Origin of the sequence: Streptomyces tauricus (assembly GCF_014650955.1) — a bacterium.
GTDB lineage: Bacteria > Actinomycetota > Actinomycetes > Streptomycetales > Streptomycetaceae > Streptomyces > Streptomyces tauricus.
The window spans coordinates 1-57671 of the sequence record NZ_BMVY01000015.1; the positions used below are offsets into that span (position 1 = coordinate 1).

Annotated in this window: 46 protein-coding genes and 1 other RNA gene (1 of these 47 running past the window's edge); 33 read left to right on the forward strand and 14 right to left on the reverse strand. The window is 70.1% G+C overall.

Annotated features, from left to right (window positions below; translation table 11 throughout):
- The first annotated feature begins 404 nt into the window (after positions 1-404).
- Positions 405-1511 carry a peptide chain release factor 2 gene (gene prfB, locus IE278_RS22630; RefSeq protein WP_189775071.1) on the forward strand — a complete coding sequence of 369 codons (1107 nt, stop codon included), beginning with the start codon at positions 405-407 and terminating at the stop codon, positions 1509-1511.
- A 313-nt stretch (positions 1512-1824) separates the two neighbouring features.
- The gene (locus tag IE278_RS22635) at positions 1825-2469 is read left to right on the forward strand and encodes an LPXTG cell wall anchor domain-containing protein (protein ID WP_189775072.1); all 645 of its coding nucleotides are present in this window, start codon (positions 1825-1827) and stop codon (positions 2467-2469) included.
- 195 nt (positions 2470-2664) lie between these two features.
- On the opposite strand, the gene IE278_RS22640 is transcribed toward IE278_RS22635, so the two are convergent.
- Complete coding sequence (locus IE278_RS22640; protein WP_107015898.1) at positions 2665-2859, reverse strand: hypothetical protein; 195 nt, start codon at positions 2857-2859, stop codon at positions 2665-2667.
- Positions 2860-3146: 287 nt separating this feature from the next.
- Here IE278_RS22640 and ftsE point away from each other — a divergent pair, with 287 nt between their 5' ends.
- The 6 genes from ftsE (at position 3147) to dacB (ending at position 8920) form a co-directional block, all read left to right on the forward strand.
- Complete coding sequence (gene ftsE, locus IE278_RS22645; RefSeq protein ID WP_107015900.1) at positions 3147-3836, forward strand: cell division ATP-binding protein FtsE; 690 nt, start codon at positions 3147-3149, stop codon at positions 3834-3836.
- 46 nt (positions 3837-3882) lie between these two features.
- Positions 3883-4800: a permease-like cell division protein FtsX gene (gene ftsX, locus IE278_RS22650; RefSeq protein ID WP_107015901.1), complete on the forward strand. Its 918-nt coding sequence runs from the start codon at positions 3883-3885 to the stop codon at positions 4798-4800.
- A 67-nt stretch (positions 4801-4867) separates the two neighbouring features.
- The gene (locus IE278_RS22655) at positions 4868-6034 is read left to right on the forward strand and encodes a S41 family peptidase (RefSeq protein ID WP_189775073.1); all 1167 of its coding nucleotides are present in this window, start codon (positions 4868-4870) and stop codon (positions 6032-6034) included.
- A 105-nt stretch (positions 6035-6139) separates the two neighbouring features.
- Positions 6140-6673 carry an SsrA-binding protein SmpB gene (gene smpB, locus IE278_RS22660; RefSeq protein ID WP_189775199.1) on the forward strand — a complete coding sequence of 178 codons (534 nt, stop codon included), beginning with the start codon at positions 6140-6142 and terminating at the stop codon, positions 6671-6673.
- Positions 6674-6825: 152 nt separating this feature from the next.
- Positions 6826-7214, forward strand: a transfer-messenger RNA (tmRNA) gene (gene ssrA / locus IE278_RS22665).
- 83 nt (positions 7215-7297) lie between these two features.
- Positions 7298-8920: a D-alanyl-D-alanine carboxypeptidase/D-alanyl-D-alanine endopeptidase gene (gene dacB, locus IE278_RS22670; RefSeq protein WP_189775074.1), complete on the forward strand. Its 1623-nt coding sequence runs from the start codon at positions 7298-7300 to the stop codon at positions 8918-8920.
- 75 nt (positions 8921-8995) lie between these two features.
- On the opposite strand, the gene IE278_RS22675 is transcribed toward dacB, so the two are convergent.
- The 7 genes from IE278_RS22675 to IE278_RS22705 all read right to left on the reverse strand — a co-directional run bounded on the left by IE278_RS22675 (position 8996) and on the right by IE278_RS22705 (position 20269).
- Complete coding sequence (locus IE278_RS22675) at positions 8996-11941, reverse strand: glycoside hydrolase family 3 protein (RefSeq protein ID WP_189775075.1); 2946 nt, start codon at positions 11939-11941, stop codon at positions 8996-8998.
- Positions 11942-12027: 86 nt separating this feature from the next.
- A complete protein-coding gene (locus tag IE278_RS22680) occupies positions 12028-13032 on the reverse strand; it encodes a LacI family DNA-binding transcriptional regulator (RefSeq protein ID WP_189775076.1) in 1005 nt (334 codons plus the stop codon).
- Between the two features lie 2 nt (positions 13033-13034).
- Positions 13035-15389: an alpha-xylosidase gene (gene yicI / locus IE278_RS22685; RefSeq protein WP_189775077.1), complete on the reverse strand. Its 2355-nt coding sequence runs from the start codon at positions 15387-15389 to the stop codon at positions 13035-13037.
- Positions 15390-15400: 11 nt separating this feature from the next.
- Entirely contained in the window at positions 15401-16222 is an 822-nt protein-coding gene (locus tag IE278_RS22690) for a carbohydrate ABC transporter permease (protein WP_189775200.1), read from the reverse strand.
- 29 nt (positions 16223-16251) lie between these two features.
- Complete coding sequence (locus IE278_RS22695; RefSeq protein WP_189775078.1) at positions 16252-17232, reverse strand: carbohydrate ABC transporter permease; 981 nt, start codon at positions 17230-17232, stop codon at positions 16252-16254.
- Complete coding sequence (locus IE278_RS22700) at positions 17229-18524, reverse strand: ABC transporter substrate-binding protein (RefSeq protein WP_189775079.1); 1296 nt, start codon at positions 18522-18524, stop codon at positions 17229-17231. The genes IE278_RS22695 and IE278_RS22700 overlap by 4 nt, the downstream gene beginning before the upstream one ends.
- 440 nt (positions 18525-18964) lie before the next feature.
- Entirely contained in the window at positions 18965-20269 is a 1305-nt protein-coding gene (locus IE278_RS22705) for an MFS transporter (RefSeq protein WP_189775080.1), read from the reverse strand.
- 83 nt (positions 20270-20352) lie between these two features.
- Between IE278_RS22705 and IE278_RS22710 the strand changes: the two genes are divergently transcribed.
- From IE278_RS22710 to IE278_RS22740, 7 genes are all read left to right on the forward strand, one after another.
- Positions 20353-21396, forward strand: a complete 1044-nt coding sequence (locus IE278_RS22710) for a LysR family transcriptional regulator (protein WP_189775081.1) — start codon at positions 20353-20355, stop codon at positions 21394-21396.
- A 428-nt stretch (positions 21397-21824) separates the two neighbouring features.
- Positions 21825-22910: a hypothetical protein gene (locus IE278_RS22715; RefSeq protein ID WP_189775082.1), complete on the forward strand. Its 1086-nt coding sequence runs from the start codon at positions 21825-21827 to the stop codon at positions 22908-22910.
- Positions 22910-25117 (forward strand): bifunctional polysaccharide deacetylase/glycosyltransferase family 2 protein, encoded by a 2208-nt coding sequence (locus IE278_RS22720; RefSeq protein ID WP_189775083.1) that lies wholly within the window; start codon positions 22910-22912, stop codon positions 25115-25117. Before IE278_RS22715 ends, IE278_RS22720 begins: the two co-directional genes overlap by 1 nt.
- A 65-nt stretch (positions 25118-25182) precedes the next feature.
- Positions 25183-26616, forward strand: a complete 1434-nt coding sequence (locus IE278_RS22725; protein WP_189775201.1) for an acyltransferase family protein — start codon at positions 25183-25185, stop codon at positions 26614-26616.
- A gap of 204 nt (positions 26617-26820) precedes the next feature.
- Entirely contained in the window at positions 26821-27777 is a 957-nt protein-coding gene (locus IE278_RS22730; protein WP_189775084.1) for an SDR family NAD(P)-dependent oxidoreductase, read from the forward strand.
- Between the two features lie 292 nt (positions 27778-28069).
- On the forward strand, positions 28070-28729 hold the full coding sequence (locus IE278_RS22735) for a hypothetical protein (protein WP_189775085.1): 660 nt from the start codon (positions 28070-28072) through the stop codon (positions 28727-28729).
- Positions 28717-29763, forward strand: a complete 1047-nt coding sequence (locus IE278_RS22740; RefSeq protein WP_189775086.1) for a hypothetical protein — start codon at positions 28717-28719, stop codon at positions 29761-29763. Before IE278_RS22735 ends, IE278_RS22740 begins: the two co-directional genes overlap by 13 nt.
- A 615-nt stretch (positions 29764-30378) precedes the next feature.
- On the opposite strand, the gene IE278_RS22745 is transcribed toward IE278_RS22740, so the two are convergent.
- The 4 genes from IE278_RS22745 to IE278_RS22760 all read right to left on the reverse strand — a co-directional run bounded on the left by IE278_RS22745 (position 30379) and on the right by IE278_RS22760 (position 33459).
- Complete coding sequence (locus tag IE278_RS22745) at positions 30379-31584, reverse strand: SGNH/GDSL hydrolase family protein (protein WP_189775087.1); 1206 nt, start codon at positions 31582-31584, stop codon at positions 30379-30381.
- A 124-nt stretch (positions 31585-31708) separates the two neighbouring features.
- Positions 31709-32368, reverse strand: coding sequence for a TMEM175 family protein (locus tag IE278_RS22750; RefSeq protein ID WP_189775088.1), 660 nt, complete (start codon positions 32366-32368; stop codon positions 31709-31711).
- Positions 32369-32403: 35 nt separating this feature from the next.
- Positions 32404-32595, reverse strand: a complete 192-nt coding sequence (locus IE278_RS22755; RefSeq protein WP_308434930.1) for a DUF397 domain-containing protein — start codon at positions 32593-32595, stop codon at positions 32404-32406.
- A gap of 9 nt (positions 32596-32604) precedes the next feature.
- The gene (locus IE278_RS22760) at positions 32605-33459 is read right to left on the reverse strand and encodes a helix-turn-helix domain-containing protein (RefSeq protein ID WP_189775089.1); all 855 of its coding nucleotides are present in this window, start codon (positions 33457-33459) and stop codon (positions 32605-32607) included.
- A 162-nt stretch (positions 33460-33621) separates the two neighbouring features.
- On the opposite strand from IE278_RS22760, the gene IE278_RS22765 reads away from it, so the two are divergent.
- The 3 genes from IE278_RS22765 (at position 33622) to IE278_RS22775 (ending at position 37126) form a co-directional block, all read left to right on the forward strand.
- Positions 33622-34059 (forward strand): ATP-binding protein, encoded by a 438-nt coding sequence (locus IE278_RS22765; protein ID WP_189775090.1) that lies wholly within the window; start codon positions 33622-33624, stop codon positions 34057-34059.
- A gap of 260 nt (positions 34060-34319) precedes the next feature.
- On the forward strand, positions 34320-35702 hold the full coding sequence (locus tag IE278_RS22770) for a nitrate/nitrite transporter (RefSeq protein WP_189775091.1): 1383 nt from the start codon (positions 34320-34322) through the stop codon (positions 35700-35702).
- Positions 35703-35941: 239 nt separating this feature from the next.
- Entirely contained in the window at positions 35942-37126 is a 1185-nt protein-coding gene (locus tag IE278_RS22775) for a uroporphyrinogen-III synthase (protein ID WP_189775092.1), read from the forward strand.
- 168 nt (positions 37127-37294) lie between these two features.
- Here IE278_RS22775 and IE278_RS22780 read toward each other — a convergent pair whose 3' ends face one another.
- The gene (locus IE278_RS22780; protein WP_189775093.1) at positions 37295-37888 is read right to left on the reverse strand and encodes an anthrone oxygenase family protein; all 594 of its coding nucleotides are present in this window, start codon (positions 37886-37888) and stop codon (positions 37295-37297) included.
- Between the two features lie 258 nt (positions 37889-38146).
- On the opposite strand from IE278_RS22780, the gene IE278_RS22785 reads away from it, so the two are divergent.
- From IE278_RS22785 to IE278_RS22810, 6 genes are all read left to right on the forward strand, one after another.
- Positions 38147-38740: a CGNR zinc finger domain-containing protein gene (locus tag IE278_RS22785; RefSeq protein WP_189775094.1), complete on the forward strand. Its 594-nt coding sequence runs from the start codon at positions 38147-38149 to the stop codon at positions 38738-38740.
- A 217-nt stretch (positions 38741-38957) separates the two neighbouring features.
- Entirely contained in the window at positions 38958-39479 is a 522-nt protein-coding gene (locus tag IE278_RS22790; RefSeq protein ID WP_010039908.1) for a sigma-70 family RNA polymerase sigma factor, read from the forward strand.
- 38 nt (positions 39480-39517) lie between these two features.
- Positions 39518-40291, forward strand: a complete 774-nt coding sequence (locus IE278_RS22795) for an anti-sigma factor family protein (protein ID WP_189775095.1) — start codon at positions 39518-39520, stop codon at positions 40289-40291.
- A gap of 142 nt (positions 40292-40433) precedes the next feature.
- On the forward strand, positions 40434-42917 hold the full coding sequence (locus IE278_RS22800) for a HelD family protein (protein WP_246570535.1): 2484 nt from the start codon (positions 40434-40436) through the stop codon (positions 42915-42917).
- A gap of 458 nt (positions 42918-43375) precedes the next feature.
- A complete protein-coding gene (locus tag IE278_RS22805) occupies positions 43376-44791 on the forward strand; it encodes an NAD-dependent malic enzyme (RefSeq protein WP_189775096.1) in 1416 nt (471 codons plus the stop codon).
- Positions 44792-45304: 513 nt separating this feature from the next.
- Complete coding sequence (locus tag IE278_RS22810; protein WP_007382399.1) at positions 45305-45586, forward strand: HU family DNA-binding protein; 282 nt, start codon at positions 45305-45307, stop codon at positions 45584-45586.
- Between the two features lie 114 nt (positions 45587-45700).
- On the opposite strand, the gene murA is transcribed toward IE278_RS22810, so the two are convergent.
- Positions 45701-47047 (reverse strand): UDP-N-acetylglucosamine 1-carboxyvinyltransferase, encoded by a 1347-nt coding sequence (gene murA / locus IE278_RS22815; RefSeq protein ID WP_189775097.1) that lies wholly within the window; start codon positions 47045-47047, stop codon positions 45701-45703.
- 251 nt (positions 47048-47298) lie between these two features.
- On the opposite strand from murA, the gene IE278_RS22820 reads away from it, so the two are divergent.
- The 9 genes from IE278_RS22820 to IE278_RS22860 form a co-directional block, all read left to right on the forward strand.
- On the forward strand, positions 47299-47871 hold the full coding sequence (locus tag IE278_RS22820) for a YqgE/AlgH family protein (protein ID WP_189775098.1): 573 nt from the start codon (positions 47299-47301) through the stop codon (positions 47869-47871).
- A gap of 29 nt (positions 47872-47900) precedes the next feature.
- Positions 47901-48212 (forward strand): DUF3039 domain-containing protein, encoded by a 312-nt coding sequence (locus IE278_RS22825; RefSeq protein ID WP_189775099.1) that lies wholly within the window; start codon positions 47901-47903, stop codon positions 48210-48212.
- Positions 48213-48551: 339 nt separating this feature from the next.
- Positions 48552-49865, forward strand: a complete 1314-nt coding sequence (locus IE278_RS22830; protein ID WP_189775100.1) for an extracellular solute-binding protein — start codon at positions 48552-48554, stop codon at positions 49863-49865.
- Positions 49862-50908, forward strand: a complete 1047-nt coding sequence (locus IE278_RS22835; RefSeq protein WP_246570536.1) for a carbohydrate ABC transporter permease — start codon at positions 49862-49864, stop codon at positions 50906-50908. Before IE278_RS22830 ends, IE278_RS22835 begins: the two co-directional genes overlap by 4 nt.
- Before the next feature lie 128 nt (positions 50909-51036).
- Positions 51037-51861, forward strand: coding sequence for a carbohydrate ABC transporter permease (locus IE278_RS22840; RefSeq protein WP_189775101.1), 825 nt, complete (start codon positions 51037-51039; stop codon positions 51859-51861).
- Between the two features lies 1 nt (position 51862).
- Positions 51863-53581, forward strand: coding sequence for a beta-N-acetylhexosaminidase (locus IE278_RS22845; RefSeq protein ID WP_189775102.1), 1719 nt, complete (start codon positions 51863-51865; stop codon positions 53579-53581).
- 277 nt (positions 53582-53858) lie between these two features.
- Positions 53859-54752, forward strand: coding sequence for an FAD binding domain-containing protein (locus IE278_RS22850; protein ID WP_189775103.1), 894 nt, complete (start codon positions 53859-53861; stop codon positions 54750-54752).
- Positions 54749-56362: a 2Fe-2S iron-sulfur cluster-binding protein gene (locus tag IE278_RS22855; protein WP_189775104.1), complete on the forward strand. Its 1614-nt coding sequence runs from the start codon at positions 54749-54751 to the stop codon at positions 56360-56362. The genes IE278_RS22850 and IE278_RS22855 overlap by 4 nt, the downstream gene beginning before the upstream one ends.
- Positions 56359-57671, forward strand: partial view of a xanthine dehydrogenase family protein molybdopterin-binding subunit gene (locus IE278_RS22860; RefSeq protein WP_189775105.1) — the 5' portion only. The gene runs 997 nt beyond the window's last position; only the first 1313 of its 2310 coding nucleotides appear in the window; its start codon is at positions 56359-56361; its stop codon lies off the right edge, out of view. Before IE278_RS22855 ends, IE278_RS22860 begins: the two co-directional genes overlap by 4 nt.

Sequence of the window (57671 nt, forward strand, 5' to 3'; positions counted from 1 at the left end):
CATGGCGACGTATCACGACACCATGATCCATCACGGTGATCATTTGAAGACACTGCCTAGGGCCGCGAGGAACTGCGCGGCCAGCCCTCACCGGCCCGCAGCCGAAATCCTCAGCCGCAGCCCCACCCCCTAGGGGCGCGGGGAACTGCGCACCCAGCCTCCACCGGCCCGCAGCCGATGGCCGCCCCCCTGGCCCGCAGCCGAAGCACTCGGCTGCAGCCCCGCCCCCTAGGGGCGCGGGGAACTGCGCACTCAGTCCTTACCGGCCCGCAGCCGAAGAAGCCCCGCCCCCCCACCGGCCCCGCAGCCGAAGCCCTCGGTCGCAGTGCTCGCCGGGGCCGCGGAAGGAGGGTGGAGGTGGAGGCAGGGGCGGCTCGCTTGGCGGAGCCGTTACGCTGGGGGGCGTGGCAGTCGTCGATGTTTCCGAAGAGCTCAAGTCCCTCTCCTCGACCATGGAGTCGATCGAGGCCGTCCTGGACCTCGACAAGCTGAGGGCGGACATCGCCGCGCTTGAGGAGCAGGCGGCGGCGCCGTCCCTGTGGGACGACCCCGATGAGGCGCAGAAGATCACCAGCAAGCTGAGCCACCTCCAGGCGGAGGTGCGCAAGGCCGAGACCCTCCGCGGGCGCATCGACGATCTCAGCGTGCTGTTCGAGATGGCCGAGGAGGAGGACGACCCGGACACCCGCGCCGAGGCCGAGACCGAACTCACCGCCGTCAAGAAGGCGCTGGACGAGATGGAAGTCCGCACGCTGCTCTCCGGGGAGTACGACGCCCGTGAGGCCGTCGTCACCATCCGTGCCGAGGCCGGCGGCGTCGACGCCTCCGACTTCGCCGAGAAGCTGCAGCGCATGTACCTGCGCTGGGCCGAGCGACACGGCTACAAGACCGAGCTCTACGAGACCTCGTACGCGGAAGAGGCCGGCATCAAGTCGACCACCTTCGCCGTCCACGTCCCGTACGCCTACGGCACGCTCTCCGTGGAACAGGGCACGCACCGGCTCGTACGGATCTCGCCGTTCGACAACCAGGGGCGCCGCCAGACGTCGTTCGCCGGTGTCGAGATCCTGCCCGTGGTCGAGCAGACCGACCACATCGAGATCGACGAGTCCGAGCTGCGCGTGGACGTGTACCGCTCGTCGGGCCCCGGCGGCCAGGGCGTCAACACGACCGACTCCGCGGTGCGGCTGACCCACCTCCCCACCGGCATCGTCGTCTCCTGCCAGAACGAGCGCTCGCAGATCCAGAACAAGGCGTCCGCGATGAACGTCCTCCAGGCCAAGCTCCTTGAGCGGCGCCGCCAGGAGGATCAGGCCAAGATGAACGCGCTCAAGGGCGACGGCGGCAACTCCTGGGGCAACCAGATGCGTTCGTACGTCCTGCACCCGTACCAGATGGTCAAGGATCTGCGCACGGAGTGCGAAGTCGGAAACCCCGAGGCCGTGTTCAACGGCGAGATCGACGGTTTTATCGAAGCCGGAATTCGCTGGCGCAAGCAGCAGGAGAAGTAAGCGACTTTTTCGAACGTCGTTTTGTCGACAGGGCAACTGCGGTCCACCGGACGGCAGTTGCCCTTTCTGCTGCCTTCTGGTGAGCGATGTGTGGGTTTTACATCACACTCACATGACGCTGCGCCGGTCAAAAGACCTTGATCTGGACATCGCGGTCGCAACGACCTTGACGATGCTTTGAAAGATGGGAAAGCTGACGCGTGGCATGCGTATTTCTGGGGCGCGTGTGAACCGGGGGCCCCACTGGGTCATCCCGAGGTCGCGGCCCCGGACGCTGCACCATTGACGATGAGCTACTGGGGGTAGCAACCAGATGACCAAGAAGACGCGGATCCGGATCGCGCGGATAGCCGCCGGCGCGGTGATCGCCGCCGGTGCCTCCCTGACCGCCGCCGGTGCCGCCTCGGCGCTCGACGTGAGCGTCGACGTGGCCGGCCTGAACGCGGGCGCCAGCGTCGACGAGAGCGGTGTCGGCGTCGGTATCGCCGTCGACGACCCGACCACCCCGGCCCCGACCCCTCCCACCGACCCGACGGTCATCCCGACCGACCCGACGGACCCGCCCACGGAGACGCCCCCGACCGAGGAGCCTCCGACCGAGGAGCCGACCGACCCGACCGAGGAGCCCACCGAGCCCACGGAGGAGCCCACCGAGGACCCGACCACCCCCGGTAACGGCGGCCAGAACGGCAACGGCGGCGGCTCCGGCGGCAACGACAACAGCGCCGACAGCGCCGAAGGCAGCGGCTCGCAGGTCGTCGAGCAGGGTGCGGGCAAGGAGAGCCTGACCGACACCGGCTCGGACACCTCCGCCCAGGGCACCGGCGGCGAGCTGGCCGAGACTGGCGCCGCCGAGAACGTCACGTACCTGCTGATCGGCGCCGCGACGATGATCGCCGGCGGCATCGGCTTCCGTATGCTGCCGCGCCTCATGAACAACCGCGGCGCGGCCGCCTGACGCAGGGCGCACGCCGTGTGACCGGTGACGTGTGATGCGGGAAGGGCCCGGAGCCATCGGCTCCGGGCCCTTCCTGTCTGTCATCGTCCGTCACCGCGTGGCTTCGTCCGTCTCCAGCGGGGTCCCGCTCCCGCCCCTGTCCGCGCCCTCGCCTGTGACGCGTATCTCCTGGGCCGGTGAGGTCGGTGGTGGGGCCTAAGCGGTCTGGTGGGCCAGCAGGGCCACCGCAGCTATCAGGATGGCGAGCAGTGCGATCAATGTCATGGGGTTGAGTCCGCCGCCCAGAGGGCCTTCGTTCTGCAGGCGTGCGCGGTTCGCGCGGCACACGGGGCAACGGCCTTCGTTCACGGGCGCGGCGCAGTTCGCGCACACCAGCCGGTCGTACGTCATGCGCTCGCCCTCCTTGCACCGGTTCCACGGACACAACGCTCTCGGGGACGAATACGTTCCCACTCCACTGTGCCAGGTTCCTCCGGAAGGTGCGCGGGTTCCCTCGCAGGGGGCTCCGTCGGCGCCCTTCGGGGGCGGAGCCCCTTCTGGAGGGGCTCTCTTCTTATGTGCCCGGTACAAATGCGCACAACCCTTGTACAACCCGTCTCGGCGCCTGCGCGCGTGTACCCGGGTCGCGTAAGGTCACGCTCGTCTAGCCCCATCCCCCGACGGCCTGTGGTGCATCCGTGATCCGATTCGACAACGTCTCCAAGGTCTACGCAAAGCAGACCCACCCCGCTCTCCGGGATGTCTCCCTGGAGGTGGAGCGCGGCGAGTTCGTGTTCCTGGTGGGGTCATCCGGCTCCGGAAAGTCCACCTTCCTGCGGCTGATCCTGCGCGAAGAGCGGGCCAGCCACGGCCAGGTGCACGTGCTGGGCAAGGACCTCGCGCGCATCTCCAACTGGAAGGTGCCGCAGATGCGCCGCCAGTTGGGGACCGTGTTCCAGGACTTCCGCCTCCTGCCCAACAAGACGGTCGCCGAGAACGTCGCCTTCGCTCAGGAAGTGATCGGCAAGTCCAAGGGCGAGATCCGCAAGTCCGTGCCGCAGGTGCTCGACCTCGTCGGGCTCGGCGGCAAGGAGGACCGGATGCCCGGCGAGCTGTCCGGCGGTGAGCAGCAACGCGTGGCCATCGCGAGAGCGTTCGTGAACAGGCCCAAGCTGCTGATCGCGGACGAGCCCACCGGAAACCTGGACCCGCAGACCTCCGTCGGCATCATGAAGCTGCTGGACCGGATCAACAGGACCGGAACCACCGTCGTGATGGCGACGCACGACCAGAACATCGTGGACCAGATGCGCAAGCGCGTCATCGAGCTGGAGAAGGGTCGCCTCGTCCGCGACCAGGCGCGCGGCGTCTACGGCTATCAGCACTGACCGCGAGTCCCACGCGTCCGTCCACGGAAAGGCCTGAGAAGACGCCATGCGCGCCCAGTTCGTTCTGTCGGAGATCGGTGTCGGTCTCCGCCGCAATCTGACGATGACCTTCGCGGTCGTCGTCTCCGTCGCCCTGTCCCTCGCCCTGTTCGGCGGCTCGCTCCTGATGAGCGACCAGGTGAGCACGATGAAGGGCTACTGGTACGACAAGGTCAACGTCTCGATCTTCCTCTGCAACAAGTCCGACGCGGAGTCCGACCCCAACTGCGCCAAGGGAGCGGTCACCAGCGAGCAGAAGAAGCAGATCGAGACCGACCTCGGCAAGATGTCCGTCGTCGACAACGTCACGCACGAGTCGAGCGACGAGGCGTACAAGCACTACAAGGAGCAGTTCGGCGACTCCCCGCTGGCGGCCTCGCTCACACCGGACCAGATGCAGGAGTCCTTCCGCGTCAAGCTGACGGACCCGGAGAAGTACCAGGTCATCGCGACCGCCTTCGACGGCCGTGACGGCGTGCAGTCCGTGCAGGACCAGAAGGGCATCCTCGACAACCTCTTCGGGCTGCTGAACGGCATGAACTGGGCGGCCCGGGCGGTGATGGCGATGATGCTCGTCGTCGCGCTGATGCTGATCGTCAACACCGTGCGCGTCTCCGCGTTCAGCCGTCGGCGTGAGACCGGCATCATGCGCCTGGTGGGCGCCTCCGGCTTCTACATCCAGGCGCCGTTCATCATGGAGGCCGCCGTCGCCGGACTCATCGGCGGTGGTGTCGCCTGCGCCTTCCTGGTGATCGCGCGGTACTTCATCATCGACCACGGTCTCGCCCTGTCCGAGAAGCTGAATCTGATCAACTTCATCGGCTGGGACGCCGTTCTCACGAAGCTGCCGCTGATCCTCGCCACGAGCCTTCTGATGCCCGCGCTGGCCGCGTTCTTCGCGTTGCGCAAGTACTTGAAGGTGTGACACATGCCAAGAGGGCCGTACCGGCAACCGCCGGTACGGCCCTTCTCGTTGTCCTAGACTCACCCGCATGTCAGGCCGTGACCTGTTCTGTCAGCCCCGCCGCATCCGCCGCGGGGCGGCCCTGACGTTGGTCTTCGCGAGCGTCCTCGCGGCGGGCGCCGCGACCGGCTCGTTCGACGCCCCCGGCCGGAAATCCGTCTCCCCCGCGGCCCGTACCGCGCAGGCGGGCCACCAGGACGACGTCGCCGACGCCGCCGCGGAGGCGATGGCCGACGGCAAGTCGCCCGTGGAGGCCGCCGAGCGGGCCGTCAGCCGCAGCGGCGACCGCTGGGGCGCCGTCTACTCCCAGGGTGAGTACGAGGAGTTCGAGGAAGCCCTCGACGGCCAGTACACCGGCGTCGGCCTCTGGGCCCGGCGCGAGCGCGGCGGCCGTATCGAGGTGACGCGGGTCCAGTCGGGCTCGCCCGCCGCGACCGCCGGTATCCGCAAGGGCGACCGGCTGCGCAGCGTCGACGGCCACCGCGTCGACGGCAGGCCCGTCACCGAGGTCGTCTCGTTACTGCGGGGCGACGCCACCGACGCCGACGCGGGCACCGCCGTCGACCTCGGACTGCAGCGCGGCACGCGCGCGTGGAGCGAGACCCTGCACCGGGCGCGGCTATCCACCGACTCCGTGAGCGTGCGCGAACTCCCCGACGGCGTCACCGTGATCAAGGTAGCCGCGTTCACCAAGGGCTCCGGAGACCTCGTACGGACCGCGGTGGCCGACGCGCCCGTGGACGAGGGCATCGTCCTCGATCTGCGGGGCAACTCCGGCGGCCTGGTCACCGAGGCCGTCACGGCCGCCTCCGCCTTCCTCGACGGCGGCCTGGTGGCCACGTACGACGTGAACGGCGACCAGGAGGCCCTGCACGCCGATCCCGGCGGCGACACCACCAGACCGCTGGTCGCGCTCGTCGACGGCGGCACGATGAGCGCGGCCGAGCTCCTCACCGGCGGTCTGCAGGACCGCGGCCGCGCGGTCGTCGTGGGCTCCAGGACCTTCGGCAAGGGCTCGGTGCAGATGCCGAGCCGGCTGCCGGACGGCTCGGTCGCCGAACTGACGGTCGGCCACTACCGCACCCCCTCCGGGCGCACGGTGGACGCCCGGGGCATCACCCCCGACCTGGAGGTCGAGGAGGGCGCGCTGGAGCGCGCCGAGACCGTCCTGAGCGGGCTCGGGGACGCCGAGTGACCGGTCCGCGCACGGCCCTCGCCGCCGCCGGCCCGTACGTCGCGTAATCGGCTTTCCCTCCGGACCCCCTCTAGTGCGAAAATGGCCAGCACTATGAGCAAGGGCATGTACGTACCGAAGGAATCCCAGCCGAAGCAGGGAGGTGGCGCCAAGGCCGCCGTCAAGGACGGCAAGCGCAAGATCGTCGCGCAGAACAAGAAGGCCCGCCACGACTACGCGATCATCGATGTCTACGAGGCCGGGCTCGTGCTCACCGGGACCGAGGTGAAGTCGCTGCGCCAGGGGCGTGCCTCGCTGGCCGACGGCTTCGTCCAGATCGACGGGAACGAGGCGTGGCTGCACAACGCCCACATCCCCGAGTACAGCCAGGGCAGCTGGACCAACCACTCCGCGCGCCGCAAGCGCAAGCTGCTCCTGCACCGCGAGGAGATCGACAAGCTGGCCTCGAAGTCGGAGGAGACGGGTCACACCATCGTGCCCCTCGTCCTGTACTTCAAGGACGGCCGCGCGAAGGCCGAGATCGCGCTGGCCCGAGGCAAGAAGGAATACGACAAGCGACAGACCCTGCGCGAGAAGCAGGACCGGCGCGAGTCGGACCGGGCGATCGCCGCGGTCAAGCGCAAGCAGCGCGGCGAGTAGCACGGCGGAGCGGGACGGCAGCCCCGGCACACCCGCCGCGAGAGGGGCCGCCGGGAATACAGTGGCATCGACGTGCGTTGGTCACGTACGATGGCAACGCACCTCACAGCAGGTGCACGCGCCCTCTCCGGAGGGTTTTGAAAAAACAACATGGGGATGATCGGTTTCGACAGCGGCTGTCGAAGCAGGGGAAGCGAGCCGAGGAAGCGGCAATGATCTCGTTAACCATATGTCGCAACCAATAATCGCCAATTCCAAGAGCGATTCCCAGTCCTTCGCCCTCGCTGCTTAATAACCAGTGACTGAAGGACCCTAAATGGGTGTCAGCCCGGGGGTGTTCCCGACCCGGATCCTGGCATAATCAAGGGAACTAAACCGTCTGACCCGGTCACGGGGTGAGACGGGAAATCAAACAGTGACTGAGCCCGTCGGAGACTTGTTCGCGTGATCTCCGGGGCTGAGAAAATCTAAGCGAACTGCGCTCGGAGAAGCCCTGATTCTGCACCGTTGGACGCGGGTTCGATTCCCGCCATCTCCACTTTCCCATGTTCACAGCATGACCAGTCGGAAGCGAAGGCCCCGTTGCCATAGGCAACGGGGCCTTCGTCGTGGATGCTGCTGCGCATGAGACGACTCGGAGAAGCCGGAGAAGCCGGACAGGGCAAGAGATCTCACGACCGGCGCGGGCGCCCATGGACCTGGGCCGTGGTGCTGGGGGTGCTGGTGGCCGGGCTCGGCTGGAGCGCACCCGCCGGGGCCGACCCGGGGACCAGCGGGCTGCCGGAGGCCATCGACACCATCCTCGGGGACAGCCGGTTGGAGGGCGGGACGGCGGGCGTCGTGATCACCGAGGCCGCGAGCGGGGACGTGCTGTACCAGCGGTCGCCCACCTCACGGCTGATGCCCGCCTCCAACACCAAGCTGCCCACCTCGGCGGCGGCGATGGAGATCCTCGGCCCCGACCACACGTTCACCACGGACGTCCTCGCGACCGGACGCCGGCAGGGCTCCACACTGAACGGCGACCTGTATCTGCGCGGCACCGGCGACCCGACCGCCCTGGCCGCGGACTACGACGCCCTCGCCGCACGCGTCGCCGCGTCGGGCGTCACCCGCGTCGACGGGCGGCTCCTCGCCGACGACACCCGCTTCGACCGCAACCGCCTCGGCCGCAACTGGGCCGCCGACGACGAGTCCGCGTACTACTCCGCGCAGATCAGCGCGCTGAGCGCCGCCCCCGACACCGACTACGACACCGGTTCGGTGATCGTGCGGGTCGCTCCGGGCGCCGCCGCCGGTGACAAACCCCAGGTCACCGTCGTCCCGAAGACCAAGTACGTGGACATCGACGTACGGGCCACGACCGTCGCCGCGGGCGGTGCGAACGACCTCACCGCGGAGCGCGAGCACGGCACCAACACGATCGTCGTCAGCGGTACGACACCGGTCGGCGGCTCCGGCCTCCAGGAATGGGTCAGCGTGTGGGAGCCCACCGGGTACGCCGCCGCCGTCTTCCGTGACGCGCTCACCGCGCACGGGGTGAAGGTCACCGGGGCGACCCGGCTCGGGCGCGCCACCCCCGCGACGGCACAGCGGCTCGCCACGCACGCCTCCATGCCGCTGAAGGACCTGCTGATCCCGTTCATGAAGCTGTCGAACAACATGCACGCGGAGATCCTCACCAAGGCCATGGGCGTGAAGGTCTCCGGCGAGGGCAGCTGGAGCGCCGGGCTCGCCGCCGTCAGCGGCTATCTCAAGGGCGTCGGCATCGACACGGGCAAGCTGCGGCAGGTCGACGGATCCGGGCTCTCCCGGATGAACAACCTCACCGCCGGGCAGTTCGCCGAGCTGCTGCTCGCGGTACGGGCCGAGCCCTGGTACGCCGACTGGTACAAGTCGCTGCCGGTCGCCTGCGCCCCCGACCGTTTCGTGGGCGGCACCCTGCGCACCAGGATGTGCGGGACGCCCGCGGCCCTCAACGCGGTCGGCAAGACCGGTTCGCTGACCGGGGCGTCCGCGCTCTCCGGGTACGTGAAGGACGCGGACGGCCGTGAACTCGTCTACAGCATCGTGCTCAACAACTACCTGGCCTCCTCCGTGAAGCCGCTGGAGGACGCGATCGTGGTGACGCTCGCCCGGTCCACGGCGGACGGGACCGCGACGGTCCGGCCGACGGGCCCGAGCGCGCGCTCGGCCGAGCGGAACACGGACCTGGAGTGCTCGTGGCGCAAGCCGGCGGAGTGCTGAGCGCCGCGTGAGAACCACGGTCCGGGGCGCCCGCGCGCGCCCCGGACCGTCACCGCGTCACGGCATCACCGCCGCTCAGCGGATCGTGAACGTCGACAGCCGCATCCCGTCCCCCAGCACCAGATACACGTCCTGACGCCCCTTCGCGGCGGCTGCGGCCGACAGCGGGGCGCTCACCTCGGCGTACGAGTACACCGACCCCGTACCGGACACGGCCGCCGTACCGACGAGCGTCCCGGAGGGCGAGCCGAGCCGCACCTCGACCTTCCCGGCCGCCCCGGCCACCCGCGCCCTGAACTCCCGGGCACCCGAACCCCACCGGGAGTCGGCGAACTTCAGCCAGGCGCCGTCCCGCGAGGCGCCCACGGCGGTGCCCCGGACCTTGGACTCGTCCACCAGGCGTACGCCCTCGTAGTCGTCGAAGTTCTCCGCGCGGGTGGTCCGGGTGAGGTCCCGCGCCGGAATCGTCTCGCCCGCCACCTTCACCGACGTACGGGAGCGGATGTCCTCGGAGGACGCGCCCACGAGAACGTCGTACGTGCCGCTCTCCACCACCCACTTCGACCGGGTGACGTCCCAGTGCGCGAGGTCCTTCTCCCGCAGCGCCAGCTTCACCGTCCGCGTCTCGCCGGGCTTCAGGGAGACCCGCCGGAAAGCCTCCAGCTGCTTCAGCGGCTGCTTGTCGCGCGAGGTCCGCTGGTGGGTGTAGAGCTGCACGACCTCGTCGCCGGCGCGGCTGCCGGTGTTCGTCACCGGGACCTCGTAACCGCCGTCGACGCGCTTCACCTGCCCGTAGCGGAAGGAGGAGTACGAGAGCCCGTAGCCGAACTCGTACAGCGGATCGCCCTTGAAGTACTGGTAGGTGCGGTCGTACTTGATGTTGTCGTACTCCAGGATCGACGGCAGGTCGCTCTCCGAGCGGTACCAGGTCTGGGTGAGCCGTCCGGCCGGGTTGACGTCGCCGAAGAGGACGTCGGCGAGGGCGTTGCCGGTCTCCTGGCCCGCGTGCGTGGTCCACAGGAGTGCCGGGACCTTCTCCTGGAGGGCGCCGAGGGTGGTCGGGTAGCTGTTCTCGACGACCACGACGGTGTGCGGGTTGGCCTCGCGCACCGCCTCGACCAGCGCTTCCTGGGACGGGGCCAGGCCCATGTCCTCGCGGTCGTCGTTCTCGCGCCCGTTGATCGCGGGCATGGACCCGACCACCACGACCGCCGCGTCCTTGCCCCGCACCGCCGCCACGGCCTCCTCGGTGCCACTGCGGACGACGTCCTTGGCGTAGTGCGCGGCCTCGGACTTCGCGACCAGGCCGAGAGTGCCGTCGGGGCCGGTCGGGCCGAGGTAGACCGGGTTCGACCACCAGGGCTCGCGGGTCTCGTAGCCCGCGTACCGCAGCAGGTACGTGCCGTCGTCCTGTTCCTCCAGCGCGAACTGCTGCTGGACGAACCAACCGTTCGGCTGGACCTGGTCGTTGACGAAGTTCGACCAGTTGTAGCCGATGTACTTGCCGTTCGCCGCCGAGCGCAGGGTCACGATCCCGGCCCCCCAGTCGAACACGTCGAACTGCGCGGCCGTCCCGTCGCCCGCGCTCTCCTTCAGCGCCTCGCCGTCGGCGTCCGCCCCCGCGGTGACGTACCCGCCGCTCGCCGTGTTCCGCAGCGAGATCCGGTCCACGCCCTCGCTGCCGGTCACGGGGGCGCCGAGCCGCGCGGCGATGCCCGCCTTCGGGGTGACCGCGTAGGGGAGCGTGCCCGAGTACCAGTCGGTGTAGAGGGTGTCGGCGAGGGGCCCGACGACCGCCACGTCCTTCGCGGAGGCCTTGAGCGGCAGGGCGCCGCCCGAGTTCTTCAGCAGGACCGCCGCGTCGGCCGCCGCCCGCCGTGCGAGCTTCTGGTGTGCGGGGCTGTTCACCACCGACTTGTCGATGGCCCCGTACTTCCCGCCGCCCGGGTCGAACTCGCCGAGCCGGACCCGGACGTCGAGGATGTGCCCGGCCGCCGTGTCGACGTCGGACTCCTTCAGCAGACCGTCCGCCAGCGCCGACTTGACGGCCGTCGTCGTCGGTACGGAGTTCGTGTCGTCCGTCGTGAAGCTGTCGATGCCCGCCTTCAGCGTCGCCGCGTTCCCCTCGGCCAGGGTGCCGTAGTACTTCTGACTGCCGCTGGAGATCAGGTTGCTGGGCGCGTAGGCGTCGGTGACGTTCAGCAGGTCCTGCGAGGTCCAGGTGCGTACGTCGTCGTCGAGCGCCGGATTCACCGTGGCGGGGCGGCCGTTGACGAGGTTGTACGAGGACATCACGCCCGTCGCCGCGTCCGCCTCGATCGCCGGCCGGAACGCCTGCTCCTCGTACTCCTTCAGGACCCGCGGGCGCAGGTCGGAGGAGGTGGTCGTGCGGTCGGCCTCGTTGTTGTTGCCGAGGAAGTGCTTGAGGGTGGGTGCCGTCTTCAGGTGCTGGGGATCCCCGCCGGTCAGACCGGTGCCGTACGCCGTCGCCATCGAACTCGTGAGATACGGGTCCTCCGAGTAGCCCTCCTCGTTGCGGCCCCAGCGCGGGTCGCGGAGCGGATTGACCACGGGCGCCCACAGGTTGAGGCCCCAGCCGGTCGGGCGTTCCTGCTGGAAGCCGCGCGCCTCGTCGCCGACCGCCGAGCCGACCCGGCGGATCAGGGCGGGGTCCCAGGTCGAGGCGAGCCCCACGGCCTGCGGGAAGACGGTGGCCTCGCCGAGCCAGGCGACCCCGTGCAGTGCTTCCGTGCCGGTCTTGAACGCCTGGATGCCCAGGCGCGGGATCGCGGGCTGCCACTGGTGGAGCAGGGACACCTTCTCGTCGAGGGTGAGCCGGGAGAGGAGGTCGTCGACGCGGCGGTCGACGGAGAGGCGGGGGTCGCGGAAGGGGTACGCGGGGTCGTCGGCCGCAGCCGTCCCCGTGGCGGTGGCGGTGGCGGTGGCGCCGAGCCCGGCGATCAGGGTGAGCGTCAGGACGAGCGCGGTTCTCGGTCTTCTCCTGCTTCTCTTGCCTTTCATGTCACGGCTCCTTCGACTAGGGCCTTGCACGACTTGCGCGACTTGCGTGCCTTGCACGACTTGCGCGGATGAAAGTCAGGTGCAGATCAGGGGCGTGGCCGCGTGCTCGCCCGTACCGTCAGCCGGGGCGGGAGCAGCGTGGCCTGCGGCACCGGTGTGCCGCCCAGCTTCTTCATCAGCAGTTCCACCGATCCGGCGCCCACCTCGGCGGCCGGTATGGCGATGGAGGTGACGGGCACGCGGACGCGCGCGGCCAGTTCGTCCGGGCAGATCGCGGTGACCGACAGATCGCCCGGGACCCGTAACCCGAGTGCTTCGAAGGCGTCGATCAGCGGTTCCAGGACCGGCTCGTTGTGGACCACGACCCCCGTGAGGGCGGGCCGCTCCCGCAGGAGCCGCTCGGCGACCTGGCGGGCTGCCGCCGGGTCCGCCTCGCACGGGTGGACCGAGGAGGCGATGCCGTTGCGGTGGGCGGCGGCGGTGAAGCCCTGGACGACCCGCTGGGCGAAGCCGGTCTCCCGTACGTACACCTCGGGCGGTGAGCCCACCAGGCCGATCACCCGGTGGCCGAGCCCCGCCAGATGTTCGACGCACAGTTCGCCCGCCGCCTTGAAGTCCAGGTCGATGCAGGTCAGCCCGGCGGGCTCGGCCGGGAAGCCGATGAGGACCGACGGCCGGTCCAGGGCGCGCAGCAACGGCAGGCGTCCGTCGTGGAGCTGGACGTCCATCACGATCAGCGCGTCCACGAGGGCGGTGTCCGCGACCCGCCGCAGCCCTTCCTCGCCCTCCTCCTGGGTGAGCAGCAGCACGTCGTGGTCGTGGCGGCGGGCGGCCGTCACCACGGACACGGCGAACTGCATCACCACCGGCACATGGATTCCGGTCCGCAGCGGGACCACCAGCGCGAGTACGTTCGACCGGCTGCTCGCGAGGGCGCGGGCGCCCGCGTGCGGCCGGTAGCCCAGTTCGCGGATGCTCTCCTCGACGCGCTGCCGGGTCTCCTCGGAGATCGGCCGCTTGCCGCTCAGCGCGTACGAGACGGTGCTGGGGGAGACCCCGGCGTGCCGGGCCACATCGGTGATCTTCACCATGCTCAGCCCCGCTCCTGGTCCGAGGCACCTTCTTGCTGTGGCTGCTGCTCCAGTTCCAGCCCCAGTCCCAGTTCCAGGGACAGGAAGCCGGTTCCGGCCGCCGCCCGTGCGGTCCGGTCGCCAGCCGCGAGGGCCCAGGGTGCCTTCGGATCGCTCGACGACGCCCGCAGTGTGTCGCCCTCCCGTACGACGGTGAAGGTCACCCCGTCCACGGCCACCGTGACCTGCGCGCCGCGCGCCAGACCGTACGCGTGCAGGGTCACCCCGTCCGCGTACGGATAGTCGGGGCGGTCCTCGACGGCACCCACCGGGATCACAGCGCCCGGCCGGACGAGCAGCGGCACGCTGGAGAAGCCGTGCCGCTCGCGCACCCAGCGGGGCCCGGTCACCGTCCGGCCGGTCAGGAAGTGCGTCCAGGTGCCCTCGGGCACGTAGTACGACACGTCCCCGTCGTCGGAGAACACCGGCGCGACCAGCAGGTCGGGGCCGAGCATGTACTGCCGTTCCAGATGCGCGCACCCGGGGTCGTCCGGGAATTCGAGCACCATCGCGCGCATCATCGGCACGCCTTCCGCGTGCGCGGCGCGGGCGGCCTCGTACAGGTACGGCATCAGGCGCAGCTTCAGGCGGGTGAACAGGCGCAGGACGTCCACGGACTCCTCGTCGAAGAGCCACGGCACGCGGTACGAGGAGCTGCCGTGCAGCCGGCTGTGCGAGGAGAGGAGTCCGAAGGCGAGCCACCGCTTGAAGAGAGCGGGGGTCGGGGTGCCCTCGAAGCCGCCGATGTCGTGGCTCCAGTAGCCGAAGCCGGAGAGCCCGAGGGAGAGGCCGCCGCGCAACGACTCGGCCATCGACTCGTACGTGGCCTCGCAGTCGCCGCCCCAGTGCACCGGGAACTTCTGGCTGCCGGCCGTCGCCGAGCGCGCGAAGACGACCGCCTCGGCCTCCCCGCGGTGCTTGCGCAGCACGTCGAAGACGGTCCGGTTGTAGAGATAGGTGTAGTAGTTGTGCATCCGCTCGGGGTCGCCGCCGTCCGCGTACGCCACGTCGAGCGGGACCCGCTCCCCGAAGTCGGTCTTGAAGCAGTCGACGCCCTGCGCGAGCAGCGCCTCCAGCTTCGCCGCGTACCAGTCGCGGGCGGCCGGTGAGGTGAAGTCGACGAGTGCCATGCCGGGCTGCCACAGGTCCCACTGCCAGACACTGCCGTCCGGCCGCCTCAGCAGATGCCCGAGCGCCTTGCCCTCCGCGAAGAGCGGCGAGCGCTGCGCGATGTACGGGTTGATCCACACGCTGATGTGCAGTCCGCGCTCCTTGAGGCGGGCCAGCATCCCCTCCGGGTCCGGGAAGACCCGGGGATCCCACTCGAAGTCGCACCAGTTGAACTCGCGCATCCAGAAGCAGTCGAAGTGGAAGACGGAGAGCGGGAGTTCGCGCTCTCTCATGCCGTCGATGAAGGAGCTGACGGTCACCTCGTCGTACGACGTGGTGAAGGACGTCGACAGCCACAGCCCGAACGACCAGGCGGGCGGCAGCGCCGGACGGCCGGTGAGGGCCGTGTACTTGCGGATGATGTCCTTCGGGGTGGGCCCGTAGATCACGTAGTACGTCAGCTGCTGGGTCTCCGCGCTGAACTGGACCCGCGACACCGCCTCCGAGCCGACCTCGAACGACACCCGCCCCGGATGGTCGACAAAGACGCCGTACCCCGCGTCCGTCAGATAGAACGGCACGTTCTTGTACGCCTGTTCCGTGGCCGTGCCCCCGTCGGCGTTCCACATGTCGACGACCTGGCCGTTCTTCACCAGCGGCCCGAACCGCTCCCCGAGCCCGAAGACATGCGTGCCGACGCCCAGGTTCAGCTGCTCGCGCAGATAGTGGCCGCCGCTGCCCGCGTCCCGCATGATGCCCATGCCCTTGGGGCCACTGCTGGTGAGGGTGCGGCCGTCGGCGAGGAAGTCCACGTGCCAGGGCCCGGTGCGGCTCACGCGGACGGACAGGGCGCCGGCGGTGAGGGTCGCGGAGTCGTCGTCGTACTCGGCGTGGGCCTGGCTGTATTTCTCTGGGGGACATCCCCCGGACCCCCGGACCTCCTGGCCCGCCTTGTTCAGCTCGAACCGCGGCCCCCGGGGCTCCTCGCCCTCGAAATGCGTGAACGTGACGCCGATGACGTCGGGCATCGGGGCGTGGGCGCCGATGGTCACGACCGGTCCCTTCAGAAGATCGCCGCGGTGGCGGATGGGCTGGGTCGGCGCGTGGATCTCCAGGGCCCCGGATCCGGCGCTCACATCGAGGACCTCGACCGGATGGGCGGCCGTCACGCCCTCGCGCAGCAGCCAGTAGCCGTCGGTGAACTTCACGCGCACACCCCTTACTTGACGGCACCCACGGCGATGCCGCGGGTGAGCGTCCGCTGGAAGACGAGGAAGAAGACGATGGCGGGCAGGACGCCCAGCAGGGCCGCGGCGTTCGTCATCGTGGCGTCCATCAGGCGCTGGCCCTGGAGGACGCCGAGCGCCACCGACACGGTCTGGTTGTCGTTGGAGATCAGCATCACGAGGGGGAGCAGGAACTCGTTCCAGGTCCAGATGAAGAAGAAGACCAGGAGCACGCCGATGGTGGGCCGGCTGACGGGCACCACGATCCGCCACAGCACCTGCCACTTGTTCGCGCCGTCGATCCGGGCGGCCTCGATGATCTCGCGCGGGAACTGCCCGAGGACCGAGGCGAGCAGATATGTGCCGAAGGCGGCCTGGATCACGACGAAGACGATGATCACGCTCAGCCTGGTGTCGTACAGACCGGCTTCCTTGCTCAGGTAGTAGACCGGGTAGACCAGGGCCTCCTGCGGCAGCATGTTCGCCAGCACGAAGAAGGCGAGCACCCAGGTGCGGCCCTTGATCCGCCCGATGCCGATCGCGTACGCGTTGAGCACGGACAGGACGACGGCACCGAGGGCGACGGACCCGCTGATCAGTACGGAGTTGACGAGCTTCTGCCCGAAGTCGACGCGCTCCCAGAAGTCCTTGAGCCCGTCGAGGTAGACGCCCTCGGGAAGGCTCAGCGGGCCGTTCGCCGAGTACTCGGCGGGCGACTTCACCGCGTTGACGGCGACGATCAGGAAGGGCAGGACCATGAACAGGGCGCCGATGACCAGGGCGAGGAGGACGGGGTAGCGGCGGAGGGCGGTCATGGGGCGGCCCTTGCTCGCGTCGATGCTGCTCATCGCACGACTCCCTGTTCGGCGTCCTCGGCACGGGTCTGGAGCTTGAGGCCGACCACGGCGAGCAGCAGGACGATCACGGTCAGGACGGTGGAGATCGCGGCTCCGTAACCGACCTGCGTCTTCTCGAAGAACGTGGTGAACGAGAAGTACGAGGGCACGTCCGTCGACCCGCCGGGTCCGCCCTTGGTGAGCACGTACACCGCGCCGAACACCTTGAGCGCGGCGATCGTGCACCAGAGCAGCACGACGTAGATCTCGGGCCTGATCTGCGGCAGCGTGACGTGCCAGAACCGCCGCCACCAGCCGGCGCCGTCCAGTTCGGCGGCCTCGTACAGCTGCGGGTCGACGCGTTGCAGGCCTGCCATGAAGATGACCAGCGGGAAGCCGAGCTGTACCCAGACCATCACGCCCATGACGCTGTAGAGCGCGAGGTCGGGATCGCCGAGCCAGTCCTGCTGGAGACCGCCGAGCCCGACCGCCTTCAGGAGTTCGTTCAGCGAGCCGTTCTCGGGTGCGAGGATCCAGCTCCACACGATGCCCGCGACCGCGATGGGCAGCACCTGCGGCAGATAGAAGCAGGCGCGCAGCACGGCGGCCGTGCGGCTGCCGAAGTGCTTGCCGACGTAGTCGAAGAGGGCGGCGGCCAGGACGAGCCCGAGGACGGTCGGTACGACCGCCATCGCGACGACCATGAAGAGGCTGTGCCGGAACGACGCCCAGAACTCGGCGTCGTCCATCAGCTCGCGGTAGTTGGCGAGCCCCGTCCACTCGGGGCTGCCGACGCCCTGCCACTCGGTGAAGCTCACGCCCGTGTTCATCAGGAACGGGACGACGACGATCACGAGGAAGGCGAGGGCGCCGGGGAGGAGGAAGAGGGCGTAGGAGTCGCGGGGACGGCGGGGTTTCCTGGAGGAGTGGTGACGCGCTTCGACAGCTGTGCTCCTCCGCCCGCCCCGCTTCTCGACGGTGAACGTCATTGGTCCTGTACGCCCTTGTCGTACGCGGCCTTCACCGCGTCCAGGTAGGCGTCCGGCTTCGCGCTCCCCGTGATCAGCTTCTGGGTCTCGGAGACGAGGACGTCGTAGAAACCGGGGGCCGACCAGTCGGGGTAGAACGCCAGACCGTCCCGCTCGGAGAGCGTGTTGAAGTTGGCGATGAGGCCCTTGGAGCGCGGGTCCGTGATGGCTGCGGGATCGGCGGCCACCGGGACGCCGCCCTTGTTGCCGAGCAGGTTCTGGATCTTCTTCGACATGGTGATGTCGATGAAGTCGTACGCCAGTTCCTTGTTCTCGGCGCCCTTGGGGACCACCCACAGGTTGCCGCCCGAGCCGAGGGTCAGGTTCGAGTCCGGCCACAGGAACGTGCCCCAGTCGAACTTGTTCTCCGCGGCGAACCGGCCGAACCACCAGCTGCCGGAGAACAGGATCGGGCTCTTGCCCTGCATGAAGGAGAGCCCGGCGTCCTCGGCCTTCGTACTCGTGGACTTCTTACTGATGTACCCCTTCTTCACCCAGTCCGCGAAGGTCTCGGCGCCGTACGTCCAGGCGGCGTCGTGGAAGTCCGGCGCGCCCTTGTAGAGCTGGTACGAGTCCACCCAGGCGCGGTCGGCCTTCGACAGTGCCAGCTGGTAGAGGTACTGGTGGGCCACGTACTCGGCGCCCGCGTTGGCGAGCGGGGTGACGCCCTCGTCGACGAACGTGTCCATGGCGGCGGTCAGTTCGCCGAACGTCCTGGGCTCGGCGATGCCGTACTTCTTGAAGAGGTCCTTGTTGTAGAAGACCATCGTGTACTCGGCGTAGTTGGGGACGCCGAACCACTTGCCGGAGCCCATCACGCCCTTGGCGTCGTACTGGCTGGTGGTGCGCACGCCGGCGCTGAGCTTCTTGTCCCAGCCGCGCTTGGTCACCTCCGTGGACAGGTCGGTCAGCAGGCCCTGCTGGGAGAGGTGGCCGGCTGTCGCGTTGCCCTTGTTGTACTCCATGAGGTCGGGTGCGTCATCGGAGTTGAGGACCATCGGGGCGGTCTTCTGGATCTGCTCGAAGCCCTTCTCCTCGAACTTCACCTTCACGCCGGGGTGGGTCTTCTCGAACTCCTCGATGGCCGCGTTCCAGGCGACCGCCATGGCGCTGTCGGGGCTTTCGTAGTGCCACAGTTTCAGGGTCTTCCCGTCGGAGGACCCGCTGTCCGAGTCACCGCAGGAGGCCAGCATCAGGGTGGTGCTCACCACCGCGGCCGCTGCCGCCATCACACGCCTTCGTGCCGTCAACATCCTGTGCCTCCGGGGGAGTCGGACGGTTTTCGTCAGCTCGACGGGCGCTTGCGCGGTGCCCGTCGAACCGATTCGACGAGCGCCGTCGAAGCGCTTCGACGGGGGAACGTATGTGGGGGCTCGGGGGGAGTCAATGGGGTGCGCGCGAATTGCAGCGGTGTGGTGGGGGTGGGTGGGGGCTGACCGCGCCGTTCCCCGCGCCCCTGGGAGCGGCCGTGCCGCGGGGGCGGTCTGTCCGGTGCGGGTGGGCCGGGGTGGGCCGCGCAGTTCCCCGCGCCCCCAAGAGCGGCTCCGCCGCTCCGGGGGCCGGCCAGGGGCGCGTGCGTTTCGGGGGCGCGGGGAACGGCGCGGGCAACCTTCACGGCCCGCACCTGATGGAGGGCCTAGCGTTTGTGGTTTTGGGGGCGCGGGGAACGGCGCGGGTCACCGGAGCCGGCCCGTCACCTGGTGGAGGGGCCGTCCTTCAGGGGCGCGGGGAACGGCGCAGAACGCGCCGTCGCGAGCGCTATCAGCAGCGCCGTCACCGCCGCCCCCACCGGCACCCCATAGCCCGCCGCGGGCGAAGACGCGTGCTCCACCACGAACCCACCCACCGCGGACCCGCACGCGATCCCGCCCAGCAGCCCCGTCACCGCCCACGTCATCCCCTCGTTCAGCCGCCCCTCCGGCGTCCGGTGCTGGAGCAGCGTCATCGCCGTGACCATCGTCGGCGCCGTCGCCATCCCCGCGAGCAGCAGCGCGAGACCGAGCGTCACCAGTCCGCCGCCGCCCCCGAGCGTGGCGGCCAGGAACGGCAGGCACATCAGCGGCACCATCGCGCCCACACTGAGCAGGAACCGCCGTTCCACCGACCCGCCCAGCCGCAGCACCCCGTACAGCAGCCCCGCCGCACACGACCCGGCCGCCTGGAGGGCGAGGACCACCCCGGCCGCCGCCCGGTGCCCCTGTGCGTCCGCGAACGCGATCGTCACCACCTCCATCGACCCGAACACCGCCCCCGTGGCGAGGAACCCGACCAGCAGCGGACGGATTCCGCGCGCCCGCAGCGGCGACGGCACCCCGGCCTCCGTACGCCCCCGCGCGGGCGGTTCCGTCGAGCGCTGGGCGCTGAACACCAGCACGCCGGTCAGCAGCAGCACGACCGCGACGAGCGTGCCCGCCTCCGGGAACAGCGCCCCGCACAGCAGCGCGGCCAGCACCGGCCCGAACATGAAGCACAGCTCGTCCGCGGCCTGCTCGAAGGAGTTCGCGGTGTGCAGCCGGGCCGGGTCCCCTTCGAGGAGATGGGCCCAGCGTGCCCGCGACATGCCTCCCGTGTTCGGCGTGGTCGCCGTGGCCGCGTACGCCGCGAACAGTGTCCAGTCCGGCGCCCCGAGCCGGACGCAGAGCAGCAGCGCGAGGGAGCCGAGCGCGGCGACCGCGGTCGCGGGCACGGCGATCCGGGCCTGCCCGTGCCGGTCGACGAGCCGTGCCGTCCAGGGCGCCACGACCGCCGTCGCCGCCAGCCCGGTCGCGGTGACGGCACCCGCGAGCGCGTACGAGCCCCGCGTCTCCGCGATCATGATCACGGCGCTCACGCTGAACATGCCCATGGGGAGCCGCGCAATCAGATTCCCGATCGTGAACGCCCGAGTTCCAGGAATGGCGAAAAGTAGACGGTAGGGATTCCGCGAGCGCGAGGGCGAGGGTGAGGGCGGGGACGATGAGGTCGAGGGTGAACGCGGTGCGGTCGGGCGAGGCGGCATGGAGGAACGTTCGCCCGCCCCGCCGCACGGAGTCCAACACCTTCTCCGTACCGATTCACGCACCCGCGTTGTAAGTTCGCCCGATGCCCGCGCACCCCTCCCACCCCGCCGACCCCGCCCGCGCCGAGCACTCCGCGTACTCCGCCCACCTCGACCCCCGCCTGCTGCGCGCCTTCCTCGCCGTCGCCGAGGACCTGCACTTCACGCGCGCGGCCGCCCGGCTGTACGTCGCCCAGCAGGCCCTCAGCCGAGACATCCGGCGCCTGGAGCGGGAACTGGGCGCCGACCTCTTCGTACGCACCACCCGGCAGGTCGCGCTCACCCCCGACGGCGAGCGGCTGCTGCCCCACGCGCGGCGGGCCCTGGAGGCGCAGGACGACCTGCTCGCGGCCTTCGGGCGGGCGGGCCCGTACGGCAGGACGGGCGCCGAGTGCCCCCTGCTCGTGGACGTGAACAGCCCGGGCCTCGTCTCCGGGCGGATCCTGGCGCTGGCCCGCGAACTCGTCCCCGACTGCGAACTGATGGCCCGCTTCGAGAGCGGCCTCACCGGCGCGGCGGCCGAGCTGCTGGCCGGCCGGCTCGACGCGTCTTTCGGCCGCTTCGCGGGCCTCGAACCGGCCGTGCGCGCCCGCCTGGAGCAGCAGCCCGTACGGTACGAGCCGATGGCCGTCGTACTGCCCGAGGACCATCACCTGGCCGCACTGGACGCCGTACCGCTCGACGCCCTGGCGGGGGAGCAGGTGTACGCGGGAGCCGGTAACCCCCGGACGCTGGAATGGACGGGCCTGGCCCGTCAGCTTTTCGAGGGACGCGGGATCGAGGTGGCGGCACCCGCGCCGCTCGCCATCGGCACCGAGGAGTTCCGGAGGATCATGGCCAAGACGCGAACCCCTGTGCTGGCCGTGGTGGACTTTCCGGCCATGCCGGGTTCAACGCTTCGTCCCCTCGTCGACCCTGTCCCGTTGTCGCCGGTGTCTTTGGTGTGGCGGAAGGGTCTGGTGCATCGTGGAGTTGCGGCATTGAGGACTGCGGCGGCGCGGCTCGCGGCGGACGAGGGTTGGCTGGAGCGCCCTGCAGAGGGATGGATTCCGGCCACGGATGCACTCATCATGATGAGTCGGATCTGACACATAACCCTCACTCATGGCTACGTGCGATACATTCGTGGCCCGGGTGCAGTGTGATAAAGGGGGCGCTCGGACCGGATGGGGGTCCGGTTCCGGACGACGACGTGCGAGTATCCGGGTCGCACGCGCCACCCCAGAACGATTCCCGTGGGGGGATGTACGTGCGCGTGAAAAGTTGGCCAGAAGACGCTCAACCGGGTCGGAATGAATCCGATCAGCCCGGGGTCGGCGGTGACGACCGTACGGCTCGGGACGAGACCGGCCGGGCGCTTCGAAATGGTCCTGATCAGCCCTTCCGTAACGGTTCCGGCCATGCCGGCGGCGCGGACGTGACCGAGGTCATGAGCGGCCCGGGGCAGGGATCGAGGCCGAGAGCGGGAGCGGTCCCTGGATCGGGATCGGTCGCGGGGGTGCCCGGTGCGTCCGCTGTGACGGGCGCGTCCGACGGCTGGTTCCGGCGTGAGGCCGCCGCGGCCGTGCCGCGGCAGAGGGACGACGACCAGGACGTCGACCGCTTCCCGGGGAACCAGGACACCGCCCGTTTCCCAGGCGCCCAGGACACCGCCCGCTTCCCGGAGGGGCCGAGCACCGACCGCTTCCCCGGCACTCAGGACACAGCCCGCTTCTCCGGTACTCAGGACACCGCCCGCTTCCCGGGCACTCAGGACACCGCCCGCTTCTCCGAAAGCCCCGTCGGCGGCGGGTACGACCCCGGTCCCGGGTACGACCCCGCCGCCGGGCAGGACGCCGGCGCCGCCGCGCACGACTCCTGGCAGGAGTCCGAGCACCCCGAGCACACCCATGACCCGCACGAGGTCACGGTCCAGCTCGACGGTGTGGGGCGGCAGTTGGAGGACTGGCTCGTCCAGCAGGCCAAGGGTGCCCCCAGCACCCAGGAGGGCTCGGACGGCCCGGTCTTCGTCGACGAGACAGGCCGCCGCAGCCGGATGTACCGCAGGATAGGCATGGCGGTGGGTCTGGCCTGCGCGGTCTACGCCGTGGCCATCCTCATCACCCTCATATCTGGCAACTCGAACGCCCCCTGGCTGCCCATCAAGGACCAGCAGGGAGACTCACCGGCAGGCCAGGTCGAACCCTCGCCGCAGCCCACCGAGTCCGCCGACCCCTCCGGCTCGGCGAGCGCCTCGCCCGAGGCGAGCGTCTCCGGCACCGAGGGCACGACGCCGTCACCCGGCGCCAGCCTCTCGGCCGACACGTCGGCCAGCGCGAAGGCGCCCGACACCTCGGCCGACCCCAAGCCCTCCGCCAGCACCACCAAGCCGGGCACGGGCACCAACAACTCGCCCGACCCGGGCGACGACCCCACCGACGAAGTCCCCGCGTCACCGGACCCCGAGCCGGAACCGACCGACACCGGCGTCACGGACGGCCCCACCACCGAGGCCCCCGCCGGAAGCGGTACCAACGACGTTGCCGACGCCCCGCTCACGGCGGAGCCGACTCCCATCGAGCCGAGCCCCCCCACCCCGTCCTCCCCGGAGAACATCCTCTGATGGCACGCCGCACCAGCACGCGCGGCGCAGGACGGGGCGCCGTACGGCGTCGCCGCCTGCCCATGCGCTACCTGTTGCCCTCGCTGATCCTCATCGCCCTGATGGCGATGCTGATGCTGCGCGGGTACGTACACAGCGAGATACTCGCGGACCACCGCATCCAGCCCGAGGCCGCCACCGACCGCGTACCCGAGAAGATTCTCGACGGCGGTCCGGTCATCGACACCCGCGGTGGCCGCACCGCCAGCCTCAGCGTGCCAAGACACCATCTCGTCCTCACCTTCGACGACGGCCCGGACCCCGAGTGGACCCCCAAGGTCCTCGACGTCCTGAAGAAGCACGACGCGCACGCGGTGTTCTTCGTCACCGGCACCATGGCCTCGCGCTACCCGGACCTCGTCCAGCGCATGGTCGACGAGGGCCACGAGGTCGGCCTGCACACGTTCAACCACCCCGACCTCTCCTTCCAGTCGAAGAGCCGTATCGACTGGGAGCTGTCGCAGAACCAGCTGGCGCTCGCGGGCGCGGCCGGCATCCGTACGTCGCTGTTCCGGCCGCCGTACTCCTCGTTCGCCGACGCCATGGACGACAAGTCGTGGCCGGTGACCGAGTACATAGGCAGCCGCGGGTACCTCACCGTCGTCAACAACACCGACAGCGAGGACTGGAAGAAGCCCGGCGTCGAAGAGATCATCCGCCGCGCCACCCCCAAGGGCGGCAAGGGTGCCATCGTCCTCATGCACGACTCCGGCGGCGACCGCCACCAGACCGTCGAGGCACTCGACCGCTTCCTGCCCGACCTGCAGAAGAAGGGGTACGAGTTCGACAACCTGACCGGCGCGCTCGGTGCCCCCAGCGCGCACACCCAGGTCACCGGGCTCGACCTGTGGAAGGGCAAGGCCTGGACGTGGGCGGTGCAGTTCTCCGAGAAGACCACCGACGCCCTCGTCGTCTGCCTCGCCGTCATCGGCACCCTGGTCATCACCCGCTTCGGCCTGATGCTCGTCCTCTCGGTCGCGCACGCCCGGCGTGTGCGGCGCAAGAACTTCCGCTGGGGACCGCCGGTCACCGAACCGGTCTCGGTGCTGGTGCCGGCGTACAACGAGGCCAAGTGCATCGAGGCCACCGTGCGTTCGCTGGTGGCGAGCGAGCAGCCCATCGAGGTCGTCGTCATCGACGACGGTTCGAGCGACGGCACCGCCCGCATCGTGGAGAACCTGCGGCTGCCGAACGTACGCGTCGTGCGCCAGCTCAACGCGGGCAAGCCCGCCGCCCTCAACCGGGGCATAGCCAACGCCAAGCACGACCTCATCGTGATGATGGACGGCGACACCGTCTTCGAGCCGGCCACCGTGCGCGAACTGGTGCAGCCCTTCGGCGACCCGAGCGTGGGCGCCGTCGCGGGCAACGCCAAGGTCGGCAACCGCGACTCGCTGATCGGCGCCTGGCAGCACATCGAGTACGTGATGGGCTTCAACCTCGACCGCCGTATGTACGACATGCTGCGCTGCATGCCGACCATCCCCGGAGCCGTCGGCGCCTTCCGCCGCTCGGCCCTTGAGCGCGTCGGCGGCATGAGCGAGGACACCCTCGCCGAGGACACCGACATCACGATGGCGATGCACCGCGACGGCTGGCGGGTCGTCTACGCGGAGAACGCGCGTGCCTGGACCGAGGCCCCGGAGTCCGTCCAGCAGCTGTGGTCCCAGCGCTACCGCTGGTCGTACGGCACCATGCAGGCGATCTGGAAGCACCGCAAGGCGCTCGTCGAACGGGGCCCCTCGGGCCGCTTCGGCCGCGTCGGCCTCCCCCTGATCTCCTTCTTCATGGTCCTGGCCCCGCTCCTGGCCCCCCTGATCGACGTGTTCCTGCTGTACGGGATCGTGTTCGGCCCCACCGAGAAGACGATCGGCGCCTGGCTGGGCGTCCTCGCCATCCAGGCGGTCTGCGCCGCGTACGCCTTCCGGCTCGACAAGGAACGCATGACCCACCTCATCTCGCTGCCCCTGCAGCAGATCCTCTACCGCCAGCTCATGTACGTGGTCCTCCTCCAGTCCTGGATCACCGCCCTCACCGGCGGCCGGCTGCGCTGGCAGAAACTGCGGCGCACGGGCGTGGTCGGCTCGGCGCCGGGCGCCGCGGCCGGTCCCGTACCCCGGCAGCGCGCGGAGAGCGGCACCGGAAGCGACCGGAGGCCCGTCGGATGACGCACGACCAGACCACTGATCCGGGCGGTCTCCCGGAGGAGCCGGGGTACGACGCGAGGTGGGTGATGTCCCCGTTCGACAAGCCGGACACATCCCCGCTGCTTGACGCACCCCCCGCACCCGGCGCGTTCGGCACGAGGGTTCCGGCGGAGAATCCGGGGTCTCCCTTCGAGGAGCCCTCCGCGTCCGCCGCGTCCCGGGCGCCGTCCGTACCCGCTCCCACCACTCCGGCCGCTGCTTCGACCGCTTCGACCGCTTCGACCGCTTCCGCGCCGAAGAAGGCGAACGGCCGTGACCGCTATCTGGACCTGCTGCGCACCCTGGCGCTGTTCCGCGTGGTCGCCTACCACCTGTTCGGCTGGGCCTGGCTGACGGTCCTCTTCCCGTCCATGGGCGTGATGTTCGCCCTCGCCGGTTCCCTGATGGCGCGCTCGCTGAAGCGCCCGGCCCTGGGCGTGATCCGCGGCCGTATCCGCAGGCTCCTGCCGCCCCTGTGGGTGTTCAGCGCGGTCATGCTCGCCATGATGTTCGCCGCGGGCTGGAACATCTCCGAGGACCCCGACAACGGCGGCACCTGGGGTCTGATCGAGCTGTTCAACTACGTCGTACCGATCGGCGCCCCGCCGTTCCCGTGGAGCATCGGCGACAAGTCGGGCCTCCTGGAGCAGACCTGGGCGGTCCAGTCTGCGGGCGTGCTCTGGTACCTGCGGGCGTACCTCTGGTTCGTCCTCGCGTCCCCGCTGCTCCTGTGGGCGTTCCGCCGGGCCCCGTGGGTGACGCTGCTGGCCCCGCTCGGGCTGACGGCCGTGGTCGGTACGGGCGTCGTCACCATCCCCGGTGAGACGGGCAACGCGGTCTCGGACTTCGCGGTCTACGGCGGCTGCTGGGTCCTCGGGTTCGCGCACTACGAGGGCATGCTGCAGAAGATCCCGCGCTATGTGGCGGTCTCCTGCTCGACCCTGCTGATGGCCTTCGGCCTGTGGTGGGCGTCGGGCCATCTGGGCCCCGACGGCTGGGACCTGAACGACATCCCGCTGGCCCAGGCCACCTGGTCCTTCGGGTTCGTGGTCATCCTGCTCCAGTACTCCCCGTCCTGGCAGGACCTCCCCGGCCGCCTCAAGCGCTGGGACAAACTGGTCACCCTCTCCAACAGCCGTGCCATGACGATCTACCTGTGGCACAACCTCCTGATCATGGCGACGGTGCCGATCCTCGACCAGCTCTACAACCTTCCGTTCATGAACGACCGGATGGTGGGCCTGCTGGACGCCACGTACATGGTGTGGATGTTCGTCCTGGTCTGGCCCCTGATAGGCCTCGCGATCCTCGCCGTCGGCTGGATCGAGGACCTGGCGGCGAAACGGAGTCCGCGGCTGTGGCCGACGGGCTCGAAGAAGCCGACCCGTCCGGGCACGCACGCCGGCCCCGGCGCGGGAACCGGTTCGGGCCCGGCGTCCCACTCCCGGCCCCGGGCGCGGGCGCGAGCACGAGCGCGCTAGGGCCGCACGGACGGCAGGTGCAGTCGGATATTCGCGCGGGCCAGGCAGAGAGCCTGGCCCGCGCTCCGTTCCGTTGTCCCCGTGCGTCGGACGTCTGTCGGCGGTGACCACGACCTGTCGGCGATCTGTCGGTGGAGACGGCGACTTTGGGCGGATCGGTGCTCCCTGCGAGCACACCGCCCCGATCGCAAGGAGCCGGTCACAGTGTCTTCCGCATCCCCACTCCAGAGCGGACCGTGGGACGTCCACCGGCTGCCTCCCGCAGAGGGCAGGACCTTCCTGGTCACCGGGGGCAACGCCGGGATCGGCTACTTCGTCGCGGAGCAGCTCGCCGCCACCGGCGCCGTCGTCGTACTGGGCAGCCGGGACGCCGCGAAGGCCGACGCCGCAATGACCTCGATCCGCTCGCGCGTCCCCGGCGCGCAGGTGCGGCACCTGCACCTGAACCTCGCCGACCTGTCCTCCCTGAAGACGGCCGTGGACGCCCTGGATCTCGATCATCTCGACGCGGTCGTCCACAACGCGGGGGTCGCGCTCGACGACCCGCCCCGTCGGGAGACCGAGGACGGCCACGAGCTGATGTTCGGCACCAACCACCTCGGCCATTTCGCGCTCACCCAGTGGCTGGCCCCTCTGCTGTCCGCGGCGCCGGCGGGCCGCATCGTGACGGTGGGGAGCTTCGCGGCACGGTCCGAACGAGTGGACCTGGACGATCTGCAGTCGTCCCAGAACTACCGGCCCAAGCGCACATACGGCCGGTCGAAGCTGGCGCAGATGTGCTTCGGCTTCGAACTCGACCGCCGGCTGCGTGCCGTCGGCAGCACGGCGCTCAGCGTGGTAGCCCACCCCGGCGGCGCCCTGGACTCCCTCACCCCGTCCCGCGTGCCGATCCACGTGACAACTCCCGGCGAGCGGCTACGCGCCCTGCCCGTCGGCCTCCTGGTGCAGGGCAAGGACGCAGGAGCGTGGCCCGTCGTCCGCGCCGTCCTCGACCCGGAGGTGCGGGGCGGACAGCTGTGGGGACCGAGGCTGTTCGGCATGCGCGGACTGCCACGACGTGAGCAGGTCCCCTCGCACATGGCTGACCCCGCCGTGGCGGCCCACCTGTGGACGGCCAGCGCGAAGCTGACGGGCATGGACCCACACCACAACTTCAGCTGAAGCCGCACCCGACCCCTGGGTAGCGTGGCGCCCGCAAACCGCCTATGCCTCAGGGGAGACATCTGTGACCGGCATCGGTTGGTGTGAGGTATCTGCGTTCGTCGGGCGACTGACGGGACGGGTGGGGGGAATGGCAGGGGCCGACGCGTGTCTCCGCCCACGCACCCCCCTGCAACCCTGTCGTTTCAGTTTTGCCACGAGCCTCGGTTTGCTGGAGTTCGCACTGGTGTCGCCTCCCGTGCCCTCGGTAGCGTGGCGCCCTCAAGTCACCTTCGCCTCACGGGAGACATCTGTGAACCGCCGTCCCACTCTGCTCGCAGCGATCACGCTGACCGCCGCTGCGGCCTTGACGCTGTCCGCCTGCGGTGGCGACAGCAACTCCGAGGACAAGGCCAACGACAAGATCGCGGGCGCGGACACCGGCAAGGAGAAGTCACCTTCGCCGACCGCTTCGGAAGAGGCTGCAGCCGGGCGCCCGAAGATCGAGCTGCCGTCGGACGTCAAGCTCACCTTCACACCTGAACAGGCGAGTGACGCCGTGAAGTCCGCAGTCCTGAAGGACAACGCGGAGTTCACTCGCGCACTGAACGCCGCCATCGTCGCCCAGAACCCCCGGCTGCCCGCTCTCGAGTACTACACGGAGGGCGAAGGCGCGGCTGCGGCTGAGGAGTGGGTGAAGGCGTTCAAGGATGTCGGCTGGACGGTCACTGGAACCGTGCGCTTCTTCGACCGGCAGGTCACGGTCAACTCCAAGGACAGCGCTTCGCTCAGCTACTGCGGTGACGAGAGCAAGGGCTTCAGCAAGGTGATCAAGACCAACGAGATCAAGGGAAGCAAGGTCACCAAGGACAGCTACATCGCCTATGGAGCGCAGGTCCAGAAGAACAAGAAAGGGGTCTGGGAGCTCGTGAAGATTTCGTCCACTCGTGGGGCCGACAGGTGCCAGCCGTGATCAGACTCCAGCGTCTTGTCGCGATCACGATCGTGGCTGGGTCGGTGTTCTGGACCCTCTCTCCCTCCGCTGTTGCCACCCAGAACCCCGGTAAAGGGGGAATTGGTGCTGGTCCGGGCAAAGGTCCTTCGGGGGGCGCCGACGGCGACACCATCAATGCTTCCGTCGGCACGATCGTCTACGACCGTTCCAAGAACGGCAGCGGCGGCTCAGTCGGGGCCGTGAGCCCCACGACGACCTGGACCCCGCCCGCCTGCTGGTACGCCCCGAAGTACACCCCCGAGCAGCTCCAGGCATACATGGAGCCGATCTGGGAGGCGGGGTCGACGGGGGACCAGTGGGACGCCGAGCAGCGCGAGAAGTACGTCAACGGCGGTGAGTACAAGGACTTCAACAAGGAAAAGACCGGCAAGGGTTATTTCTGGGACTCGTACGTCAACGACAGCTATCCGCCCGGCTGGGACAAGTGCACGGAGCCGCCGTTCTGGGTGGACACGGGTGACGCGCCGCCTGCCAGGATCCAGAACGCCATCACTCCCGAAATGCTTGCCCAACTCGCGTACGCCGAGATCAGGGTGCCCGGCACGGCGGTGAAACTGGCCCCCGAAGGCACCACCAAGGTGAACCTGCCGACCTGGGCCTGGCTGGACGGCGCCGACTTCAAGCCTGTCTCGGTCACGGCGTCCATACCCGCGATCGGTCTCCAGGCGACCACCACCGCTGAGCCGATCTCGCTGAAGATCGAGCCGGGCACCGGCGACGCAGAGACCTACCCGGCTTCCGGCGAGTGTGCGATCGGCAACGACGGCCGTATCGGGGAGCCCTACGCCAAGGGCAAGGCCGACGAGACCCCGCCGTGCGGTGTGCGCTACTTGCGTTCGTCGGGCGACGGCTCGTACAAGCTCCAGGCGACGGTCACGTGGAAGATCTCGTGGACGGGTACGGGAGTCAACCAGCCGCAGGACCTGCCTCCCGGCGAGTTCGGAGCCGACCAGGACGTGATCGTGCAGGAGATCCAGTCGATCAACCGCTGACGGGGTGGGCGGGGATCAGGTGCCCTGTCCTCGGTAGCGTGGCCGCGCTCAAGCCGCCTTTGCCCCAGGGGAGACATCTGTGAACCGCCGTCCCACCCTGCTCGCCACGGTCACACTGACCGCCGTCGCGGCCTTGTCGCTGTTCCGCCTGCGGTGGTGACAGTCCCGACGACGAGGCCGCGGGCGTCCACACCGGCGCAGGCACGCGGAAGCGTGCTTCGCCGTCCGCGTCCGGGTCGGCTGTCGCGGGGCGGCCGAAGATCGAGCTGCCTTCGGATCTGACGTACGCCTTCGAGTGGAAGAAGACCGGCGACAAGGAGAAGGACGCCGTCCTGGGCGACAGTGAGCAGTTCATCAAGGCTGTGGACATGGCCATCGCCGAACAGGAGGCGCTGCAAGGCCGACCGCTATTACTCCGAGGGCGAGGCGGCGGCAGGCAGCGAGCAGTTCAGACAGGAACTCAAGGAAACGGCCAAGGCGTCTGGAGCACGGAGAAACTGACGTCACAGCGGGGGAGTACCAAGTGTCGCCCCTGAGGTAGCCGCGTACCCCAGGCCGCCGTGTGTCCCGTACCTGGCGGAGGTGACCGGCGGGTACGGGACGTCACGGTCGTTCTCAGTTGCTGGGTGCTGGGCTCAGGCGCATTGCGCGCGGGCCCTCTCCGGGGGTGTTGGTGCAGCGGTGGTCGCCCGGGGTTCGGGTGAGGTGGAGGCCCAGGCAGGCGCCCAGGGCCAGTTGGCCGTAGTGGTTGGGGTGCAGGGACTCCTGGCGTTGGCCCTGGCCCGCGCCGGTGGTCACGAAGCGGACCCATTCGCTGGTACGGCCCGAGGGCCGCTCGCGGGGGCCCGCCTGGACGGTGGTCGTGGAACAGACCTCCCGGCCGTCGAAGGCGCGCGACAGGTCGAGGAACTCGGCGCCGGACTCACGCGCGGCCGAGGCGAGCGTGCTGCTGATGTCGGGGACGAGCTGGTCGTGGGCCCAGGTGAGGTCCTTGTCGAAGAAGGGACAACCACCGTCGGTCAGCCGGTCGTACTTGTCCCCGGGGTAGCGGATACGCGCGCCGTCGGGCAGCGGCGACGGGTAGGACTGCAGGATCAGGCGGTAGCTGCCCGCCGGATGGCCCGCCCGGTTCATGGCCGTGGTGACGTCGGCGAGTGAGTTCACGGCCGCGGCGCGCATCGCGGGCAGCCGCTTCTTGACCTCCGGCGCCTGCGTGGGAGCGCAGGGCGACGCCCCGATGGGAGTGACGAAGCCCTTGGCGCAGGCGACGATGACGTCCTCGAAGCCGAGGTCGTTGCCGCCGACGGAGACGACGACCGCCCGTACGGGGTGGCCGGTGACGGCCTTCTGGAGCTGCTCGGCCTGGGACGGCTCTGACTTGAACGGCCTCCCGCCGTGTTCGGGCAGCAGGATCGCGGTCGAGGTGGCCCCCGAGCAGGCGAGGTTGAGCCGATGCGCCCCGGCCGGGGCGGGCGAGGAATGGACCTCGGCGCTGTCGGAGCGGTTGCAGCCGTTGTCGTAGGACGCGCCGTACACCCGGTGCTCGTCCGTCGTCCTGCTGGGCTGGTCGAAGGCCCGGTCGGTGCCGGAGTAACCGCCGGCACTGTCGTTGCTGTTGCCCGACCAGCGGCCCGCCTCCCCGGAGATGAAGCTGTCGCCCAGAGACACCACCCACGGCGTCTCCGCGGCCTTGCCCTGCGCGTGTACGGTTCCGCCCTGCGTGAGGCCGGCTCCGCACAGGGCGGCCACGGCGGCGGTCGCGACCGCGATGCGCCTGCGGCATCGGGCCCGGCCCCGGCCTCGTACCCAAGTAGTTCTCATGTCGCTGTCAATTGCCAAGGCAAACATGGGATATGCGCCGAGGGCCGTGCTGCCCCTCCAACGGGTCGGGCGTCGCCATCGGTTGACGCCGACCGCGCGCCGGGGTGCGCCTCGCCGCTACGCCCTAGGGCCGCGGCGCGTTCACGTCGTGCGGGTCCCTGTGCGGCGTGCGCAGGCGGGAGATCAGCGCTCCGCCGTACGGGGAGGCGAGCGGGGCGAAGAACCAGAGAACGAATGCGTACGGGATCAGCCAGGCGGCGACGCCGCTGAGGATGAACCAGAGGCCGACCGCCCAGGAGCCGTCCGCCTGGTGGCGGGCTTCCGCGGGGTCGCCTGTGGTCAGGCCGGTTCTCGCGGAGATCTCCCTGATGACGGCCTCGCAGCAGACCATGGCCGCCATGGTGCCGGCGAACAGCGTGTCCGCCATCGGATTGGTCGCCGAGGCGCCGATGACCGCCGTCGGGAACGGAAGGAACGCGACCAGCAGCAGGAACGGCGCGTGCCAGCCCGTGAACGCGTTCGACAGCCTGTCGATCCGGTCCATCAGCTTGTGGTGGCGGCGCCACACCGACCAGAGCAGGATGAACGCCAGCGCGAACGCCAGGTAGGAGTCCCGCTGGTCCACCAGGAAGCTGCCCAGCGCGCGGGCCGACGCCAGTTCCTGTTCGTCCGGGCGGTCCAGTTCGACGGCCAGCAGGGTCATCGCGATCGCGAAGATGGCGTCGGTGAAGAAGGCCAGTCTCTCGGGCGAGAACCCTGGCTCCGGCCGAACGGTCCCGCTCATGCGAACTCCCTGACATCTGAATTGTGTATGTGATCTTAGGGAGCGGGTGGCTGCGCCTTCAGGGCGCGTATCAGTTCGCCCAGGCGTGGGCGGGTTGTTATGAGGGTGGTGTCGGGGTCGTCGCTCTCGCGGAGGTGGACCGTTCCGGTGGGCGTTGCGGCGACATAGACGCAGTTCGACCCGTCCCCGCTGTACGTGGACTTCTGCCAGTCGGTGGCGTGCAGCATGGGTCCCTCTCATGTGTCCTTGGCGAGACGGTGGATGAAATCCCGTGACTTGGCGGGACTCAGGGCGCATGACTCCATCCGGTCCAGGACGGCACGGTATTTGCTCAGCTGTGCCTCGGCGTCGAGGAATTCGCAGGCGCCGTGGTGCGAGTCCAACTGGATGGTGTCGAGCTGCGGAACAGGGCCGTCGACGTAGTCGAACGACTGGCCCGTGGTCGGGAAGTGGTCCGTCCCGAAGGGAATCACTCTGACGGTCACATGGGCCAGCTCGCTCATGTCGTTCAGGTGCTTGAGCTGCTCGCGGGCCACTGCGGGGCCGCCGAAGCCCATGCGAAGCGCCGACTCGTGGATGATCGCCGCGTACGGGGGCGGGTTCTCCCGGTGCAGGATGCCCTGCCGCTTGATGCGGAACGTGAGGCGGTGCTCGACCTCGTACTGCCGCATGGGCGGGGCCACTTGCCGGAAGAGTGAGCGTGCGTGGTCCGTCGTCTGCAACAGGGCGGGAATGTGGATGATCAGCGCCACACGCAGACCGGTCGCGTGGTGCTCGAGTTCTGCGAGGTCGACCAGCGCGGCGGTCAGGTGCTCGCGGTACTCCTCCCACCATCCGCGGGTGCGGCGCCCGGTCATCGCGGCCAGGGCGTCGACGAGCCGGTCGTCCGCGCAGGCGTACGCGCGGGCCATGGAGCGGACCTTGTCGGCGCTGACGGGCGTACGGCCGGTCTCGATCATGCTGACGCGTGCCTGGTTGACGCCGAGCAGTTCGGCGGCACCGGTTGCGGTCAGTCCGGCCCTTTCGCGAAGTTTGCGCAGCTCGGCACCGAACCTTCGCTGCCTCAGCGTCGGATTACTGGTGGGCGGCAAAGCGCGTCCTTACCTGGCCGTGGCATGTGTCCCTCTCCCTCACACGAGTGAAGCATGGATGCTTCTGGATAGAAAGGTTAGATCCATCTAACCGCCTGCTCTGCGGTGGTCGTGTATCGCCCAGCGGAAGTGCACCCAACCCACCTCTTTTCGGAGGCACCCATGGTCACCGTAGCCCCGCCCGACACCTGGACGTACGCCCTTCGTCTGCCCCATGACCCCCGTGCCGCCCGCGTCGCACGCATGACCGTGCGGGCCGCGCTGGACGGGCACGGGAGGGGTGAAGCCCTCGACGTCGTCGAGCTGTTGGCGTCCGAGCTGGTCACCAATGCCTACCGGCACACCGGAGGGCCCGCCTCGCTGCGGCTGACCGCGCTGGAGGACGGGCGCCTGCGCGTGGGGGTGTGGGACAGCAGTCCGTATGTTCCGGCTGCCTTCGATCAGCCTCCCGGTGGGCGGGTCCCGACCGCCCCGGCCGGCGCCGAGGGAGGGCGCGGGCTGCTCCTCGTACGGGAGTGCGCGAGTTCCTGGGGCGGCTGGTCCTTCGGTGACGGCCCGCTCGGACGCGGCGCCGGGAAGCTGCTGTGGTTCGAGGTCTGAGGAGCCCCCCTGCAGCTTCCCTCCCTGTACCCCCCTACACCCCCCTACAGACCCCTGCGCAACCCCCTACGCACGCCCTTGTCCGCCCGCGTTCACGCACTCCGGGCAGTCACCCTGTGCGACCCTCGGTCGAAACCCTCACCACGCCCCCCGCCCGGGGGTGAGAGCAACGTTCCCCCGTGGTCACCCGCAGGCACAGCGCGGAAACGCGCCCTCCCTACCTTCGGGAACACCACCCGGAGAAATCGTGGAGGCGTGAGATGACAGCCCCGAGCAGCAGCATCACGACGCGCAAGGGGGGCCGCTGGATCGAGCAGTGGGACCCGGAGGACGAGACGTTCTGGAAGGAGACGGGGGAGAAGGTCGCCCACCGGAACCTCTTCTTCTCCGTACTCTCCGAGCACATCGGGTTCTCGATCTGGACCCTCTGGTCGGTCATGGTGCTCTTCATGGGGCCCGAGTACGGGCTGACCCCCGCCGACAAGTTCTTCATCATCTCGATGGCCACGCTGGTCGGCGCCATCGTCCGGGTGCCCTACACCTTCGCCGTCGCCCGCTTCGGCGGCCGGAACTGGACCATCATCGCGGCGAGCATGCTGCTCGTCCCGACGATCGCCGCCTTCGTGGTGATGGAGCCCGGGACCTCGTTCGGGACCTTCCTCGTGTGCGCCATGCTCGCCGGTGTCGGGGGAGGGAACTTCGCCTCCTCCATGACCAACATCAACTCCTTCTTCCCGCTGCGGAAGAAGGGCTGGGCCCTCGGGCTCAACGCCGGCGGCGGCAACATCGGCGTACCCGTCGTACAGCTCATCGGGCTCGCCGTCATCGGGGCAAACGGTGGTCCGCGGCTGCTGCTCGGGATCTACATCCCGCTCATCGTCATCGCCGCCGTGCTCGGCGCCCTGTACATGGACAACATCACGTCCGTGAAGAACGACACCGGCGCCGCCCGCGAGGCCGTGAAGGACCCGCACACCTGGATCATGTCCTTCCTCTACATCGGGACGTTCGGGTCGTTCATCGGGTACAGCTTCGCCTTCGGGCTCGTCCTCCAGACACAGTTCGGGCGTACGCCGCTGGAGTCGGCGTACGTCACCTTCATCGGGCCGCTCCTCGGCTCGCTGATCCGGCCCGTCGGCGGCTGGCTCGCCGACAAGTACGGCGGCGCCCGCATCACCCTGTGGAACTTCGTCGGCATGGGCGCCGCGACCGCCGTCATCGTGGTCGCCTCCATGGAGAAGTCGCTCGCCCTGTTCACCACCGCGTTCATCGTGCTGTTCGTGCTCAGCGGGCTCGGCAACGGCTCCACGTACAAGATGATCCCCGGCATCTTCCAGGCCAAGGCCGCCGCCAAGGGGCTGACCGGGGAGGAGGCCGCCTCGTACGGGCGGCGGCTGTCGGGTGCCTCCATGGGGCTCATCGGCGCGGTCGGCGCGGTCGGCGGGCTCGGTATCAACCTGGCCTTCCGGCAGTCCTTCCTCAGCGTCGGTTCCGGCACCGGAGCCTTCCTCGCCTTCCTCGCCTTCTACGCGGCCTGCTTCGCGGTCACCTGGGCCGTATACCTTCGCCGCCCCGCCGCCTCCGGGTCGGCCGCCACGACCGAGTCGGAGGCGAAGACCCAGCTCAGCTACGCCGAGGTGTGACGCGACACGTCGCCCGGCACGTGACGTAACACGGGCGACATCAAGCCGAACCGAGCCTGTCACGCATGATTGACAGGCTCGGTGGTCCGCCCTGAGGCGGGCACATGGGGCGTGCAGAGGACGCCCCGGAGACTCCGGTACCTGAACCCCGGTACCTGAGGGGTCTCCGACACTCCGAGCGGGACGCCCCAACCCAGCGGGTGACGCGGACGAACACCACTCGAAGCGGGACGAGAGCCATGTACGAGGAACCACAGCGACCGGAGCAGCAACCGAATCAGCAACCGGACCGAACGGAGCACGGGCCGCTCGCGGGGTTCACCGTCGGGGTGACCGCCGCCCGCCGCGCCGACGAACTCGGCGCCCTGCTCCAGCGGCGCGGGGCCGCCGTTCTGCACGCCCCCGCCCTGCGCATCGTGCCTCTCGCCGACGACAGCGAACTGCTCGCGGCGACCAAGCAGTTGCTCGACCAGGCACCGGACATCGTCGTCGCAACCACCGCGATCGGGTTCCGCGGCTGGATCGAGGCCGCCGACGGCTGGGGGCTGGGAGAACAACTGCTCTCCGTGCTCCGCGGTGTCGAACTGCTCGCCCGTGGACCCAAGGTCAAAGGTGCGGTACGCGCCCAAGGGCTGACCGAGGAATGGTCGCCGTCCTCCGAATCCATGGCCGAGGTGCTCGACCGTCTGCTGGACGAAGGGGTCGACGGGCGCCGGATCGCGGTCCAGCTGCACGGCGAACCGCTGCCCGGCTTCGTCGAGTCGCTGCGGGCCGCGGGCGCCGAGGTCGTCGGCGTGCCCGTGTACCGGTGGATGGCCCCGGAGGACATCGGGCCCCTGGACCGGCTGCTCGACGCCACGATCAGCCGTGGCCTGGACGCGCTGACCTTCACCAGCGCCCCCGCCGCCGCCTCGTTGCTGGGCCGCGCCGACGAGCGCGGGCTGCTGCCCGAACTGCTCGCCGCCCTCAACCACGACGTGCTGCCCGCCTGCGTCGGCCCGGTCACCGCGCTGCCGCTGCAGGCCAGGGGCGTCGACACGGTCCAGCCGGAACGCTTCCGGCTCGGCCCCCTCGTACAGGTGCTGTGCAAGGAACTGCCCTCCCGGGCGCGGACCCTGCCGATCGCCGGGCACCGGGTGGAGATCCGCGGGCACGCGGTACTGGTGGACGACGCGCTGCGGCCCGTACCGCCCGCCGGGATGTCCCTGCTGCGCGCCCTGTCCCGGCGGCCCGGCTGGGTGGTGGCCCGGGCCGAACTGCTGCGGGCGCTGCCCGGCGCGGGCAAGGACGAGCACGCCGTGGAGACCGCGATGGCCCGGCTGCGTACGGCACTGGGCACGCCCAAGCTCATCCAGACCGTCGTCAAACGCGGCTACCGGCTGGCCCTCGACCCGGCCGCCGACTCCAAGTACGCCGACGTGTGACACGTACGTCCACGTGTGACACGTACGTCCACGTGTGACACGTACGTCCACGTGTGACATGGACGTTCACGTGTGACGCGTACGCCGATGTCTGACGCGTACGCCGGCCTGTGACGCGTACGCCGAGCCCTGACGTCCGGGTCGGCCGGACGGCTCACAGGCGCCGGCTCACCGGGACGAGCCGGGCGGGCCGGACGGGCCGGACGGGCCGGACCTGCCGTGGCGGCCATCGCGGCCGTACAGCGTCAGCGCTCGTGCCAACAGTCCCAGCGCGAGCGTGCACAGCACGGTCCGTACGACGTTCCAGGCCACCCACGGGTCCTCGAACTCCTCGCGCACGGCCGCCGCGTCGGCCGTCGTCGCCGGATTCCCTACGTCCGCGAGGTCGTTGTTCAGCGGGATGTTCACGGTGACGGTGAGCAGGAACGCCAGCCCGTACGCGACGAGCGCCGCGAACACCCACACGCGCGAGCGCGGTGAGCCGCGCGACTGCCAGGCCGCGACGGCCGTCAGTACCAGCGCGCCCAGGAAGGTCAGCAGGAACACCGGGTTCTGGATGACCTCGTTGATGTTCCGCATGACCTCGACGTACACGCGGTCGTCGCTGCGGGCCAGCGCCGGCATGATGCCGCACGCGAACGCGTAGAACAGCCCGGCGATCAGCCCCACGGCCACCGTGGCCGCGACCAGCACACCCCCGGCGGACCCGCTCCGCCCTCCACCGCTCTCCGTCGTCGTCCTGTTCTCCGTGTCGGCTGTCATGGTGTCGAGTCAAGTGCCGGGCAGGGCCGGACGACATGGTTCACACGCGCACCGGCATAAGCGGACGTCCAGCCCGCACGGCGGACAAGCCGGCGGCCGGACGGCGCGGGCGGGTACGGGACGGCGTGGGACTTCCCGCCGCGCGCGGGGGAAGGCACTGTAGGGGGTACGGGCCCCGCGTGGCCCTCTCACGGACCCCCACCCTCACGATCCCTCACCGGCCCCTCATGGCGGCGACCTCAAGGCGGTGACAGGCACATGGCACTGGGCACGGCCACGGCCCCGTACGAGCTGCGGTTCGACTCCGGGCGGATCTGTCTCGATCTCCTCGCGACCACGCACCCCGAGGAACGGCTCGACTCGGCCGAGCCGTTGCGGGCCTGGATCACCGGATCCGGACTCGTCCCGGCGGGTACGCCCCTCGCGGCGGCCGACTCCTCCTGGATCGTGGGCTTTCGTGAACTGCGGGGTCATATCGGACAGTTGGTGAGCAAGGAGCCGTCCCGGGACTCCCGGCCCTTCGTCATCGCGCTGGCCCGGGTCAACGAACTCGCCCGCGCCGCACCGCCCGTACCCTTGGCGGTGTGGGACGCGAGCGGCTCGCTCGTGCGCGGCCTGTGCGCTCCGCCGACCTGCGCGGCGCTCCTCGCGGCGGTCGCCCGTGACACGGTGGAGCTCCTCACGGACCCGGCGGCCCGCGCGAGCATCCGGCAGTGTGAGGGAGACAACTGCCCCATCGTCTACCTGGATACGTCCAGAGGGCGTCGCCGCAGGTGGTGCTCCAGTGAGGTGTGCGGAAACCGCGAACGGGTGGCCAGGCACCGGCGCAGAGCAGCCCTCGCACGGGCTTAGGATCTGCCGTGGATCCCTCGTGAAGCACTTGTGGAGCAGATGAGGAGGAGAAATCCTCACGCTCCCCACAAAGAATTCCATTCACTTTGAACAGCGCAACGCCCGCACCCGTATCCGGAGATGAGCGACCGACTGGGGGATCCCCCGGACACCGGAGGTAGGCGTGCGCAAGGATTCCGCCGTGGCCGATGAACGATCGCCGAGGGCCCGACATCGCATGTCCCAGCCCTCGGAACCCGACGAGGAGCTGATGCGTGCGCTGTACCGGGAACACGCGGGGCCCCTGCTCGCCTATGTGCTGCGGCTGGTCGCCGGGGACCGGCAGCGGGCGGAGGACGTCGTGCAGGAGACGCTCATCCGCGCGTGGAAGAACGCCGGTCAGCTCAACCGAGCGACCGGTTCGGTACGCCCCTGGCTGGTGACGGTCGCCCGGCGCATCGTCATCGACGGGCACCGCAGCCGGCAGGCCCGGCCGCAGGAGGTGGACCCGTCGCCGCTGGAGGTCATTCCCGCGGAGGACGAGATCGACAAGGCGTTGTGGCTGATGACACTCTCTGACGCGCTCGACGACCTGACCCCCGCCCACCGGGAGGTACTGGTCGAGACGTACTTCAAGGGGCGTACCGTAAACGAAGCCGCCGAGACCCTGGGGATACCCAGCGGCACGGTGCGATCACGGGTGTTCTATGCCCTGCGTTCGATGAAGCTCGCACTGGAGGAGCGGGGGGTGACGGCATGAGCACATACGGGGGATACGGAACGGGTAGTCCTGGACCCATGCAAAGTTCGCAAGGGCAGGGCGATCTGCACGAGACGGTAGGGGCCTACGCGCTGGGCATCCTCGACGACGCCGAGGCGACCGAGTTCGAGGCGCACCTCGCCACCTGCGAGTGGTGCGGGCAGCAGCTCGACGAACTCGCGGGCATGGAGCCGATGCTCGCCGCCCTCGCGGACCTGCCGGGTACGCGCGGCACACCGGCCATCGGCGAGACACTGGCCGTCCGCCCGAGCCCACAGCTCTCCGACCGGCTGGTCGGCGAAGTGGTCGAGCGGCGCGTCAAGGCCAAGAAGAGCCGGCGCCTGTTCTTCGGACTCGCGGCCTCGCTGATCATCGGCGGCCCGATCGCGGCGATCGCGGCCACCAGCGGCGGTGACACCGCGCAGGAGGCCAAGCCGCTGGCGTCGGTCAGTCCCGCCAAGCAGGTGTTCACGGAGATGAAGGACAAGGTCGAGGCGACGGACGCGGCCACTCAGGTCAACGCCGCGGTCGGCACGGAGAGCAAGCCCTACGGCACGGGTATCGCCCTCCAGCTGAAGAACGTCAAGGGCCCGCAGAAGTGCTCCCTCGTCGCCGTCAGCAAGAGCGGCGAGCGGGAGACGGCGACCACCTGGACCGTCCCGAAGTGGGGCTACGGAATCAAGGGCGCCGCCACCGAGCTGGCCAGGAATCCGCTCTATCTCCAGGGCGCCGTGGCGATGAGCAGCGCCGACATCGACCACTTCGAGGTCGTCACCTTCGACGGTGACAAACTGGTCGAGGTCGACGCGTGAGCCGGCGCGTGAGGTCGCGTGCGGGCCGACGGGAAAGCCGGCGCGCGGCCGACCGGTAAGTGGATCAAGAGCGGAAACGTAGCCCGACGGGCTCCCCTTCGCGTACGGTTGACGGCTGCCATGCACGTCAGAAGGGGGCCCGGTGGCCGCTCAGGTTCAGCAGGAAATGGCGCTCGATCCGGTAGGCGACTCCGTACGCGACCGGGAGATCGGCGTCGAACAGGAACACCTCGACCGGGTGTACCAGCGTCTTGAGGAAAAGATCCACGAGGCGGAGTTCCTGATGAACGACGCCGCCCAGCGCGGCCAGGTCGGTACGCCCGGGGCACTCGCGGAGCGCGACGCGCAGGTGTTCCGGGCGGGGATCCATCTCAACCGCCTGAACAACGAGTTCGAGGACTTCCTCTTCGGGAGGATCGACCTCCTCCTCGGCAAGGACGGCAAGAAGGGCCCGGACGGCGCGTACACGGCGGTCGAACCCGCCGAGGGAGCCGTCCGGCCCGACAACACCGCCGACATCGCGGAGACCCTCCACATCGGCCGTATCGGCGTCCTCGACGCCGAGTACGCGCCGCTGGTGATCGACTGGCGGGCCCCCGCAGCCGCGCCGTTCTACCGCTCCACCCCGGTCGACCCCGGCCGGGTCGTACGCCGCCGGGTCATCCGCTCCAAGGGCCGCAAGGTTCTCGGGGTCGAGGACGACCTGATGCGCCCGGAGCTCAAGGCCACCCTCGCCGGGAACGAGCTGGCGGTGATCGGCGACGGCGCCCTGATGGCCGCCCTGGGCCAGGCCCGCAGCCACACCATGCGGGACATCGTCGCCTCCATCCAGGCCGAGCAGGACCTGGTCATCCGGGCCCCCGCCGCGTCCGTGACGTACGTGGAGGGCGGCCCCGGCACCGGCAAGACCGCGGTGGCACTGCACCGGGCCGCCTACCTGCTCTACCAGGACCGCAGACGGTACGCGGGCGGCATCCTCATCGTCTCGCCCACGCCGCTGCTCGTCGCGTACACCGAAGGCGTCCTGCCGTCGCTCGGCGAGGAGGGCCAGGTAGCCATCCGCGCGGTCGGCTCCCTGGTCGACGGCGCCGAGGCCACCCAGTACGACGCACCTGCGGTGGCCCGCGCCAAGGGGTCCCACCGGATGCTCAAGGTGCTGCGGCAGGCGGCACGCGGGGCACTGGAGACGTCCGGCGCGCCCGGCGCTCCGGCCCCGTCCGCCCAGTCGTCCGGGCAGCTCTCCTTCGGTGACGAGGGGGAGGAGGACGAGGAGCCCGGCACGCGGGCCCCGGCGGTCACGCCCACCCGGCTGCGCGTGGTCGCCTTCGGGCGCCGGCTGGAGCTGGAGGCGCCCGAGCTGGACCGCATCCGGCAGAACGCTCTCTCCGGGACCGCGCCCGTGAACCTGCTGCGCCCCCGCGCCCGCAAACTGCTGCTCGACGCCCTTTGGTCGCGCTCCGGCGCGGGCAGCCGGCACACCGACCCCGAGCTGGCCGCCGAACTGCGCTCGTCGTTCGACGAGGACGTCAGCTCCGAGGACGCCTTCATCGGCTTCCTCGACGCCTGGTGGCCCGAGCTGACACCGCGCGCCGTGCTGGCGGCGATGTCCGACGAGCGGCGGCTCGGGCGCTGGGCGCGGCGGATCCTCAACCCCGGCGAGGTACGGCGGGTGGCTCGCTCCCTCAAGCGGGACGGGCTCTCCGTGCACGACGTGGCCATGCTCGACGAGCTGGAGGCGATCGTCGGCACCCCGACCCGCCCCCGCAAGAAGCGCGACCTGGACCCGCTCGACCAGCTGACGGGGCTGGAGGAGCTGATGCCCCAGCGCGAGGAGACGCAGCGCGAGCGGGCCGAACGGCTGGCCCAGGAGCGTACGGAGTACGCGCACGTCATCGTCGACGAGGCGCAGGACCTCACGCCCATGCAGTGGCGCATGATCGGCCGCCGCGGCCGGCACGCCACCTGGACCGTGGTCGGCGACCCCGCCCAGTCGTCCTGGTCGCACCCGGACGAGGCCGCCGAGGCCCGTGACGAGGCCCTCGGCAGCCGCCCGCGCCGCCGCTTCACGCTCACCGTGAACTACCGCAACCCCGCCGAGATCGCCGAACTCGCCGCCAAGGTGCTGGCCCTCGCCATGCCCGGCTCCGAATCGCCGAGAGCGGTCCGCTCGACGGGCGTGCGGCCCCGCTTCGTGACCGCGGTGCCTTCCGGGAGCCAGGCGGGCGCCACGGGCGGACAGGGCAGCCAGGGCGGACAGAGCGGTCAGGGCGGCTCCGGTGGGGCGCGGGACGCCCTGTCGAGGACCGTGCGGGAGGAGGCCGCCCGGCTGCTCGACCAGGTCGACGGCACGGTCGGCGTCGTCGTCGCCATGAACCGCCGGGGCGAGGCCGCACGGTGGCTCGCCGGGCTCGGGGACCGCGTGGTGGCCCTCGGCAGCCTGGAGGCCAAGGGCCTGGAGTACGACGCCACGGTGGTCGTGTCGCCCGCGGAGATCGCCGACGAGTCACCGGCCGGACTGCGGGTGCTGTACGTGGCGCTGACCCGGGCGACCCAGCAGCTCACCATCGTCTCGGCGGCCCGCGACGAGCCGGACGCGGACGGGGTACCGGATCTGCTGCGGGACTGAGCGGGTCTGCCCCGCGTGGGGCGGGTCCTGTCCCCTCGGGTCGGGCCGGGCGGGTCCGTGAAGTGCGGGGCCCGCTCCGGTGAACCGCGGGGCCCGTCCGCGTAAAGCTTCCCTGTGAACCCACGGTGCGGGAATTGCCTTACGGGGATCGTTTGTTACCTTTGACGTGACACCGGCCCGATCCAAGCCCCCGGGCCCAACCTTCGTCGCTACGAGCGACCACTTGCCGCGAGGCGAGCATGGCGGGTCGGTGTCATTGAACGTAGGAAACAGCAGTAGTCGCACGGCAGAGGTCCACGTCACCAAGTGACGTGGACCTCTGCCGTGGTGAACAAAAGGTTCTCAATCCGGGGCGGCTACCACGTACTCCGCGGTAGGTGCGACGATCGGACGGCAAACCACGAGCAAGTAGTGCTCGCAGTACCCGTAGTACCCGGTGAAAGCAGAGGAAGTCGGCCATGGCAACGGCGCCCAGCGTCTCCTACTCGATTACGGTCCGGTTGGAGGTGCCCGCGAGCGGAACCGCGGTCTCCCAGATCACCACCGCCGTGGAGTCCAGCGGAGGCTCGGTGACGGGCCTCGACGTGACGGCCTCCGGCCACGAGAAGCTCCGTATCGACGTCACCATCGCGGCGTCCTCCACGAAGCACTCGGAAGAGATCGTCGAGCAGCTGCGCGGCATCGAGGACGTCACGCTCGGCAAGGTCTCCGACCGTACGTTCCTGATGCACCTCGGCGGCAAGATCGAGATGGCGTCCAAGCACCCCATCCGCAACCGTGACGACCTCTCGATGATCTACACGCCCGGTGTGGCCCGCGTGTGCATGGCGATCGCCGAGAACCCCGAGGACGCCCGCCGTCTGACCATCAAGCGCAACTCGGTGGCGGTCGTCACCGACGGCTCGGCCGTGCTCGGCCTCGGCAACATCGGCCCGAAGGCCGCCCTGCCGGTGATGGAGGGCAAGGCCGCGCTCTTCAAGCGGTTCGCCGGCATCGACGCCTGGCCGCTGTGCCTGGACACGCAGGACACCGACGCGATCGTGGAGATCGTCAAGGCGATCGCCCCCGGCTTCGCGGGCATCAACCTCGAAGACATCTCGGCCCCGCGCTGCTTCGAGATCGAGGCCCGTCTGCGCGAGGCCCTCGACATCCCCGTCTTCCACGACGACCAGCACGGCACGGCGATCGTCGTCCTCGCCTCGCTCACGAACGCGCTGCGCGTGACCGGCAAGTCGATCGGCGACATCCGCGTCGTCATGTCCGGCGCGGGCGCGGCCGGTACGGCCATCCTGAAACTGCTGCTCGCCGCGGGCGTCAAGCACGCCGTCGTGGCCGACATCCACGGTGTCGTGCACGCGGGCCGCGAGGACCTGGTGAAGGCCGCCGAGGACTCGCCGCTGCGGTGGATCGCCGACAACACCAACCCCGAGGGCGTCACGGGCACGCTGAAGCAGGCCGTGCGCGGCGCGGACGTCTTCATCGGCGTCTCGGCCCCGAACGTGCTGGACGGCGACGACGTGGCCGCGATGGCCGACGACGCGATCGTCTTCGCGCTCGCGAACCCCGACCCCGAGGTCGACCCGGGTATCGCCCGGCAGACCGCGGCGGTCGTGGCCACCGGCCGCTCGGACTTCCCGAACCAGATCAACAACGTGCTGGTCTTCCCGGGTGTCTTCCGCGGACTCCTGGACGCCCAGTCCCGCACGGTCAACACCGAGATGATGCTTGCGGCCGCAACGGCGCTGGCGGAGGTCGTGACCGAGGACGAGCTCAACGCGAACTACATCATCCCCAGCGTCTTCAACGACAAGGTCGCGGGGGCGGTGGCGGGCGCGGTGCGCGACGCGGCGAAGGCGGCAGGCGTCACAGTCTGAGGCGCCGCCTCACCTCCCTGAGGGCTGCGCCCCAGACCCCCCTGTCGCGCTGGCGCGCTCGTCCTCACACGCCGGACGGGCTCATGGTCAGCCCCTCCGGCGTCTGAGGAGCGGGGGTCCGGGGGCGGCGCCCCCGGGTCTGTGACGGTTGCCACCCCGGTCCCAAACCGGCGCGTCGCCGGACACAGCGCCTCGGCGCGCCTCTAGGGTGGCGGCCATGGCTCGGTCCCTGCGGGCCCACCAGGTCCTTACCGGCCCTGCGGTCCGCTGCCGGGAGCGGACGGAGCGTCACCATTTCGAGGCCGTGGCGCTTTTCGTGTGACTCCCAGGGGTGCCGGATTGGCTTTCCCGCCGCAGGTGGGGGCAGGATGCGTCTTCGGGCGCCAAGGGTCCGGCCACGGACCCGGGTCCGGGGACCGCCGAGGACCCTGGCAGCATCGGCTTCGACGTGCCCGAGATGCGGCTCCGCCGCGTGGCACGCCTCAACGGCAAGAAGAACACGGGAGTAACAACATGAACCGCAGTGAGCTGGTGGCCGCGCTGGCCGACCGTGCCGAGGTGACCCGCAAGGACGCCGACGCCGTTCTGGCCGCCTTCGCCGAGACCGTCGGTGAGATCGTCGCCAAGGGCGACGAGAAGGTCACCATCCCCGGCTTCCTGACCTTCGAGCGCACCCACCGTGCCGCTCGTACCGCTCGCAACCCGCAGACCGGTGACCCGATCCAGATCCCGGCCGGCTACAGCGTCAAGGTCTCCGCGGGCAGCAAGCTCAAGGAAGCCGCCAAGGGCAAGTAAGCGCTTAGCGCTTAGCGCTTCGCTGAGAACGCTGATGGGGCGGCACCCGGACTTCCGGGTGCCGCCCCATCGTGGTTGCTTGAAGACGGCCTCAAACGCCGGCCGGGCTGACTGTCAGCCCAGTGCCTTGCCCGGCAGCTCGACCTTCGCGCCCAGCTCGATCAGCTTCTCCATGAAGTTCTCGTAGCCGCGGTTGATCAGGTCGATGCCGTGCACCCGGGACGTGCCCTGGGCCGCCAGCGCCGCGATGAGGTACGAGAAGCCGCCGCGCAGGTCGGGGATGACCAGGTCGGCGCCCTGGAGCTTCGTCGGGCCCGACACGACCGCCGAGTGCAGGAAGTTGCGCTGGCCGAAGCGGCAGCGCGAGCCGCCCAGGCACTCGCGGTAGAGCTGGATGTGCGCGCCCATCTGGTTCAGCGCGGACGTGAAGCCGAGGCGGGACTCGTACACCGTCTCGTGGACGATGGAGAGGCCGGTGGCCTGCGTGAGGGCGACCACGAGGGGCTGCTGCCAGTCCGTCTGGAAGCCCGGGTGGACGTCCGTCTCCAGCGCGATCGACTTGAGCTGGCCGCCGGGGTGCCAGAAGCGGATGCCCTCGTCGTCGATCTCGAAGGCGCCGCCGACCTTGCGGTAGGTGTTGAGGAACGTCATCATCGAGCGCTGCTGGGCGCCGCGGACGTAGATGTTGCCTTCGGTCGCCAGGGCCGCGGAAGCCCACGAGGCGGCCTCCAGGCGGTCCGGCAGGGCCGCGTGGGTGTAACCGCCGAGCTTGTCGACGCCCGTGACGCGGATGGTGCGGTCGGTGTCCATCGCGATGATCGCGCCCATTTTCTGCAGGACGCAGATCAGGTCCTCGATCTCCGGCTCGACCGCCGCGTTCGCGAGCTCCGTGACGCCCTCCGCGAGGACGGCCGTCAGCAGCACCTGCTCGGTCGCGCCGACGGACGGGTACGGCAGCTCGATCTTCGTGCCGCGCAGCCGCTGCGGAGCCTCCAGGTACTGGCCGTCCGCGCGCTTCTCGATCGTCGCGCCGAACTGCCGCAGCACCTCGAAGTGGAAGTCGATCGGCCGGCCGCCGATGTCGCAGCCGCCGAGACCCGGGATGAACGCGTGGCCGAGGCGGTGCAGCAGCGGGCCGCACAGGAGGATCGGGATACGCGACGAGCCCGCGTGGGCGTCGATGTCCGCGACGTTGGCGCTCTCCACGTGCGACGGGTCCATGATGAGCTCGCCCGGCTCCTCACCCGGACGGACCGTCACCCCGTGCAGCTGCAGCAGTCCGCGTACGACCCGCACGTCACGGATGTCCGGGACATTGCGCAGCCGGCTCGGAGCACTGCCGAGCAGTGCGGCAACCATGGCCTTGGGCACGAGGTTCTTCGCACCGCGGACACGGATCTCACCCTCCAGCGGGGTTCCGCCGTGGACAAGGAGTACGTCGTCTGAGCCGTTGACGGTCATGTATCTCGCGTTCCGATTGGTGGGACAGAGGCGAAGAAGCAAGGGTAATGGCCGCCCACCCCCCTTCAGTAAGCCCAAGGGGTTCTCAGACACGTCATAGCTTTGCCACAACACGAACCGTGCCTAATCGGACACGAGGGGTCACCGGCCCCACCGTGCGCTCCACCTGCACCCCTGCGCCCTGGCCTGCATTCACGCGGTTACGGGTATTGCCTCCCCGTCCGCGGGGCAGATGCGGGATCATGTCTCGCATGACCGAGGTGTCCTCGCTCACAGGGCGGCTGCTCGTGGCCACACCCGCCCTGGCGGACCCCAACTTCGACCGCGCGGTGGTGCTGCTCCTCGACCACGACGAGGAGGGCTCGCTGGGCGTCGTCCTCAACCGCCCCACGCCGGTGGACGTGGGCGACATCCTCGCGGGCTGGGCGGAACTCGCGGGGGAGCCCGGGGTCGTGTTCCAGGGCGGCCCGGTCTCCCTGGACTCGGCGCTCGGCGTGGCGGTCATCCCGGGGGGCGCCTCCGGGGAGCGCGCGCCGCTCGGCTGGCGCCGGGTGCACGGCGCGATCGGACTCGTGGACCTGGAGGCCCCGCCGGAGCTGCTCGCCTCGGCGCTCGGCTCCCTGCGGATCTTCGCGGGGTACGCGGGCTGGGGGCCGGGGCAGCTGGAGGACGAACTGAGCGAGGGCGCCTGGTACGTCGTCGAGTCCGAGCCCGGTGACGTCTCCTCGCCCGCTCCGGAACGGCTGTGGCGCGAGGTGCTGCGCCGTCAGCGCAACGAACTGGCGATGGTGGCCACGTACCCGGACGACCCTTCGCTCAACTGATGTCCCCGAGCTTCAGTACTCTTGCGTTTATGAGCACTCTTGAGCCTGAGACCCAGCCCCAGCGAGGCACTGGGACGGGGACCCTCGTAGAGCCGACGCCGCAGACGTCGCACGGCGACGGGGACCACGAGCGCTTCGCCCACTACGTCCAGAAGGACAAGATCATGGCGAGCGCGCTCGACGGTACGCCCGTCGTCGCACTCTGCGGCAAGGTGTGGGTCCCGGGCCGGGACCCGAAGAAGTACCCCGTCTGTCCCATGTGCAAGGAGATCTACGAGTCCATGGGCGCCGGCGGCGACGACGGCAAGGGCGGCGGCAAGGGCAAGGACGGCGGCAAGTAGCGCCCCCGTGGACCCCGTGGGCTTACCGGCGCGGGTTCCGCGTGGGCGGAGCGTGACGGAGTACGGCCGCGGCGCCCCGATGCGGGTGCCGCGGCTCTGTCATGCCCGGTCGGCTCCCGGGGGCTCCGCCGTCGAGTGATCGGCGGGTCGGGCCGCTCAGGCGTATGCGGCGTATCCGGGGGCTTTGTCCCGCCCGCCCGTTGCACGGAGTGCTTCCGCCGGTCACAGAGTGGTTGAGACCTCTTGTGGGCATGTTCATGTACTCCATAGCCTCCCGGGTGTTGTGCAGCGCAAAACCACCATTGCAGATGCTGCAACGCGCCCTCGGAGGACGCCCCCATGAAGCTCGCACATCTCTCCGCCCGTATGGCCGCTCCGATCGCCGCGCTGGTCGTCGCCGGGCTCACGGCGACCGCCTGCGCCCCCGAGTCGTCCGACAACTCCGGCGGCAAGGACGAGAAGAGCGGCACCCTGCGTGTGTGGCTCTTCCAGGAGGTCACCAACGCGCCGAAGGAGAAGGTGGTCGACGATGTCGTCACCGCCTTCGAGAAGGCCCACAAGGGCACGAAGGTCGACGTCCAGTACATCCCCGTCGAGACCCGCGCCGAGAAGATCAAGGCCGCCTTCAACGACCCCAAGAGCGCGCCCGACCTCATCGAGTACGGCAACACGGACACCGCCGGCTACGTGAAGGATGGCGGACTCGCGGACGTCAGCGAGGAGTTCACGGACTGGAGCGAGTCCAAGGACACCGACCCGACCGCCAAGCAGTCCGTCACCGTCGACGGCAAGATCTACGGGGCCCCGTACTTCGTCGGCGTCCGCGCCCTCTACTACCGCACCGACATATTCGACGACCTGGGCCTCGACGTACCCAAGACCCAGGAAGAGCTGATCAGCACAGCCAAGGAGATCCGGCAGGCGAAGCCGGACCTGTACGGGCTCGCGGTCGGCGGCGCCTACACGTACGGCGCGATGCCGTTCATCTGGTCCAACGGCGGCGAGATCGCCGAGGGCAAGGGCGGCTCGTACGCCTCGACCATCGACAGCGCGGCGGCCCAGAAGGGCATCAAGGCGTACACCTCGCTCTTCGGCGACGACAACTGTCCGGCCGCCAAGTGCGCGGGCATGGGCGGCAACGACACCGTCACCGCCTTCGCCTCCGGCAAGGCGGCCATGGCCATCGGCGGCGACTTCAGCCACGCGGCGATCGAGGCGGGGAAGGTCAAGGGCAAGTACAAGGTCGTACCGCTGCCCGGGGTGAAGTCCGGTGAGATCGCGCCCGCCTTCGCGGGCGGCAACAACCTCGGCGTGCTGAGGAGCACCACCCACCGCACCCTCGCCGTCGACCTGATGGAACAGCTCGCGTCGAAGAAGACGCAGGGCGCGCTGTTCGACGCGATGGGCTTCCTGCCGACGTTCACGGACGTGCGCCAGGACGTCGCGAAGCGCGAGCCGTTCGTGGAGCCCTTCGTGAAGACCCTCGGCGCCGGCGCCAAGTTCGTCCCGGCCTCGCCCGCCTGGTCGCAGATCGACGCGTCCCTGGTCCTGCCGACGATGTTCCAGGAGGTCGTCAGCGGACGTAAGGACGTGGAGGCCGCCTCCAAGGACGCGGCCAAGAAGATGAACGACGCGTTCAGCTCCGCCGGATGAGCCGGATGACCGACCGTCCGCTGCCGGGGGCCGGGGTGGCGGCGGCCGCCCCGGGGCCCCTCTCCACGGCCGTCGGACCCGAACCGGTGAAGAGCGCCCCGTCGGGCGCCGGCCGGGGCACCCCCCGGCCGGGCCGCGGCGGCCCGGCCGGCCGCAGATCACCGCTCGCCCGTGGCGGCTGGACGCCCTGGCTCTACCTCGCCCCCGCGCTCGTCGTCATCGGCGGCCTGCTCGTCTACCCCGTCTACCAGCTCGGGCTGATCTCGTTCCTGGAGTACACCCAGGCCCAGGTCAGCGGCGGCGAGCCGACGTCCTTCCAGGGCTTCGGGAACTACGCGGCCCTCTTCCGGGACGAGCAGTTCTGGCAGGTGCTGCTGGCCACCGTGGTGTTCGCGGGCGCGTGCGTCGTGTCGACCCTCGCGGTCGGCTGCGCGCTCGCCGTCCTCCTGACACGTGTCCGTGCCGTACCGCGGCTCGCCCTGATGCTGGCCGCGCTTGGCGCCTGGGCGACCCCCGCGGTCACCGGGTCCACGGTGTGGCTGCTCCTGTTCGACCCCGACTTCGGCCCCGTCAACCGGATCCTGGGACTCGGCGACCACTCCTGGACGTACGGCCGGTACAGCGCCTTCGCGCTCGTCCTGCTCGAAGTCGTCTGGTGCTCCTTCCCGTTCGTGATGGTCACGGTGTACGCCGGAATCCGCGCCGTGCCCTCCGAGGTCCTGGAGGCCGCCTCCCTGGACGGTGCCTCCCAGTGGCGGATCTGGCGCTCGGTGCTCGCGCCGATGCTCCGCCCGATCCTCGTGGTCGTCACCATCCAGTCGGTCATCTGGGACTTCAAGGTCTTCACGCAGATCTACGTCATGACGAACGGCGGCGGCATCGCGGGCCAGAACCTCACCCTGAACGTCTACGCCTACCAAAAGGCCTTCGCGTCCTCCCAGTACGGCCTCGGGTCGGCGATCGGAGTGGTGATGCTGCTGATTCTGCTGGCGGTCACGCTCGTATATCTGAGGCTGCTGCGCAGACAGGGGGAAGAGCTGTGAGTTCCGTGACGTCCAGGGAATCCACGCCGTCCGGGAAATTTGCGGCGGCGGCGAGTTCGCCGGGATCCGCGGGTCCCGCACGTCCCGTACAGCCCCCGGGATTCGTCCGAAATCTCGTACGCCGTTCCGTGCGGCGGCCTTGGCGGCTGGCCGCCGAGGTCTCGGCACTGCTGATCGCCGCGGTGGTCGCATTCCCCCTCTACTGGATGGTGCTCAGCGCCTTCAAACCGGCCGGGGAGATCGAGTCGACCCAGCCGCGGCCCTGGACGCTCTCCCCGTCGCTGGATTCCTTCCGACGCGTCTTCGGGCAGCAGGAATTCGGCCGCTACTTCCTCAACAGTCTTGTCGTGGCGGTCACCGTCGTCGCCGTCTCGGCGCTCATCGCGTTTCTCGCCGCGACCGCCGTGACACGATTCCGCTTCCGCTTCCGGACCACCCTGCTGATCATGTTCCTGGTCGCGCAGATGGTGCCGATCGAGGCACTGACGATCCCTCTCTTCTTCCAGATGCGGGACTTCGGTCAGCTCAACACACTGGGCGCGCTGATCCTGCCGCACATCGCCTTCTCGCTGCCCTTCGCGATCTGGATGCTGCGGGGGTTCGTGAAGGCCGTCCCCGAGGCGCTGGAGGAGGCCGCCTACATCGACGGGGCGAGCCGGACACGGTTCCTGTGGCAGATCCTTTTCCCGCTGGTCTTTCCGGGGCTCGTCGCCACCAGCGTGTTCTCGTTCATCTCCGCCTGGAACGACTTCCTGTTCGCCAAATCCTTCATCATCAGCGACACCTCGCAGTCCACGCTGCCGATGGCCCTCCTCGTCTTCTACAAGCCCGACGATCCGGACTGGGGCGGCGTGATGGCCGGCTCCACGGTGATGACGATCCCCGTGCTGATCTTCTTCGTACTCGTACAGCGGCGCCTGGTCTCCGGACTCGGCGGCGCGGTGAAGGACTGACGTGAGCGACGCGACGACCGACGGCCCCACCTCGCCCGGCACCTCGCCCGGTGTGATCCCGGCGCCCCGCTCGGTGCGGGAGTCCGCCCGCCCGGGCGTCCCGCTCGGCGCGGACACCACCCTGTGGGCCGGCCCCGGCACGGGCGCCACCGAACGCTGGCTGCGCCTCACCCTCGGCGCCGCCCTGGGACTTTCGCTGCCACCGGCTCCCGAAAACACGGCTGTTTCCGAAAACGCGGCCGGTACCGAGAACGCGGCCGGTGCGGAAAACGCCCCGAACACCGTGCGGTTGCGGATCGACGAGACGCTGCGACCGGAGGCGTACGTACTCGACGCCGACGCCGAAAGGGGCATCGAGATCCGCGGCGGAAGCAGCGCCGGAGTGTTCTGGGGAGCCCAGACACTGCGTCAGCTCATCGGCCCGGAAGCCTTCCGGAGGGCTCCCGTCCGGCCGGGCGTCACGTACGCCGTCCCGAACCGGACCGTCGAGGACGCACCACGATTCGGCTGGCGCGGTCTGATGCTCGACGTCTCGCGGCACTTCATGCCGAAGGACGGCGTCCTGCGCCAACTCGACCTGATGGCCGCGCACAAGCTCAACGTCTTCCACTTCCACCTCACGGACGACCAGGGCTGGCGTATCGAGATCAAGCGGTATCCGAAGCTCACGGAGACCGGATCATGGCGGGCACGCACCAAATTCGGTCATCGCGCCTCGCCCCACTGGGAGGAGAAGCCGCACGGGGGCTTCTACACCCAGGACGACATCCGCGAGATCGTCGCGTACGCCGCCGAACGGCATATCGCCGTCGTCCCCGAAATCGACATCCCGGGGCACTCGCAGGCCGCCATCGCCGCATATCCGGAACTCGGCAACACCGATGTCATCGACACGCGCTCCCTCTCCGTCTGGGACACCTGGGGCGTCTCCAAAAACGTACTCGCACCCACTGACAACGCCCTCCGGTTCTACGAGGGCGTCTTCGAGGAACTCCTCGACCTGTTCCCCTCCGAGTTCATCCACGTCGGCGGCGACGAGTGCGCCAAGGACCAGTGGAAGGCGTCCCCGGCGGCGCAGGCGCGGATCACCGAACTGGGCCTCGTGGACGAGGACGGGCTGCAGTCCTGGTTCATCCGCCACTTCGACACGTGGCTGAGCACGCGAGGGCGCCGGCTGATCGGCTGGGACGAGATCCTGGAGGGCGGGCTCGCCCCGGGCGCCGCCGTCTCCTCGTGGCGCGGCTACCAGGGCGGCATCACGGCCGCGCGGGCCGGCCACGACGTCGTCATGTGCCCCGAGCAGCAGGTGTACCTGGACCACCGGCAGGCCGAAGGCCCCGACGAGCCGGTGCCCATCGGGTTCGTGCGCACCCTGGAGGACGTCTACCGCTTCGAGCCCGTTCCACCGGAGCTGACCCCCGCTCAGGCGCGGCACGTGCTGGGCACCCAGGCCAACCTGTGGACCGAGGTGATGGAGGACCGGGCCCGCGTGGACTACCAGGCCTTCCCGCGGCTCGTGGCCTTCGCGGAGGTCGCCTGGAGCGCCCTGCCCCCGCCCGCGGAACGCGACTTCGCGGATTTCGAGGAGCGAATGACCGCGCACTACGCGCGACTTGACGCCCTGGGAGTCGCCTACCGGCCGCCCGCCGGGCCGTTGCCGTGGCAGCGGCGCCCCGGAGTGCTCGGACGCCCGATCGAGGGGCCGCCCCCGAACGTGTGAGGCGGCTCCCGGGGGGTGTCGTCCGGCGCGGCACCCTGGGACGGTGGCCTCTGCGGAGAAAGACACCCAAGGGGCAACGAAAACCGCCAATTGGCTCTGCCGGTCGATGTGGTGCGAAAACGGACCATCCGCTGATGGCGGGTAGGAATGCCTCCTAGCGGACCCCCGCGTCGGGGAACCGGGAAGATGTGCCAGAGTTGCCACGTCCGCCCTGTCAGCACGTACCGTACGGCAACACAGGTGGGACCAGGTGGGGCAGCGGGAAGGGGCAGCCGGTTTGACCACGCACGCACCGCAGGCGGCGCACGCCGTGACGCTGCCCGCCTCACTGGACGAGGCCGTGGCGGCGCTCGCAGCCATGCCCGCCGCCGTTCCCGTGGCCGGGGGCACCGACCTCATGGCCGCCGTCAACTCCGGGCAGCTGAGGCCCGCCGCACTCGTCGGCCTCGGCCGGATCAGCGAGATCCGCGGCTGGCAGTACCAGGACGGCCACGCGCTCCTCGGCGCCGGCCTCACCCACGCCCGCATGGGGCGCCCCGACTTCGCCGCCCTCATCCCGGCCCTCGCGGCCGCCGCGAGGGCCGCCGGACCGCCGCAGATCCGCAACGCGGGCACCCTGGGCGGCAACATCGCCTCGGCGTCCCCCACCGGGGACGCGCTCCCGGTGCTGGCCGCGCTGGAAGCGACCCTCATCATCGCCTGCCCGGGCGGCGCCCGCCGTGAGATCCCCGTGTCGCACCTGCTCGCGGGCATGGAGATGCTCCGCGGCGGCGAACTCATCGGGTACGTGCGCGTGCCGCTGCTGCACGCCCCGCAGGTCTTCCTGAAGGCGACCGGACGGACCGGTCCCGGGCGCGCCATCGCCTCCGTGTCGCTCGTCCTCGACCCCGCAAGGCGCGGGGTGCGGTGCGCCGTGGGCGCCATAGCGCCGATGCCGCTCAGGCCCCTGGACGCCGAGCAGTGGGTCGCCTCGCTGATCGACTGGGACAACAACCGCGCGATCGTGCCCGAGGCGCTGGCCGCCTTCGGCGAGTACGTCGCCGCGGCCTGCATCCCCGATCCGGCCCCCGAGGAGGACGGTTCCGTACCGCCGCTGCCGCCCGCCGTACTGCACCTGCGGCGTACCGTCGCCGCGCTGGCCCGACGAGCACTGGGGAGGGCGCTGTCGTGACCGACGACCAGCACGGAGATCAGCACGGTGAGGGCGCGCCCCGCGCGGGCAGCCGCTGGGACCCGCTGCCCCAGGGCGACTACGACGACGGCGCCACCGCCTTCGTCAAGCTCCCCGAAGGGGGCATCGACGCCCTCCTCGCGGACTCGCCGCTCGCCGCGCCCGGCCACGGCTACGTACCGCCGCCGATAACGGTCGCGCCCGGCACGGGTGCGGAGAACGACCCGGGGTCCACCGGCTCCTGGGGCGCACCGCCCGACGCGGCCGCTCCCGGACAGCAGCAGGACGTACGGTGGCCCGACCCGAACGCCCTCCCCGAAGAGCACCGGCAGGCCCCTCAGGACCAGTTCTCGTACCACCCCGGGGCCACCGGCCAGTGGACCTTCGACCAGCCCGCACAGGGCGACCAGGGCCCGCCCGGACACGACGCGCCCGGACACGGCGCGACGGGGCACGACGCCTCCGGTCAGGACGTCACCGGGCAGTGGTCCATCCCCGTCGCCGACGGTGATCTGCCGGACGAGTCCGGTGAGTTCACCACGTCCTCGCTGGTCGAGCAGTGGGGCGGCAATCCGCCCGCCACGCTGCCGGGCGGCGCCGCGGCGCCCTGGGCCGACGAGCCGTGGGCCCAGCAGCAGCCGCCCGCCGGAGAGGCCGGGTCGCACGCCCCCGCCGAGCACGGCGCCGCCGAGATCATCGACGTCTCCGGAGCGCACGCCGACGAGATCGCCGTCTCCGTGGAGCGCGATCCGGGACGCGACGACGGACGCGAGGAGGCGCACGGGGCCGCGTCCCGTCACGACCACCAGGAGTACGCGGACGACGCCGCCGAGCCGGAAACGGCCTCCACGGAGGAGCCCGGCGAGGAGACCCCGGACGCCGCGTCCGCCGGATCCTTCACGGACACCGACACCGACACCGACGCCGCCGCCGAGGAGTCCGGGTCCGACGACCCCCAGGGCATCGCCCCGCACAACGACCACCCCCTCGCCTCGTACGTCCTGCGGGTGAACGGCGTCGAGCGACCCGTGACGGACGCCTGGATCGGCGAATCGCTGCTGTACGTACTGCGCGAGCGCCTCGGCCTCGCGGGCGCCAAGGACGGCTGCTCGCAGGGCGAGTGCGGCGCCTGCAACGTCCAGGTGGACGGCCGCCTCGTCGCGTCCTGCCTCGTACCCGCCGTCACCGCCGCGGGGAGCGAGGTGCGCACCGTCGAGGGCCTGGCCACCGACGGGCAGCCCTCCGACGTCCAGCGGGCCCTCGCCAAGTGCGGTGCCGTGCAGTGCGGCTTCTGCATCCCGGGCATGGCGATGACCGTGCACGACCTCCTCGAGGGCAACCCGGCGCCGACCGACCTGGAGACCCGCCAGGCCCTGTGCGGCAACCTGTGCCGCTGCTCCGGCTACCGGGGCGTCCTGGACGCCGTACGCGACGTCGTGGCCGAGCGCGAGGCCCACGCGGCCGCCGAGAGCTCTCCGGACGGCGACGAGGCCCGTATCCCGCACCAGGCGGGCCCCGGTGCCGGAGGCGTCAACCCGTCCGCGTTCGAGCCCCACCAGCCCAGCCAGCCCCACGAGCAGCCGTACGGCCAGGACGGAGGCCAGGCGTGAGCAACGACACCGCCACCGCGACCACCGCGCAGCCCGGCACCGCGCCGGAACCGCCGCCGCACGGCCTCGGGGTGTCCCTGCCGTCCGCGGAGGCCCGCGCCAAGACGGAGGGCACCTTCCCGTACGCGGCGGACCTGTGGGCCGAGGGCCTGCTGTGGGCGGCCGTCCTGAGATCACCGCACCCGCACGCGCGCATCCTGTCCGTCGACACCACCCACGCGCGCGAGATGCCCGGCGTACAGGCCGTCATCACCCACGAGGACGTGCCCGGCACCGCGCTGCTCGGCCGCGGCAGGGCCGACCGCCCGGTGTTCGCCTCCGACGTCGTGCGCCACCACGGAGAGGCCATCGCGGCCGTCGCCGCCGACCACCCCGACACCGCGCGCATGGCCGCCGCGGCCGTCATCGTCGAGTACGAGATCCTCGACCCGGTGACCGACCCGGAGCAGGCCTTCGAAGCCGAACCCCTGCACCCCGACGGCAACCTCATCCGGCACATCCCGCTGCGCCACGGAGACCCGGACGCGGCCGGTGACATCGTCGTCGAGGGCCTGTACCGCATCGGCCGCCAGGACCCGGCCCCGATCGGCGCGGAGGCAGGTCTCGCCGTGCCCCGCCCCGACGGCGGGGTCGAGCTCTACGTGGCCTCCACCGACCCGCACACCGACCGCGACACGGCCGCCGCCTGCTACGGACTGGACCCGGAGCGCGTGAAGGTCGTCGTCACCGGCGTGCCCGGCGCCACCGCCGACCGCGAGGACCAGGGCTTCCAGCTCCCCCTCGGGCTGCTCGCCCTCAAGACCGGCTGCCCCGTCAAGCTGACCGCGACGCGCGAAGAATCCTTCCTCGGGCACGTCCACCGGCACCCCACGCTGCTGCGCTACCGCCACCACGCGGACGCCGAGGGCCGGCTGGTCAAGGTCGAGGCGCAGATCCTCCTCGACGCGGGCGCGTACGCGGACACCTCCTCGGAGGCCCTGGCCGCCGCCGTCTCCTTCGCCTGCGGCCCCTACGTCGTCCCGAACGCCTTCATCGAGGGCTGGGCCGTACGCACCAACAACCCGCCCTCAGGACACGTACGCGGCGAGGGCGCCATGCAGGTCTGCGCCGCCTACGAGGCCCAGATGGACAAGCTGGCGAAGAAGCTCGGCGTCGACCCGGCCGACCTGCGCCTGCGCAACGTACTGGCCACCGGGGACGTCCTGCCGACCGGCCAGACCGTCACCTGCCCGGCCCCCGTGGCCGAACTGCTCCAGGCCGTCCAGGAGTACCCGCTGCCCGCCCTCCCCAAGGACACCCCCGAGGACGA

Excerpts from the sequence above, each read along its gene's own strand:
- IE278_RS22635 (WP_189775072.1), top strand. The coding sequence starts at position 1,825 with ATGACCAAGAAGACGCGGATCCGGATCGCGCGGATAGCCGCCGGCGCG.
- IE278_RS22640 (WP_107015898.1), bottom strand. The coding sequence starts at position 2,859 with ATGACGTACGACCGGCTGGTGTGCGCGAACTGCGCCGCGCCCGTGAAC.
- ftsX (WP_107015901.1), top strand. The coding sequence starts at position 3,883 with ATGCGCGCCCAGTTCGTTCTGTCGGAGATCGGTGTCGGTCTCCGCCGC.
- IE278_RS22655 (WP_189775073.1), top strand. The coding sequence starts at position 4,868 with ATGTCAGGCCGTGACCTGTTCTGTCAGCCCCGCCGCATCCGCCGCGGG.
- smpB (WP_189775199.1), top strand. The coding sequence starts at position 6,140 with ATGTACGTACCGAAGGAATCCCAGCCGAAGCAGGGAGGTGGCGCCAAG.
- dacB (WP_189775074.1), top strand. The coding sequence starts at position 7,298 with ATGAGACGACTCGGAGAAGCCGGAGAAGCCGGACAGGGCAAGAGATCT.
- IE278_RS22675 (WP_189775075.1), bottom strand. The coding sequence starts at position 11,941 with ATGAAAGGCAAGAGAAGCAGGAGAAGACCGAGAACCGCGCTCGTCCTG.
- IE278_RS22680 (WP_189775076.1), bottom strand. The coding sequence starts at position 13,032 with ATGGTGAAGATCACCGATGTGGCCCGGCACGCCGGGGTCTCCCCCAGC.
- IE278_RS22690 (WP_189775200.1), bottom strand. The coding sequence starts at position 16,222 with ATGACCGCCCTCCGCCGCTACCCCGTCCTCCTCGCCCTGGTCATCGGC.
- IE278_RS22695 (WP_189775078.1), bottom strand. The coding sequence starts at position 17,232 with ATGACGTTCACCGTCGAGAAGCGGGGCGGGCGGAGGAGCACAGCTGTC.
- IE278_RS22700 (WP_189775079.1), bottom strand. The coding sequence starts at position 18,524 with ATGTTGACGGCACGAAGGCGTGTGATGGCGGCAGCGGCCGCGGTGGTG.
- IE278_RS22705 (WP_189775080.1), bottom strand. The coding sequence starts at position 20,269 with ATGCCGCCTCGCCCGACCGCACCGCGTTCACCCTCGACCTCATCGTCC.
- IE278_RS22710 (WP_189775081.1), top strand. The coding sequence starts at position 20,353 with ATGCCCGCGCACCCCTCCCACCCCGCCGACCCCGCCCGCGCCGAGCAC.
- IE278_RS22720 (WP_189775083.1), top strand. The coding sequence starts at position 22,910 with ATGGCACGCCGCACCAGCACGCGCGGCGCAGGACGGGGCGCCGTACGG.
- IE278_RS22725 (WP_189775201.1), top strand. The coding sequence starts at position 25,183 with ATGTCCCCGTTCGACAAGCCGGACACATCCCCGCTGCTTGACGCACCC.
- IE278_RS22745 (WP_189775087.1), bottom strand. The coding sequence starts at position 31,584 with ATGAGAACTACTTGGGTACGAGGCCGGGGCCGGGCCCGATGCCGCAGG.
- IE278_RS22750 (WP_189775088.1), bottom strand. The coding sequence starts at position 32,368 with ATGAGCGGGACCGTTCGGCCGGAGCCAGGGTTCTCGCCCGAGAGACTG.
- IE278_RS22755 (WP_308434930.1), bottom strand. The coding sequence starts at position 32,595 with ATGCTGCACGCCACCGACTGGCAGAAGTCCACGTACAGCGGGGACGGG.
- IE278_RS22765 (WP_189775090.1), top strand. The coding sequence starts at position 33,622 with ATGGTCACCGTAGCCCCGCCCGACACCTGGACGTACGCCCTTCGTCTG.
- IE278_RS22770 (WP_189775091.1), top strand. The coding sequence starts at position 34,320 with ATGACAGCCCCGAGCAGCAGCATCACGACGCGCAAGGGGGGCCGCTGG.
- IE278_RS22775 (WP_189775092.1), top strand. The coding sequence starts at position 35,942 with ATGTACGAGGAACCACAGCGACCGGAGCAGCAACCGAATCAGCAACCG.
- IE278_RS22780 (WP_189775093.1), bottom strand. The coding sequence starts at position 37,888 with ATGACAGCCGACACGGAGAACAGGACGACGACGGAGAGCGGTGGAGGG.
- IE278_RS22785 (WP_189775094.1), top strand. The coding sequence starts at position 38,147 with ATGGCACTGGGCACGGCCACGGCCCCGTACGAGCTGCGGTTCGACTCC.
- IE278_RS22790 (WP_010039908.1), top strand. The coding sequence starts at position 38,958 with ATGTCCCAGCCCTCGGAACCCGACGAGGAGCTGATGCGTGCGCTGTAC.
- IE278_RS22795 (WP_189775095.1), top strand. The coding sequence starts at position 39,518 with ATGCAAAGTTCGCAAGGGCAGGGCGATCTGCACGAGACGGTAGGGGCC.
- IE278_RS22805 (WP_189775096.1), top strand. The coding sequence starts at position 43,376 with ATGGCAACGGCGCCCAGCGTCTCCTACTCGATTACGGTCCGGTTGGAG.
- IE278_RS22810 (WP_007382399.1), top strand. The coding sequence starts at position 45,305 with ATGAACCGCAGTGAGCTGGTGGCCGCGCTGGCCGACCGTGCCGAGGTG.
- murA (WP_189775097.1), bottom strand. The coding sequence starts at position 47,047 with ATGACCGTCAACGGCTCAGACGACGTACTCCTTGTCCACGGCGGAACC.
- IE278_RS22820 (WP_189775098.1), top strand. The coding sequence starts at position 47,299 with ATGACCGAGGTGTCCTCGCTCACAGGGCGGCTGCTCGTGGCCACACCC.
- IE278_RS22825 (WP_189775099.1), top strand. The coding sequence starts at position 47,901 with ATGAGCACTCTTGAGCCTGAGACCCAGCCCCAGCGAGGCACTGGGACG.
- IE278_RS22830 (WP_189775100.1), top strand. The coding sequence starts at position 48,552 with ATGAAGCTCGCACATCTCTCCGCCCGTATGGCCGCTCCGATCGCCGCG.
- IE278_RS22835 (WP_246570536.1), top strand. The coding sequence starts at position 49,862 with ATGAGCCGGATGACCGACCGTCCGCTGCCGGGGGCCGGGGTGGCGGCG.